The sequence below is a fragment of the Pseudoalteromonas tunicata genome (assembly GCF_002310815.1).
GTDB classification, from domain to species: Bacteria; Pseudomonadota; Gammaproteobacteria; order Enterobacterales; family Alteromonadaceae; genus Pseudoalteromonas; species Pseudoalteromonas tunicata.
Genome location: NZ_CP011032.1, coordinates 3,327,269 through 3,384,939, shown reverse-complemented (window position 1 = coordinate 3,384,939; position 57,671 = coordinate 3,327,269). Strand labels below are relative to the sequence as shown.

The window sequence follows — 57,671 nt, the reverse complement described above, 5'->3', positions numbered from 1 at the left end:
TTGTGGGGCGAATAATTGGCGTATTCCAAGTTATAACGAATTGATGGGATTGATGGATCTCGCTAAACAAGGGAATGGCCCATTAATAGATACTGAGTATTTTCCTAATTTGCCAAACTCAAATACGCTTGGACACCTACGTTATTGGACTAAAGAAACCAGTGCTGATGGGCAAAGTTTAAATTTTGCTTGGATTTTAGATTTTCAAACCGGTAACGATTTGGCCTATCCAAAAACCAGTACCGCTTATTTACGTTTGGTAAGAACACCTTAGGAGTTGACGATGAAATATTATGTATTTGCCCTTGCGGTTGTTAGCCAAACTGCCATGGCGCAAACCTGCTATGACAAAGATTTAATCGCGACGACCAGTACGGAGTCTTTTAGTACCAGCGTTGATGGTACTGCACACGATCTTCGGACTGGTTTGATGTGGATGCGTTGTAGTTTAGGACAAACCTGGCAAAGTGATACCAGTACATGTTCAGGCAATGCATTACAAATGACTTGGCAGCAAGCATTACTAAATGCCAAGCAAACAACCTTTGCCAATTACTCCGACTGGCATTTACCAAGTACAAAAGAACTGGCGACGTTAGTTGAGCGCAGTTGTGTTAACCCTGCGATCAATAGTGAGTTATTTCCGGAGACCGTGGCTGAAAATTATTGGAGTAATACTTCAAGTATTGATATGGCTGATCACGCTTGGTCTTATGCGTTTTATAGTGGTAAAAATAATTTAAAACGTAAACAAGCGGATGTTTTTGTACGCTTAGTGCGATACGCCAAATAACGTGCAAAAATGGTTGGCAGTTATAGCATTTAAATGCCCCTTTGTGAGCTGCGGGCTTCGATTTGTTTTGAAAGCCGTTATGCAGTTTGTTACCCTTGAGCTCTCAAGGGGGACTCATGTTCAAACACGTACTCAGTTTTAAATCACGCTTCAATATGCTGCTTTTATTATGTTGTAGCACGCAGCTTTTTGCGCAAGAACAATGTGATGTGCAGCTTGGCCATGGTTTGATCATTACTGAAGATGTGATCCGAATCGTCGATAAAGGGCAAACACGAGTACAAATAAACAATGATAATCAATTGTTTATTAAAGGTCGCTGGAAAATCCTCGATGAAAAAGAGAGTCAAGTCTTGATGCAATACAGCAAAGGTTTGCGTGACACTGTGCCTGAACTTGTATCGTTAGCGACTGATGGGGTTAATTTAGGATTAACCGCGATTGAGCAAGTCGTGACAGGTTACACAGGTAAAGAGCCTGCAGTGCTTAAAGATCAATTACAGTATGTTGAGCGCGCATTGATGGATCGCTTTAAAAAAGGCGATGATTTTTTCTATATCGCACCACAATCCCTTTCTAAACTAGATGATTTTTTTGAAAAAGAAATCAGTGGTAAAATTCATTCAGCTGTTCATGGTTCACTCGGTGCTATTTTAGTTGCACTTGGCGATGCGTTTGAATCAAATGAGGGCAACATTGAAGATCGTATTTCAGATATGGGCGATCGGATGGATCTTATTGCTAAAGAAATTGACCGTTCTTTACTCCGAAAAGCGGCGCAAATGGAAAAAAAAGCAGCTGAATATTGTGGTTATTTAAAGTTGCTTGATGAGACCGAAACACAGCTTCAACAAATAGTACCAGAACTACTAGACTTTGATTTAGTTCAAGTTAAATGACTTTGACTGCTGAACTAAAAAGGCTGCGGTGCAGCCTTTTTAGTTCAAAATAAAGCTAGATTACAATTCAAATTTAGCAATTTCATGATCAAGTTTGGTGATTAAACGCTTCATTTGATCGCTCGAACTATGGGCTTGCTGTGATACTTCTGCGGTATTGCTCGCTGTATCGGAAATATTCACTATGCGCCTTGCGGTATCTTCTCCAGCTTCTAACTGCTCTTTTGCAGCGACTGAAATTTGGTGGCTCATAGATGAAATTGCCGATAAAGAAATTGCGATTTTTTCGAGTTGATCAGAGACTTTCTGCGATTTAATAACGGTTTCTTCGCTGGTGGCAATGCTTTGTGTTACTGAATTTTTAGCATCTTTGGTGGCACTTTGTAGCTTGGAAATCATTTGTTGAATTTCTTCAGTGCTCGCTTGTGTGCGCTGCGCCAGTTGGCGTACCTCATCTGCAACAACAGCAAAACCACGACCCTGATCGCCCGCACGTGCCGCCTCAATCGCCGCATTTAGCGCAAGTAAATTGGTTTGTTCTGCAATACCTTGAATAACGGATAAGACGCTATCTATATTTTTCACTTCGTCATCAAGCAGTTGAATGTTACTTCCTGCGTTTTCAATTTGCTTTTCGAGTAGGGCGATGGTTTTGGCTGATTCTTCGGTTAGAGCAAAAGCATTTTTACCTTGCAATTCAGCCTCTTTGACCGACTCTGCCGCTTGCTCTGCATTGCTCGAAACTGTGCCCGCTGAAGCCGATAATTGTGTGATGGTGGCTGCAATAATTTGAGTTTCATGACTCATTGAATGAGTTAGCTGCTCAAGTTCAATGGATCGACGCTCAGAGGCGCCACTTTGTTCATTAAGCGTATCGGATACATTTTTAATGCTATTAACTACCCCTTGCAAGCCAGTTTGCATGTAATTCATAGCGCCAATTATGCTGTCACTTGGCGCTTGACTGTATTGGGCATTATTTTTTAAGTTACCACGCGATACCTGTTTAACAACTTGTAATACATCGTTAATTTCAGCACCTAAGTTATTGATGAGAGCAAAACCAAACTTGGCTAAAATAGCCGACATGACAATCGAAATAACCACGGCATATGCTAGTAACCATTTTGCAGTTGACCAATAACGATCATCAACTTCTTTAGAGCTAATGCCGGTGCCGACATACCAGCCCCAAACTCGCGTTTTTTGTACCACAGAGGTTAAGTCTACAACTTCACCATTTCGTTCAGAGTTCCAATGGTAGGTAATAATTCGGTCTGTTTGATTACCAACTAGGCCCTCAACCATACGGCCAACGCTTGCGCCAGTGGCATCTTTAAAGTCATTAAAACTGGTGCCATGAAGTTGTGGGTCGTGAGGTGTTGCAACAAAATTAAGTTTATCATCAACAACATAAACATATTCAGAGTCATGATATTTATTTTCGCGCAATATTTGGGTCGCAAATTGTTTTGCTTGTTGTTCGGTTAATTGGCCAGACTGAGCGAGCGCTTCAAATTGATAGACAATATTGCTGGTGCTTTTCATCAGTTGATTGATGCGGGCGATGTTGTCGGTTTCACTGGCATGGCGCATTGACTGCAAACCTAGCAGCGCAATACTGACTAGAGATAAAAATAAAATCGAGACAAAAAACGTAATTTTTGAGCGTAAACTAAGCGATTTCAAAACTGACCACCCTAATTATCACAGTTGATTTAATTAGATAATAACGCTTTTTTAGCGCTCAGCTAGGTACAGCTTTATAAAAATCGCTTATTTAACATGATATTTATTAATGTTGAAAAATAGCGCGAGCCTAAATGGAATGTATTTCCTCAGCAGTCAATAGGCGATATTGACCCGGAGCTAAATCTTGATCAAGAGTAATGCCTGCGATTTTTTCGCGGTGTAATACTTCAACTTTATTACCAACCGCAGCAAACATGCGTTTGACTTGATGGTATTTACCTTCGCAAATCGAGATACGTACAGAGTATTCGGCTAGTAGCTCAACAATAGCAGGTTGGGTGAGGCCTTTTTCACCATGAAGTTGGACGCCATCACGTAACTCTTGTAAGGCATCGTCAGTCATTGGTTCTAATGTTTCAACTAAGTAAGTTTTATATTTTTGGTATTTTGGTGATGTTACTTTATGCGACCATTCACCATCGTTGGTGATAAGCACAAGGCCTGTGGTATCTAAGTCTAAACGACCGGCAATGTGCAATTTAGACATGACTGGCTCATCGAGCAATTCAAGTACTGTTTGATGTAACTCATCGCTAGTAGCACAAACGTAACCTTCAGGTTTATTGAGCATAAAATAGCGATCGCCCAGCACTTCAAGTTGTTTGTCTTGCCAAAGCACCACATCACTTTCGGTGACTTGATAATCAAAACTGGTGATCACTGTGCCATTAACTTTGGCATATTTACGTTTGATGCCAGCTTTGGTTTTAGTGCGTGGTAATTCAGTCAAATGGCTGATAAATTTATCTAATCGACAAGGGAATTTCATAGGGCTGCTCTGGCGGCTAAGTTACAATGGCGGCGAGTATAGCCGATTGCCCATGGGAGTTAAATGCAAGAACACTATTTAAGCTTGGTTGCACAGGGGCTGTTACAAGTTGATGCTGCCCAGCAGCAAGCGGTGCAGGCGCTCAATTATCTCGCTATTGAGCTCAATACTCGCAAGGAAAAGGGCACTGGTTGGTTAGCGTTATTATTTAAGCCACAGCCGCTAAAAGGCGTGTATTTATATGGTCCAGTTGGTCGTGGTAAATCGATGTTGATGGATATGTTTTTTAGCCACCTTGTTACCTCACATAAATTACGTCTTCATTTTCATCACTTTATGCTGCAAGTTCATCAAGACTTAGCCCAGTTACAAGGTCAAAAAAATCCTTTAAAAACCATCGCCAAACAGTGGCGCAGTAAAACTCACGTATTATGTTTTGACGAGTTTTTTGTGAGCGATATTGGCGATGCGATGATCTTAGCTAATTTATTTGATGCTTTGTTTGAACAAGGCGTTATTCTGGTTGCAACCTCTAATTGTGCACCTGCTGAACTTTATAAAAATGGGCTGCAGCGGCAGCGTTTTTTGCGCACCATAGATTTGCTTGAGCGTCATTGTAACTCTGTGTCATTGTTTGGATTGGTCGATCACCGGTTTGCAGCAGGAAAACTGTATCGCCATTTTTGTGTGCCAAATGATATTGATTGGCTGAAGGCTCAATTTAAAGCAAACTCATTGTGTAATTCAAAGGCTGTGAACTCATCAGGTACTTTGTTGATTAACCATCGTCAAATGAGTTATTTGGCGTGTTATCAACAGCATATTATGTTTGATTTTATGGCGCTCTGCTCTGGTCCCCGTAGTGCAAATGATTACATTGCATTGGCGCAGCAATTTAAGGTTCTTTATGTGGCTAATGTGCCTGTAATGGCAAAGCATAAAAATAATCATCAGCTAGTACAGGGCGTTGAAGATAGTTATCAACGAGGTGGTAACTTGGCTGAACTTGCGCAACTTGATGATGAAGCGAGGCGTTTTATTGCGCTAGTGGATGAATGTTACGACCAACAAGTTTTATTAGTGATCAGTAGTAATGCTGATATGCAAGCATTGTATCAAGGTGAGCGCTTAGCGTTTGAATTTGCGCGCACGGAGTCGCGTTTAGTTGAAATGCAAACTTGGTTGATATCTTAAGAGTTAAATTGTGCTCAGTGTTGACTAATTCGTCAAAGCCTTCAAGAACATCTCACCCTAAGATCCAAAATTGGACATAAAAAAGCCAGCTTTAATGCTGGCTTTGTTGGGATTATCTAATACTAGACCAATGAACTGTTAGAAGCGCACTTCAGCACTTAAATAAGCGAAACGACCAACACCACCGCCGTAGCTACTGTCAAAGTTGCCTGTGCCACCTAATACGAAAGGTCCTTTATTATCGAACACATTATTTAAACCACCTGATACTCGCATGTCAGAGCTATTGCTCAGTGCGAAATTATACGAAGCTGAAATATTGTGTGTCGTATATGAAGGTAGCTCGTGGTATGCAAGTTGTTCTGGGTTTGCGATACAACCCACATCATTTGCTGCACAGCGCTCGTTATTGGCTTCTATTGCTTTTAAATAAGAATCTGCACGCGATTGACTATCAATCATTGCGCCACGGAATTTTGTACTCCAACGTAAACGAAGCCCTTCATATGACCAAGCAAGAGACATTGATGCTCTGTCGGTAAATATGCCATTATCAAGTTGACCTGCATATTGGTTTGTTTGAATACCATCGTTGGTTGCAAAGGTTTTTGAATATTCAATTACATGGGTCAGATCCGCTTTTAGCGTTAAGCTACCAAGATCAGTTAAATCGAATTTATATTCAGCTGCAACATCATAGCCTCGGGTACGTAATTCATCTAAATTGAATGAACGTTGCAAAATTTCGATAATATTGCCTTCTGTATCGCGTGTTATATCATTACAAAAACGATTATCAGTGCCCCAAGGCAATGCTGAGTCGTAGCATTGTTGGATGATGTCGGCGTTGTCAATTTGGGCAATTGCATCACTAATTTTTATGTCGTAATAATCTACAGCTAAGCGAAAGCCATCAAGAAAACTCGGCGCAAATGTCATCCCTAAAGTATAGGTATCGGCACTTTCTTCTTTTAGTTCGGTATTACCTGTATTTGGTGAGTAGCTGTTATTACTATCTTTAAATACGCCTTCATCAGCAATAACTGCAGCAATGGTTGGTTCTTTGCGGCAATTGTCATGCCCTGGATTAGTTGAGGTTGCAGTTACACCATTACAAATATCGGTAAAGGTATCGTAATCCCCGCGTGGCGGTGAGACCAACTCAGTAATTGTTGGTGCTCTTTGGGCGAGGGCGTAGTTTGCTCGTATAGCATAACCTGCTATTGGCTCCCAAATTAAACCAACTTTATAGCTGCCAACTAAACCGGTATTTGACCAAGAATAATCAGCAATACGCGCAGATAGTTCTGCCGTTAAGTTTTTAGCCCCCGGCGCATCTTTTAATAACGGGATCGCAGCTTCGGCAAAAAGTTCAGATACTTCAACATCGCCAGAGAAGGTTGGAACTACGTTAAATGTAATGCCCCCAAACTCTTGTTCTTTACTGGTTTTTACTTTTTGTGAATCACGGCGGAATTCACCACCAAATACTGCAGTGACAGTACCTGCAGGCAATTCGAATAAATCACCCGTCATGTAGCCTAAGACATTAAACTGCTCGATATCGGTGGTGATAGTAGGGTTTGCTCGAATATAATCTGCAGCTTCAGGAGTAATTGAACCAATACCAAATAAATTTAATGGTACACAGCCATCGGCTCTGGCCGCTTCATCTTTACATTGAATGGTAACACCATCATCAGCGTATTCTGCTTGTAATGCATTGTTAACATGGAAAGTATTTAATTCGTTATAGCGATTTTGTTTTTGTTTAAATTTACCAAAACCAACTGATAAATCCCAATCCCATTGATCGTTAAATGCTGTGCCTTGTAAACCAGCCCAAGTGCGTAATGTTGTGCGCTTATTATCATTGACTATCTCGCCTACTTCACCAAAGCGACGATCCCAATAAATTCTATTTTTGTATGGGTTAGCGTCTAAAATCTCTTGCGGTACATAGGGGTTATTAATTGGGATGTAACCTGGTGCGACACGACTTGCTTCGCCAGTGATTGGATCAAGTACTAAGGCATAGGCACCTTCGTATTCATCTTCAGGCGACTTAACATTTTCTGAATCATTTTGAGCATATTGAACTTGGAAATAACCCGAAAGTGATGAGTTAAAATCATAATCAAATTTAATCGCTGCTGACATTCTATCTTCAGGAATTTTTAAATCTTCCCACTGTGCAGAGTTGACACCAAAACGCTCTTCGTTATCTTTCCAATCATTACGCAATCCACTTTCGTCATACCAAAATTGGGTGCCATTTTGGCTTGCCTCTAAAAAGACACCGCCTAATGTGCCATCGCTACGATCGCGCCAATCTGCTTTTGTGATATCAGCCATACATTGATAGTCATTTTCAGTGTTCATTTCGTTACACATTTTGGTTGTGTTGTAACGGTAATCCGTTTCTATAGCAGCGCGTTTGCGGTCATTAAAACTAATACCTAATTGGCGATCAATTGTGGTACTGAAAAACAGATAACCATTTTCATTATCAAATGAGGAGCCATAGCTCAAATCAAGGCTAAACTCTTCAGCCCCGCCTTCGGTTGAACTTCCTGCTCGCGCTTTTATTTCAGCGCCTTCTTTTTTACTTTGAGTAATAATATTAACCACGCCAGCAACAGCGTCAGAACCATAAGTTGCTGAGGCTCCACCAGAAATAATTTCTACTCTATCAACCATACCGGTCGGGATCGTACTTAAACTGACATAATTACCACTGTAGCTATTTGAGACAACGCGGCGGCCATCAATTAGTGTTAAAGTACGATTAGTGCCTAAGTTACGTAGGTCAATCGTCGAAAGACCGGTATTTTGTACACTCGATTGCGAGTTAGTATTACTGCTACCTTCGCTGATTGCTGGAAATCCCTCAACCAAAATTTCTGACAAAGATCCTAAACCAGAATCTTGGATTTCAGCTTTGTCCATCGTAACTAAAGGCGTTGCAACTGAAAAACTGTCTCGACGAAGACGGGAACCTGTCACGGTAATTTTTTCTGGAAGTTCGTCTTTTGCAGTAGAACTTTGGGGAGCAGCATCGTTGATTACTGTCTTTTCTATTGATTGTTCATTAGCATATGTTTGACCGATAAAGGCGCTACTGATAGCACAGGCGATCAGACACTTTTTAAAAGTGATGTACTTCATTTTTATTTCCCTTGTTTTTCTAGTTGTTGTGTTTTTGTCTGCTCAGTTTTATGGCAATGTTGAATAAATCGCAATCTAAGGTGTCTCTATTGTTAACCGTTTCTATCTCTATTTAATATCTATTGGTTTATTTATAAATTAATCAAGGTGTTAAGTTGGTTCTTGAAGTGGGTAATATTACTTTGTTACATCGTATTTTTTGCCTTTTAAGATAAAAATTAGGTATGCTGAGTAACAATTTAGACTGGATTATTTACTGGATTTGGATAACAGATGTTAACAAAAACGCCATTTCGTATTGGTAGTTATCAGATTAACCCGTTAGAAAACACGGTTGTAAATCAAGAACAAACGAATAGCTTGCAGCCAAAATTTATTGAAGTTTTGGTTTTTTTGGCATCGCAACATCCTAATATCGTTACTCGTGAGCAAATTATAAATGCGGTGTGGGATGGTAATGGTTATGTGGGCGAAAAAGCCCTCACTAATGCGATTTGGCATTTACGAAAAACCTTGGTTGATAAACCAACGCAGCAAGAATATATCGAAACAATTCGTAAAACAGGTTATCGACTGCTGTATCAACCCCACTATCAAGAGTTAGAGTCACAGCTTGCTGAGTCACTGCTGATCAAACAATGGTATGCAAAATGGCCCATAAAATGGTTAAGTGCGATAGCATTTATGGGCGTATTTATATTAATAGGCTTATTTGTTGGTTTGTTTTCACGGCCAAGTGTCGCCCCCACTTATGGCGACCCTGAATTATTAACCCAGTATCCTGGGCGAGAGTTGTTTCCGGCGATGTCTGAAGATGGCCGCTATTTATTGTTTTCGTGGCGCAAAATGGATCGTGATACTGATCTATACCTCAAAGATTTATCACAACCTAGTGTTCCACCTAAAAACATAACCAACAGTGAGTTTGTGGAGTCGCGGCCAATTTGGTCCAGTGATAATCAAACGATTTATTACTACCGAAAAAAACAAAAATGCCAAATCATTGCCCAACATTTGGAAACAGACGATGTGACTGTGATTGGTCATTGTGCGGCTTCTGGGGGTGGGGCGTTGGCGCTATTTAAAGATGATACTCGCTTACTCTACATCGGGAAAACCGAAACGGATGATGCCAATGCCATTTATCAGCTTGATTTAACAACGCAACACCGAGAAAAGTTAACCTGTGTTACAAGTTGTCATTTTGATGAGGAATACGTAACACTATCGCCTGATGAGCTTTCTATGATAGTAGTACGAAGCTTGTCGACAGGCCAACACCAGCTTGTTTTACACACATTTTCAACACAGCAAGAACAGGTTTTATTAACTTGGATGCATACCATTCGGGGCGTTTCGTGGCATCCAAATTTAGCAAAGTTGGTGTTTGCCTCACATGAAAATGGCAAACGGCTGGGTTATGAAATGGATATGAAAACGAGGGAGCTCACGAAATTACCCGTGCAAGGGTTTAGTTATCCGCGTTACGATGCAAAAGGCGATATCTACTATCATAATTGGCAAATGGGCACAGCCATTATGCGCATCGAGCTTGATGCGCAAATTAACTCTGCCCCTTTTCCTTTATTACAATCAGATTATAACTTTCGATACCCTAATTTTTCGGCTGCGGCCAATAAGCTGGTCGTGGTCTCTAATGAATCGGGAGGCGATGAGCTGTGGCTAGCCAGTTTAGATGGTACAAATCGCACCCAATTAACCGAGCTTAACGCCGTGGTGCGTGACCCAGTTTGGTCTCATGATGGCAGGTTTATTGTATTTAATGCCATTACGCTTACCGAAAATGTTCTGTACTTATTAGATGTTGCGACCCGCCAAGTTCAGGTATTGAATACGCAATTTGCATTTCATTACAAGGCGAGCTGGTCATTGGATGATAAAGCTATTTTTGTCAGCGATGGTAACGATGTATTTAAGCTCACGTTAGTAGATCAATTACTTGAAAAAATCACCGATAATGGCGTGCGTTATTTGGTCGAGTCAGCGCCAAATACCTATATTTACAGCAAAAAAGATGACAAAGGTCTGTGGACTAAATCAGCCCATGAGGCTGAGCGCAGCCTGTTTGATGATGTGAAATTACCCAGCAGCACCGGTTGGCAATTAACCAAGCAGGGCATTTACTACTTTAAGGTCCGTGGTCATGATTACCGCTTGGGCTTTTATAATTTCAGTACTGCTCAGCACCAAGATTTATTACGTGTACCAGAGCGTACTTATAGCCGTACCCGCGGTATGGCGTATGTGCCAGAGCGAAACTGGCTGTTATTTACCGGCTACGAAACACCGCAAGTCGATATCAAGCGATTAGTACAAAAATAGCCTGCGGCTATTTTTGTTGTTTGCGGTAGCTTTGTTTATTCATTTCAACAATTTCAACACTAAGACAACCTTCATTGGGCCAATAATGTTGTAAGCAGTCGAGTAAACAATCACTGAGTTCTTGTTTTTGCTTCTCGTTGCGACCACTTAAAATGCGGGCTTGAATATGGATAAAGCTATCGCTTAAATTACCCAGTGCAAAATGTTGATAAATTATGGCGCGACTTTTAACGCTGGGTGCATCAAACAAGCCGCACGATAAAGCAGCTTGTTGGACTTTATAGACCATGTCCTGTGCTTGGTTGGCTAAGTTATCAGATAACTCAATCACTAAATGTGGCATCGAAACCTCTTTTCTATTAATGCTTAAAAGCGGTAGCTAAACCCTGCACTGGCTTGAAATTGAGTCAGTACATCGCCATCAAAATGCCATAAACACTGGTCGTCGTTATTTTTTGACGCATCACAGCTAATTTTACTGTTATCGTTTACTAGGGTATTGATCCAGCGAGTTTCAAGTTGAAAGCGAGCTGCATGGGTGAATTGGTATTCAATCCCAGTATATAAACCGATGGCAAAGTAATTATCTGACTCTGTCCAGCTTGGTTTTACTGTATTGATGCCAAGGTGCGCACCAAAATAGCCATTTAAGTCTTGATACAAAGGGTACTCAACGGCACTTTGAAAGGCATAATACTGCATCGATAACTGAGTATTCAGTTGTTGCTCAAGTGTTGACTCAAACTTGGCGTAATACAAACCATAGCGGGCATTTGGCTTAGCACGTTCAATACTAAAGGCTATGTGACTATCGTTTGCGATTTCAATTTTTTTTGCTTCTTTGGTGGTCAGGGTTTGGCTGAAGGTTTTACCCGCTTGAGTGCTAATAATAACGCCTGCATAGCTAAGCTGGCTAACACTAAGTAAAATTGCACTTGCGATTAACTGTTTTAACATCTTTTTATTCTCAAAAAAATCATCATGTTATTGAAGCACATTCTGACTCAATCAACCAAGTAAATTATCTGACTGCGCCATCATAGTGATAGTCATATCAGTGTCATAAAATTGATACTTTTTACCGTTAAAGTGGGCAAAAAATTGATGAGGTGAATGAAAAATGAGTTTTTTATTTATCAGCCGTAACAACGTGCATGCTCGCTACTATCGTAAATTAATTCCTCAGTTGGGTTTAACCGCCCACTTGCATGTAATGGGTAAACCTAAACTTTCGGCATGGCGATTTTTAAAAATGGCATGGCGCAGCGATTTAGCAGAGCTAATTGCCACGCAAGCTCGTCGTAAGCAGGCTAAACAACAGCTGATTTGGCAACTTCCGTTGGTATTATTTTTATATCGCGCTTTACTGTTTGGATTTGAATATTTACGTTTGGCAAAATATTTAGCATTACTCACTGAACTTCAGCCAGCTAAAGTGGTGCTCTGGAATGGAAAAAAACTGCCAAATCAAACCGTAGTATTAGCTGCAGAGCAGTTGGCAATTGCGGTGTGTTTTTTTGAAAATGGCTTGCTGCCTAATACGACCAGTTTGGATCCAAGAGGTGTCAATGAGGCGGCAAGTTTAGTGAAAAATCCGGCATTTTACTTACGTCAAACCAAACTTACCGAGCCACTTTTTAAAGCGCCAGTGATTGAACAACGCAAGGCCGATATACGCAGGAAAGCCGAGCTGGAGCAAACCTTGCCCAAACGGTATATTTTTGTGCCATTTCAAGTGCCTCACGACACCCAAGTTGTGTGTTATTCGCCATGGATTAGCGATATGGAAGCGCTCTTTGATGCGGTAATGAAGGCGGTTAAATCGTTAAATCAGCCAGATTTGATGGTGATTTTTAAAGAACATCCTTCATGGCATAAGCATTATTCACACTTGTATCATAAAGACCCGCAAGCTTGTTTTGCTAACGCAAATCTGACCCAGGAGCTCATTTTGGGCGCACAAGCGGTGATCACGATTAATTCAACTGTTGGTTTAGAAGGGTTATTACTAAATAAAAAAGTCATTACGTTAGGACAAGCCTGCTTTAATTTAGATGGGTTAGTACTGCACTGTGGTAACCAACATCAGTTAGAAATCGCCCTTCAGCGTTTGCCCAATTGGCAGCCAAATCAGTTGCTTCGTAATGCTTATTTTAATTATTTGCAGCAAGTTTATTGTATTGCTGGGCGCTGGTCTGAGTGCTCTAATGAGCATGTGCAAGCGGTTAAAGCGCGCTTATTAGCAACAGACGCTTTTTCAAAAGGTGAGTATTTATCTTTAGTTTCAAATGCTGATGCAGCTGCATAAATACCCAGTAGCATGCCACTCGCTCTTTTATATTCATTAGGTATAATCATTTTATATTCATTGAATTAGCTAAGGAAAAGTATGCAACTGCCGCACAATTTGGTTTCTTGTCAATGGTTAGCGCAGCATATTGATGATGGTTCACTGGTCGTTTTTGATGCAGGTATGAGTCCCGCAGGATCAGCAAAGCCTTATTTGGCGGCAGCTATTATCAAAGGCGCACAGCGTTTTGATTTTTCGAATCACTTACATGATACGACTAACCCATTGCCTAATATGATGCCAAATGCCGCTTTTTTTACTCAAGCCATGCAAGCAATGGGCGTGAGTCAAACCAGCGCGGTAGTGGTATATGATGACCAAGGGATTTATAGCGCGGCGCGCGCTTGGTGGATGTTCAAAGCCATGGGCTTTAACAATGTCGCAGTGCTTGATGGCGGCTTACCTGCATGGTTGGCGCAACAGGGGCCGGTGCAATCTGCCTATTCTTCGCCGTTGGCTCAAGGTAATTTTATTGCTCAAGTGCAGGTGGGGTTGTTTATTGATGCTGCCCAAGTATTAAACTCTGTGGCGGATGAAAACGTGATGCTACTTGATGCTCGCCCTGCAAATCGTTTTAGTGGTGAGCAAGCGGAGCCAAGAGCGGGCATGCGAGCAGGTCATATCCCTCATTCAAAAAATTTGCCTTATCCTGATGTGATTGAGCATGGTTTTTTGCGTAAAACAGCAGAGCTAAAAGCGCTGTTTGGTCTGCGCGTACCAAGCCATGTGCAACAATTGCAATTTAGCTGTGGTTCGGGTGTCACAGCGTGTATTCTAGCACTGGCCGCCAGTGAACTCGGTTATACCGATTTAGCTGTCTATGATGGCTCATGGAGCGAGTGGGGGCAGCGAGTCGATTTACCTATAGATACACATTAAAACACAACCCACCTTGGGTACGTAAATATTTCTAAAGTATGTCGCGACATAGGCTTTTGGTTACAAAGTGTGTCGCTATTGCGCTAAGCGGTTGATATCATGCGGTGAAATCACAACTCTGTGATTTATCATAAAAAATAGCGTGTTTTTTCAGTTAATAATTCACTACACTTTGTGAATTAATTGTGTTGTCCCAAGAGTCGTAGTCCTGATGAACTTAACCCGCAGCTCCTTGAAAAACCCAGCGAGTGTGGTGGTCATTTTAGTCTTAATCATGCTGTTTGGTTTGATTAGTGTCTTTAAACTACCCATTCAGCTCACGCCAAATATCGAGCAACCTCAAATTAGTATTTTTTCTGGCTGGCGCTCTGCCGCTCCGGAAGAAATCGAATCGGTTATTATTGAGCCGCTTGAAAATGCGGTGAAAAATACGCCTGGTGCAATTGATGTCACTACTCAGATAGGTCAGGGTAATGGTTCTATTACCCTCACGTTTGAAGTGGGAGCTGACATGCAACAAGCTATGTTAGATGTATTAAATAATCTAAATCAAGCCCCTCCATTACCCTTAGATGCGATCGACCCTATCATTTCAGCTGGTGGCAATGCAGGCCCCGGCAGCGGTGGCCCAACGGCCGCGACTTTGCTTGTTGTCCCTACGGCGGATGTCGAAAGTGTCGATATGTCAGCTTATCAAAAGGTCATTGAAGATGTGATTGAGCCTCGCTTAGCGCGGATTCAAGGCGTTGCTAGGGTCTTTATGGCAAGCCAGCGTCCACGGGAACTGAGAGTCAGCTTTGACCCACACAAAGCCGCGGCACTGGGTATCTCAATTAATGATATGACCCGTACCCTTGCCAATAGTCGCGATGTATCTGGTGGTATCGCTGATGTAGGGCGCAGGCAATATACGGTGCGTTTTACTGGGCAATATAATACCCAAAACCTCGGCGATATGCGCATTGGTTATTCAAACCAGCGGCCCATTTATTTGCGCGATGTGGCAACAGTAGAAGATACTTTGGTTGACCGCCAAGCTATGACACTGCGCAATGGTAAGCCTGCGTATTACATTACCATGACGCGTTCGAATGATTCCAATACTGTGGCTGTGCTTGATGAGTTAAATATTGCAATCAAGGAGCTTAATGACGGTGCATTACAAGAGCATGGGTTAGCCATTGAGCTTAGTTACGATGCGTCGGTGCATATTCGCAATGCCCTTGATTTGGTGAAAAGTAATTTAGGTTTAGGGGTCTTACTCGCTTGTGGCATTTTGTGGCTGTTCTTTCGTGGTTTTGGCCCGACGCTGATTATTGCTGCAACGATCCCTGTTTCCTTAATGGTGGCTTTTTTAGCGCTGAATATTTTTGATCGCAGTTTAAATGTGGTGTCTTTGGCGGGCCTTGCATTTGCGGTGGGTTTGGTGCTTGATGCTGCGATTATTGTCCAAGAAAATATTAACCGGTTGCGCGCCGATGGTATGGAAAATAATAAAGCCGCTTTAAAGGGAGCTGTTCAGGTTAGTGGGGCTTTATTTGCATCAACTGCAACCAGTGTCGCCATTTTCTTACCTATTTTATTTATGGCGGGCATTGAAGGTCAGTTATTTTCAGATTTAGCGCTCACCTTATCGATTGCGGTGATTGCATCGTTTGTAAGCGCTGTGACTATTATTCCCATCGCCAGTAAATATTTACTCACCCAACCCGCGAAAGCAGACCCATTTGCGGCTTATTGGCAAAGTTTAACGCAATGGGTAATGAAGCTGACCAATAGTAAAACAAAACAGTGGAGCTGGATTGCTAGTTTATTACTTGGCTCTGTTATCGCGACATGGGCTTTTTTGCCGCAAACCGACTTTATGCCAAGAGCGCCAACGGATGGCTTTTTTTACAGCTTAAATACCCCTCCAGGCGGCAATATTGAATTTATGGAGGCAGAAATAGCAAGTCGAGTAAAACAACGATTAATGCCGCATTATACCGGTGAAAAACTGCCTAAAATCCGCAATTTTAATTTTTATGTCTTTGGATCAAATGCAGGAGGGTTTATTTATGCTGATGATCCACTTCACGTCCAAGAGTTGATGGATGTAGCACGTAACGAAATCTTTGCCGGTTTACCTGATACGCAAGTCTTTTTGTTTCGAGGTTCGATGATCCAAGTATCTAATGGCGGAAATGGTCGTACTTTAAGCATAGATCTAAAAGGGCCGGATATGGACAAATTAATTGAAGTTGCAGAGCTTGGCCTTAAAACAGTTGCGGAGCAAATGCCGGGCTCAACTGCACAGCCTCAACCTTCGCTTGATATGGCCGAACCCGAACTTCGCTTGCATCCAAACGATAGACGCATTAGCCAAGCTGGGCTTACTCGCACCGATGTTGCCAGAGCCATTCAAGCCTTTACCAGTGGCTTATTTGTCACTGAGTATTTTGATGGAAATGAGCGGATGAATGTCATTTTACGAGCAACGCAATGGCAAACACCGGAGCAGTTAGCAGCCCTGCCGATAGCGAGTCCCGATGCTGGGATTCAAACCTTGGGTGAGCTAACCACACTTGAACGCACAGTAGGACCTTCGCAACTTAGACGGGTGAATGGTAAACGAACAGTCAGTATTTTAGTGACGCCGCCTGAGGATATGTCGTTGCAACAAGCTCAGCAGTTATTAAACGAAAAAGTGCTACCGATAATGAAAGCGCAATTACCCAGTGATGCCAGCCTCATTTTAGCGGGGAATGCCGAGAAAATGGCATCAGCGATTGATGAAATGCAAATCAACTTTGCTCTTGCGATGTTTATTTTATTTTTACTGATGACGGCGTTATTTAAGTCAGCCAAAGATAGTTTTTTGGTGTTATTGGTGATGCCAATGGCAGTCGCAGGTGGAGTCTTAGCCTTGGCGCTTTTAAATCTATTTACTTTTCAATCTCTTGATTTACTTACCATGATAGGTTTTATCATTTTACTCGGTTTAGTGGTCAATAATGCTATTTTGCTGGTTGACCAAACCCGCGAAGCAGAACGTGCCGGGCTTAGTCGTACCAAAGCGGTAGAACAAGCCGTCCTTATAAGAGCTCGCCCGGTGTATTTAAGTACCTTAACTAGTTTATTTGGCATGTTGCCACTAATGCTTATGCCTGGGGTAGGTTCTGAAATTTATCGCGGTTTAGCAACGGTTATTGTGGGGGGGATGGCAATTAGCGCTATTTTCACCTTAGTTTTAATGCCTAGTTTATTGCGCTTGGGCGAACAAAAATTAGCAGCGCAAATCAGTGCTATCCCCAATCAAATCCCTGATGTGGTTGCGGTTAATTTTGCTGCAAATCAAAAGTGAGAACCCAATGAAAGTATTAACTCAGCTATGTTTAATAAGTGTTTTAAGCTTTAGTGCCGCACTCGGCGCAGCAGAAATACCTCCAGTGCCGGTATCGGTCAGTAGTGTTAAAATTACGCCACTTAGTAGCAGTGTCATGATCCACGGTACGGTATTTGGCCGCAATGATGTGAATTTAACTGCTGGAGCGAATGGCCAACTGACGTATGTGGTCGAGCCTGGGCAGCAAGTACGCGAAGGCGAAGTGATTGCTAAAATTGATATGCTACCACTCCAGTTACAGCGTGCCGAGCAAGAAGCCTTAATCAAGCGGGCAAAAATTAATTTAAAATATCATCAACAAGAGTTAGCACGGCTAATGTCGCTTGCCAAAACTGACAGTACCGCGGCTTTTGCGGTTGATCAAACTCAAAATCAGCATGATCTAGCGCTATCAGATATTGAACTTGCACAACTAAAACTTAAGCAACTTGATGATCATATTGCTCGAGCCACGGTAAAAGCACCTTTTGGTGGGGTAATTAGCCAACGTTTTCGCCAAGTTGGTAGTGACGTTAATCGTGCTGATGAATTGGTAACGTTGCTTGATACGCAAAATTTAGAAGTGCGCTTATTTGTACCTGTAAAATACCTCAAGTATTTAGCTAATGGCCAAGAGTTATCGATTAAAACGAGCGCTTTTGATGGCGAGCTCTCGGCACAAGCGAATATTACAGCGGTCATACCCGCAACGGATGCTCGCTCACAAACCTTTGAAGTTCGAGCGTTAATTACTCAAACCGCGCAAAGTCGTTGGGCAAGTGGTCAATTAGTTGAAGTCGATGTACCTCTGGTTAAGAATGAAGCCGTAAGTTTAGTCGACCGTGATGCGCTTATTTTACGTAAGCAGGGTGTTCATGTGGTGAAAATTGATGCACAAAATAAGGCGCATCATATTGCTGTTTCGGTTGGAAAAGGCCAAGGGCAGTGGGTTGAAGTCGCCACTATTGACCCTAAACAAGCATTACAATTAGGGGATAAAGTGGCAGTACGTGGCGCTGAGCGCTTAACCGAGGGGCAAGCTGTAGAGGTGCAACAAAGTCCAATTTAATCTTAACTGACTAATTATCTTAACTGTGCCGATTGTGTTAAATTAGCCGCTCTTAGGCTTACGCAATCGGTATTTTTTTGGCTAGAAAACTCAAGCAGGTTATCACATCTTCAGGCACCGATCGCCGCGCAACGGGTTATTACGCAACGCCATTACTCGTCGCTGAATATTTTTATCAGCGTTGTGTGGCAATTAATCCTGAAGGTCACATGGTCTTTGATCCCTGCGTAGGACAAGAAGAATTATTGACCCCTTTTATTGCTGCAAATACCAAACAGGCAGAGCGTTTTAAGCTGCAAAGTACCGATGTATTACGTCATTTATCGGTTTACCAAAGTCATTTTCTTCAAGGCGATTTTTTATTAACGCCCAAAGCACAGCAAACAAAAGCGAGCGAGTGCGATTTTATCGTTGCCAACCCGCCTTATAATTGTCATGAAGTAGATTATATCAAACAGCATAAAGCTGATTTAAAGCATAAGTTTAAAGATGTAGGGGTGCATAATATGTACTCGATGTTTTTAGCCGCTATGATAGATAAGGCAGCCGATGGTTGCGTGATTGCGACTATTTGCGATAGCTCATTTTTAACCGCCAAAGTGCACAGTAAACTGAGAAAAAAAATCCTTAGCAGTTGTATTATTCACGATTTAATTTTATGCCCAACCGATTTATTTTTAGATCAAGGTGCCAATGTGCGCACTTGTATTTTGGTGCTGCAAAAAGGGCGAAACTTACAGCAGCCTAGGGTGCGATTATTAAATCGCCCGCTCAATCAAGCTGATTTTTTTGCTGCATTAGCCGAAGAGTGCTTTATCTATAAAGCGCTTACAGACATTGTATTAAACTCTGATGTGGACAACATGGAGTTATTAGTTGGCGTACCTTGTGAGATAAAAGCGCTGTTTGATGGGCCAAGGTTATCAGCTAAGTTTGCCTGTATTAGTGGTGTATCGACAGGCAACGATCACGCTTTTATTCGTAAACAACCCGAAGCTGGATTTTCAGTACCATTTTATAAAAACCCCAGTTCTAGTAAGTTTTTTTGTGCGCCCAATGGCTTTTTAATTGATGATTTTTTACATCAAAGTCAGTGCGATGCGAATTTTAATGTACGTAATCAACAGTACTTAATGCAAAGCGGCATTACCTGTTCATCAATGGGTATTGAGTTTTCAGCCTGTTTGTTACCACAAGGTAGTTTGTTTGGCGTTAATCCCAATATTATCTGTGATGAGCAATCAAGCTGGTGGTTAGTGGCCTATTTAAATTCGGATTTAGTGAAGTACTGTGTGCGTGGGGTATTAATAAGAACCAATATGATCACATCAGGTTATGTTGCCAGATTACCCCTGCCGGATTTTACTGTATTAGCAAAGCAGCAATTAGCCCAACTAGCAAAACAGGCATATCAAGGTGCGCGGCAACAACAAGACTTAGCTGCGCCGCTTGCCTCAATCAATCAGCTAGTGAATAAAGAGCTGAAGTTTAGTGAGCAAACCATTGCTGACATTGCGTTATTTTGCCGACAAATAGTGAAACGCACTTAACCTTCGTTAGCTAATTCATCTAAATAGCGCATTACTAATATGCTGGCGTCTTCCATTGCTTGAAGGTGTTTTACCACGCTATTTTTTTCACCTTTTTGAATCATTTCAAGAGCAAGTACGCCATTTTGATGAACTCCTTTATGGGGTTCTTCTAGCTTCTTAAAGGCTGCACTTTTACTGTAGCTTTTAGCGCCATCAGTTTGATACCACTTACCTAAACGGCACATAGTATGATCAGAAAAGTCGCTAATCGATTTTTTACTGAGCCCAGATGCTACGGCGTATACGTCGCCTTTCCAAACAATATGATCAAGTTTGACTGTTTGAATAAAAGTGCGCAATGAAGCATTCACTATGGCTGATTTCATTGAATTACAACATGAAATTATATCGGTGTAATCTTCGTTGAGTTTTTCGACCCCTGAAGATAACTGGTTGTTGTTACCTTGAATATCGTTAACTGAGCTAACAGTTTCTGCTGTTGAATGAATAATTTTATTTACTAATTCAGCCACTTCATTGGCCGATGTGCTGGTATTGTTAGCAAGCGTTCGAACTTCATCGGCAACAACGCTGAATCCTCGGCCAGCTTCGCCGGCTCGAGCGGCTTCAATTGCGGCATTTAACGCTAATAAATTGGTTTGATCTGATATTTTTGAAATAGTCGATACAAAGGTATTGATGCTATCGGCCATGGCTGACAATCCCGAGATATTTTCTGTCATACCGCCCATTTTGGTGGTTAAGCCACGCATATCACGAACAATATGTTGTAAAGATTCACTTGAGACATCAAGTAAGCTGTTAATTAAATCGCTTGAACGACTTTCTGAATCAATTGCTTGGTATGAAGATAAAACAGTTTCACGCACCCCTTCAACTTGGTTTATACACTCAATTGCACACTGTAATAACATTTGCTGATAATGAATATCAGCAGCAGATACCGCTTCATTTATTTGCTTATTTAAAGTGTTATTTTCGCGTTGTAAGGCTTCATTTTCAGTTTTTAGCGCTGCAAGTTGTTGCTTAAGATTTTTATTTTCAGTTAAACAAACCTGATGTGTTGAATTTAATACAAACATAAATATTCCTAACTAAACCAAACCAATTTTTCAATATTACTCTGCTTACCTTAGCTGAATATTAAGCTTTAAACACCCAGGCAAAAAATTATGTGGTGATGAGGGCTGCAACAGAAGAGTCAAATATTGTTTGAACATCGTTAATTTATAAGGGTTTTACATTTTATTTACAATGATTGTTGTCGACAAAGTTTGGCTGGTATTGTTTGAGAGCTTAAAAATAGTTACCTCTACAAAGTAGAATATATTTGCTTGTTATTTAAATTTACTCTACTTTGTAGAGGTAATAATTTTGCAGTGTGGAGTTATGATGGAAAAAGAAAAATTTTTAGGTGAGTTTGAGCAATTCATTTTGTTGGCAATAGTCAAATTAGCTGATGATGCATATGGTTCAACTATCAGGCAATTGTTAGAGAAAACTATTGCAAGAGAGGTAACCATAGGCGCGCTTTATACCACTTTGGATCGCTTAGAAAAAAAAGGTTTGGTTGAAAGCCATCAAGGTGAAGCTACGGCCGTACGCGGAGGACGGGCTAAAAAACATTTTATTGTCACCGCACAAGGCATTCAGGCACTAAAACGTTCAAAACAAGCACTTAATAATATGTGGCAAGATATTGCATTAAACGAATTCAATCAGCCGCTATCAAGTGGGTTTTGTTGTGGCTTTTAATCATCCACCCAAAATGCCTTCATGGTTTTTATCTTGGGCATTGCCGCAGGAATTACACGATGCGGTAATGGGGGATTTAATTGAAGAATATCAAGAACAAGTGGCCAATTTTGGCTTAATAAAAGGGCAGATTTGGTATTGGCGCCAAGCGTTATTATCGGCAGTTGCTTTTATTCAACAGACCCAAAGGGGATTTATTATGTTTTTAATTAGCTTACTTATTTTCATTGCAGTGACCTTCATGGGTATGGAGTTAGGGTTCGAAACATCAGCTTATATTGATGTACCTTCTGTTATTTTAGTTGTGCTACCTGCCGTATTTTTTAGTATTGCAATCACCTCGATAAGCGATTTAAAAAATGGTGGGATTATGTTGCTCAGTGACAAAGCTGAGTTTTCAACGCTGCAATTACTATTAGCTAAGCAAAGTTTTCATGTGCTGGGTAATACGGCCTTGTTGATGGGGGTCTTTAGTTCTTTGCTTAGCGCTATTGCGATAGCTAGTAATTTAAGTGCTGAAGAGTTTTCGAGCGTATTTGGCCCTGCCGTTGGAGTCTGCTTATTGACGCTTTATTATGGGCTGGCAATTAAAATAATTTGCTATGTTGCAGAGCAAAAAATTCATAATAAACAGTTACAACAAGAAAGCGCCTAAATTAGCGCTATTAAAAAGGAGCATTTCGCTCCTTTTTTAAATTGCGAGGTTATTGAGTTTCATAAATGCTTGCCAAGTATGATCTGAATTTATCACTCGGCCGTGACCGAGGCCTTCGGTGGTAGTAAGTGTAACATGTGGATAGAGCTTGGCTTGCTCGGCGCTAAATTGGTATTGAGCAAAGCGGTCTTGGCTGTCATGCACAATATGAACGGTATCTTGGGTTTGCGCTAAATGAGGCTCTGGTAGTAAATCATCAAATCGTACTTGATGTTCTTGCTCAATTTCGCTCATTAAATTGGTAAATAATTTACGTGTGAGTCCCGTGCTTAAAATACTGTGTTCAAACGAGTTATAAAAATTAAATGCGGGTGCGATCAGTAAGTGTTTAAAATGTTTGGCTTGATTAAGTGCAGCAACCGCGCCCATTGAATGGCTAACTAAACACGCAATGTTTTGAGGCTTTAATTCGTAGATAACCGCTGCAAGCCCTTTAATAAATAAAGGTAAATTAGCACGTTTTTCATCGCTGTTACCATGTGCAAAATGATCAAAAGCCACCGCTTCAAATCCTGCTTGAGCTATCTTTTCCATGAGAGGAAAAAATTGTGCGGCACTTCCTGACCAGCCATGAGTCAAGATGACTTTAGGCCCAGTTCCTATGCGATATAAAGCCAGTTGGCCTATTTGGCTGCTGATGCGTGAATGTGTAATGGCGTGTGGTTGTTTTGGAGGGCGTTTACTTTTCGCTGGTGTTAGTAGTAATTTTCGAGTTTGCTTGAGTGCAAAACGAGGGCTAATAGTATGTAAAGCGCTTGAAACTGCTTTGATCAAATAATATGAAGCTGGTTTTCGAGCGTTTGTTTTATTTGAAAAATAGATTTTACTACTCATGTTTATTCCTTGGAGCGGTTAATTAAGCCATTTAATGCAATTTGAAAACGCGAGTGTTTGCTATCTTCAATGCCTAACCAAGTCATGTTTTGACTCCCTAAATATAGTGAGTAAAGTTCATATACAAATTGTTCAGCATCAAGGGATGATTTAAATTCCCCCACCTCAATAGCAGCTTTTACTGTGCTATTTAAATGATTCAGCCAACGCGCTAAGTCTTGTGATACTTTGTCGTGAATTGGGCCAGGTTGATCGTCAAATTCAACCGCAGCCGCAATAAAAATGCAGTTTTGGGCTTGCTGTTGATACCAATCAAGCCATAACTCGCAAATCTTGAGTAAGCGTTGTAAAGGTGAGTTGATTACTGATGAGGGCTCAATCACAGTGCGGCGAAAAACGGCATTTGCATGATCTAATACCGCTAATTGTAAATTTTCTTTCGATTTAAAATGGGCGAACAGACCTGATTTTGACATGTTGGTTGCTGCAGCTAAGGTACCGATTGATAAATCATTGAGGCTACTGGCGGTAGCTATATTTAATGCTACCGACAAAATATGCTGACGTGTATCTTCACTTTTTCCCATTATGGACTCGGTTATCAAGTAAATAATCTTAATTAGTCACAAAATAGCACGAACGTTCGTTTTGTAAATCGTTAATTGAACATTTGTATCAAAAGATTAAATAAGACACTGTCTATTTGCGGGCCACTGTATTGAGGTTTTAAGATGATCTTGAACGGTTTTTAAATTTCCACGGGCAGTGTTTACAGCCATTACCACAGCAATAACCACGTTTAAGATGCGACCAGCTGCTAAACACATAAAACCCTTGTTCAATCGTGTAATCAAGCCCAGCAATTGACGAGGGGCTCGATTGATAAGGCGCAGCTAATGCTAATAAGGTTTCAACCGGTTGAGTTTGATACTGCAGGGCTAAAAAAGTGTTTATTTGTGTAATTAAGCAATTTTGGCATAAGCAGTTGGCATTGCTTTCAAGAGGCAAAATGTTGGGTAGTGCCATACACCAGCAGTTTTTATCGGCGCTGCATGCGATAGGTGCTTGGCATTGTGGGCATTGACTGGGCATTTATCAGAAAATCTGTTGGTAAAAAACGGCGCTATCGTACCATGTAAAAAGCGATATTGCAGAGTCGCGAGAGTCATTTTAAGGGAAATACTGAACTTATTTCCCAATATTCACTCCATTAATACTTTGTTGCACATTTTAACTGTGTATTAAATAGCGAAATGGCAATACTGCCAGTTCAAGGTATTAACAAGTGAATGGATTAAATATGCATAAAATTACAAGAATAGCAGCCGCACTTAGTTTTACGGCCAGTGCACTTTTAGGCTCTTTTGCTCATGCCAAAAGTGATGATTTGGTGCGTTTTGATAAAATAACACTTAATGGATCGCACGATTTATCGGGCAAATTATTTTACCTCAAACAAAATGATGCCCCGCGCCACATGGTGATTGCAGGTTTACATGATAACCAAGTGGTACTGAATGTTTTTGCTGATTTTGACACCAATGCCAAAGCACCGGTTAAAACATTTGCTTTGCCTGCTAACGTATTATTTTTTGGCAAAGGTAACCTGGCGGGGCAAGAAAGCGAGAGTATTTTATTAATGACTGCTACAGCGCTGTTAACGCTCGATATTCAAAGTGGTCAATCAAAAGTTTTAACTGAAATTGATTCTTTTTATGGCCCACAAATCAAGACACTAGCAAGTTATGCTGATTTTAGCCAAGACTTAAATGCTGATGGTTTAGCGGATGTATTAAGCACCAATTTTACGGGCATTAATGTGTATTTACAGCAAGCTAATGGTGAGTTTATCAGCCAGCAACTTAGCTTTTCGCCTGAACAAGAAATTGAAGGGCGCCAAGTCATTATTAAAGAGCCAAGCAGCTTTAGCTTTGATGTTAATGGTGATAGTAAAGCCGATTTAGTTTTGCAGCGAGATAATTTTATTCATATTTTTAAGCAGTTGGCTGATGGGAAGTTTAGCCCTCAAGCTCAGACTATAAACCTTAATGCCGGTATTTTAGACGCGCAACAAATTAAGTTAATTGATGAGCAAGATGATAATGAAAGTCCGATTACTCGCTTTCATCAATTCAAAGACCTTGATGGCGATGGCATGATGGATTTGATCACTCGTACCGCTGTGCCTGGTGGTATGTTTGGTGGTAAAGCGGAATATGACATTCGTTTTGCTAACCGAGATGCACAAAATCAGCTTGTGTATGCCGCTAAAAGCGATGTAACCCTTAAGCCCAAAGGACAAAGCTCGGTCACATTTGATGATATTAATAATGACGGTTTAGCCGATTATTCGATGTTTTCACTTGAGCTTGGAGTGGGGGCTATGATGTCGTTTGTATCAGGCTCGCTTGATGGTGAAATGTCGGTTTATCGTATGCAGCAGGCGCGTCAGTATGTAGAAAAAGCAGATTATAATACTGAGATAGAAATCCAAATTAATACTGATACCGGCAATGGCGGTCGACAAGTTTTTAGAATGGCCGATTTTAATGGTGATGGTTTAAAAGATTTACTCATTCAACATGATGATGACGAGTTGCGCATTCATCAAGGGGGTAATAGCCCACTGTTTGCCAAGCAAAAAACTAAATTGAATGCCTTGTTACCTAAAAGTGGTGATTTAGTCGAAGTTGAAGATTTTAACCATGATGGCAAAGCTGATATTTTAATTCGTTACGCCAAACAAGATGGAAAAGAGCGTGAAAAATCGCTGGTTTTATTGTTGTCTCAATCGAGCGAATCGGTTATCGCAAAGCAATAACGTTTGCATTTATCAGCCATCATGACGAGATGGCTGATTATTTTTACACTTGCTAAAACCAAAATGGAGAACTGTGTTCTCCATTTTTTATTGTTACAGCAGGTATTAGTTGTGGTAAGACAAGCAGGTTTCGACTTCGTCTTTTGACCCTAAAATAACCGCTACACGTTGGTGAATGGCATCCGGTTGAATCGACATAATGCGCTCAGTCCCGGTTGATGCAATACCGCCTGCTTGCTCAATCAACATGGCCATTGGGTTGGCTTCGTAAAGTAAACGTAGCTTATATGGCTTTTTCGGATCTTTGGTATCGGCTGGATAAGAAAAGAATCCTCCACGCGTTAATACGCGATGTACATCACCCACCATGGCTGCAATCCAGCGCATATTAAAGTTTTCTTTGCGTGGGCCGTCTTCACCGGCAAGTAAATCTGCAACGTAATTTTGCATCGCTGGTTGCCAATGACGTTGGTTTGACATGTTTAAGGCAAATTCATTGGTTTTTGCTGGAATTTGCGCAAAATCATGCGTCAGTAAAAAACTGCCGTGAGTTTTATCGAGTGTAAAAATTCGCGTGCCTTTGCCAACGGTGAGCGCCAACATAGTTGATGGGCCGTATAAAACATAACCTGCGGCCACTTGTTTGTCGCCCGGTTGCATAAAAATGCTTGGGTCGTTGGCATCTGAGCCTTCTGGCGCTTCCATAATCGAAAAAATAGTGCCCACTAATGAGTTGATGTCGATATTTGATGAGCCATCAAGTGGGTCGAAAGCGACAATAAATTTTGCATCTGGATTGCCTGCAACTGTGTAGTCTTCTTCTTCAGAAGCAATGGCTTTGACGTAGCCCGTTTCAAGTAAAATATCTTTAAGTAGTTGATTAGATAGTACATCTAATTTTTTTTGTGTTTCGCCTTGGATATTTTCATCTAAGGTTGAGCCTAATACACCTGATAGTGCACCTTGACCAACACGAAACGAGATTTCTTTACAGGCCGCTAAAATAGTGCGGATCAAAGATAATAATTCTCTTGAACAACCATCTTCAAGTAAAACGGGTGGGAGTCTACGCATTTTGTTTTCCTAATCACTGAGCGTTGTAATAAAGCAAATGTGAGAGAGCATTTATTACAGGGTTAGCGCTGGGTTGAGATTTAAAGTATTGTTTAAGCTTAATCGAGCAAGCCAGATAAAGGTAGTAAATGATAATGAAAACATAATACTAGCCAAATTAACTTAGTCGCAAAGCCAAACCTAACAGTCGCAAAAACGTGTACCATCATGCTGTATATTGTGTATTCTCTTTATACAACATGGCTTCGTACGTTAATAACAAAGGCACCATTATGCTAAGAAATCGATCCTTCCTATTCATAACACTGAGCTTGTTGCTGGGTATTGTAACCCAAGCGCACGCTGCACTTAAGTCAATTGATGAATTTACTCACGATATGAATCAATATCCGGGTTATTTTCCATTTTATTATGACGATAATAGTGGCAAGCTTTACCTTGAAGTAGAAAAACTCAATCAAGCCTTTTTATTGCAGCAAAGTTTACCTTATGGATTAGGCTCCAATGATATTGGACTAGACCGTGGTCAACTCGGTGAAACTCGTTTGGTGCAGTTTGAAAAAATGGGTAACAAACTGATGTTACGCCAACTCAATACCTATTATCGCGCCAATACGAGTAATAAAGCTGAGCAACAAAGTGTTAAAGAAGCTTTTGCATCCAGTATTTTGTTTGGTTTTGAGTTAGCTGCCAATACTGAAAAAAGTTATCTAATTGATTATACGCCTTATTTACTCTCTGATGTGCATGGCGTAAGTCGTACTTTAGAGGCACGAAAACAAGGCAGCTTTAGTCTAGATACCAGCCGTAGTGCCGTATTTATGCCGCGTTCAAAGGCGTTTGCTAAAAATACCGAACTTGAAGCCGTGCTGACATTTAAAGGCTCGAAACCGGGTGAATTTGTCCGTCAAGTCAGTGCCGACCCGTATGCTATTTCAGTCAATATGCATCATTCTTTAATTAAATTACCTGATGATAATTACCAGCCCCGCGCGTTTCATCCACAATCGGGTTTTTGGAGTGTTGAACATAAAGATTATGCTGCACCGCTTGGGCAATCAATGTTGGTGCGTTATATCCCACGTCATCGTTTAGCAAAAAAAGACCCCAGTGCTGCAGTAAGCGAAGCGGTTGAACCGATTGTGTATTACCTCGATCCTGGTGTACCAGAGCCGGTACGCACTGCGTTACTCGATGGTGCAAAATGGTGGGATCAGGCTTTTGCTGCTGCCGGATACAAAAATGCCTTTCAAGTTAAAGTATTGCCAGAGCATGCGGATCCAATGGATATTCGTTATAACGTGATTCAATGGGTGCATCGTGCAACACGAGGTTGGTCTTATGGCGCCTCGGTGATTGACCCACGTACTGGTGAAATTATTAAAGGCCACGTTACGCTTGGTTCACTGCGTGTTCGCCAAGATATTTTAATAGCCGAAGCATTGGCAGCCCCTTTTGTGAAAGGCAATGAAGTCAATGATGCGCTGCAAGCAATGGCGTTAGATCGCATTCGTCAACTCAGTGCGCATGAAATTGGCCATACCCTTGGTATTGCACATAATTTTTCGGCTTCAATAAAAGATCGTGCCTCGGTGATGGATTACCCGCATCCGTTGGTAAGCTTTAATGACGATGGTAGTTTTAATACCAGCCAGGGTTATGCTAAAGGCATGGGGGTTTGGGATACTCAAGTGATTAAATATGGCTATGCCGACGTTGCAAAAGAACAAGAGCAAAACCATTTAGCAGCGGTGCTTGAACAAAATAAACAATTAGGGCTTGAGTTTATCTCTGATGATGATGCCCGTGCTCAAGGTGGCGCTCATCCTACGGCGCATTTATGGGATAACGGTGCAGAGCCTGTTGCTGAACTTGAACGTATTTTGAATATTCGCGAAAAAGCGCTGGCACAATTTGGTATTCAAAACATCAAAACAGGCACTGCGTTATCACAGCTTGAAGAGGTGCTAGTACCGCTTTATTTGTTGCATCGTTATCAAGTGGAGGCTGCGGTTAAGCTTATTGCGGGTGTTGATTATCATTATGAAGTGCGCAATCAGGATGCTCCTGCTGGCACTCAAATGATCAGTGTTGAGCAGCAAAAAGCAGCACTTGCGACATTAATGCAGACACTTGAACCAAGCCGTTTAACGATCCCTGAAAGTGTTTTGGCCTTAATTCCACCTAAAGCGTATGGCGAAGCAAAGACCCGAGAAAGTATTGTAGGGCGTACGGGTTTAACCCTCGATGCCATGGCATTGCCTGAAGTGGCTGCGCAGCATAGTTTGAATTTGTTGCTCAATAGCCAACGTCTTAACCGATTACAGCAGCAAAAAATGCGTGATAGCCAGCAATTAGGTGTAAGGGATGTTATTTTCCCGCTGAGTGAGCAAGTCTTTTTTGCTGATACAAACACTGGCGCGGCAGCTAAAATTCAGCAAAGAGTACAAGTATTAACTGCGAGCTTAATGGCCAAGCAAAGTATTAGTGCGGCTGTTGCACCAGAAGTACAGGCTGAACTGACTTCACAATTGAAGTTTATAGCCAAAAAATATCAGCGTAGTAGTGATGTCTTTAGCCAATATTTAGCTGACGAAATTAGTTTTTTCCTCAGCAATGGCGAGTGGTCTAAGCGCTTTAATGCCTTGCCAATGCCGCCAGGTTCACCAATTTAACCGTGCTAAATCAATCTAATTTTGGCATCATACAATACCTGACTTAGTCAGGTATTTTTTTGACTTTTTTAAGAGACTCTTAATGCATATTCATATTTTAGGAATTTGTGGCACCTTTATGGGTGGCATTGCTGCATTGGCCAAGTCATTGGGCCACACCGTGACGGGGTCGGATTTAAATGTATATCCACCAATGAGCACTCAGCTTGAAGAGCTCGGTATTACACTCACCCAAGGCTATGAGCCAAGCCAATTAGAGCCTCGCCCCGACATGGTGGTTATTGGTAATGCGATGAGTCGAGGTAATCCTTGTGTTGAATATGTGTTAGCCAATGGTCTGCCTTATACTTCAGGCCCACAATGGTTAAAAGAAAATTTATTACAAAACAGTTGGGTACTGGCTGTTGCTGGTACGCACGGAAAGACCACCACTGCGAGCATGCTCGCGTGGATTTTAGAATATGCAGGTTTAAAACCGGGTTTTTTAATTGGTGGCATAGTCCAAAACTTTGGTTTGTCGGCCCGTTTAGGTGAAACGCCATTTTTTGTGATTGAAGCCGATGAATACGATACCGCGTTTTTTGATAAACGCAGTAAGTTTGTTCATTACTTACCACGCACTTTAATTATGAATAACCTTGAGTTCGATCATGCGGATATTTTTGCTGATTTAGCAGCGATTGAGCGACAATTTCACCACTTAATGCGCATTGTGCCACAAAATGGTAAGGTAATTTATCCAAGTGACGAAGCTGCGCTGCAGCGCGTAATAGCACAAGGCTGCTGGAGCGAAACCGAGCAACTAGGCCAAGATTGGCGTTACGAGTTAGTCAATCCCGATAGTAGTGCATTTTTAGTTAAATTAGCAGGCCAAACTCTTGGCCAAGTTAACTGGCAAGCCATGGGGGAGCACAATGTAAAAAATGCGATGATGGCCATTGCTGCCGCGCGCCACGTTGGGGTTCCGGTAGAGTCATCGATTGAGGCTTTGGCTGAATTTATTTCGCCAAAACGCCGCATGGAACTTAAAGCCAACATCGCAGATATTTGCGTTTATGATGATTTTGCTCACCATCCGACCGCCATCAAAACGACTTTAGCCGGCCTTAGAGCTAAAGTAGGTTTGCAAAAAATTCATGCTATTTTAGAGCCGCGTTCAAACACCATGAAAATGGGGGTACATAAAACAACGTTACTCGATTCGCTTGCTGGCGCTGATGAAGTGTATGTATTTGAACCAAAACAACTAGATTGGTCTTTGCAACAAGCGGCGCAAGATGCTGGCGCACAATGTTATGACGATGTAGCTGCTATTGTGAGTGATGTAGTGGCAAAGGCTGATAAGGGTGACCAAATCTTGATCATGAGTAATGGTGGCTTTGAGGGCATTCATGAAAAAATAATTAAGGCACTGCAATCTAAATACAATTAGTTGCGTATAACCTTCACTATTAATTTAAGGTAACGACCATGAGCGAATTTAAAGCGACCATCACCTTAGCATTTAGTGGTGCATCAGGAGCACCTTATGGTTTAAGGCTGCTCGAAGTATTGATTGCGCAAGGTTATCAGGTATATGTCTTGATAAGCTCGGCAGCCCGTGTGGTATTAGATGTTGAATCAAACGTAAAACTGTCTGCCAATGAAGAAAAAGCCTCCGCACAATTAAGTGAGCGTTTTTTAGCTACACCCTCGCAACTTAAAGTATTTGGTAAAGAAAACTGGTTTTCACCCGTGGCATCAGGCTCGGCGGCGCCGAAAAAGATGGTGGTTTGCCCGTGTAGCGCAGGTACCGTATCGGCAATTGCCATTGGCGCATCGGATAACTTACTTGAACGTGCTGCGGATGTGGTGATTAAAGAAAAAGGCCAGCTTATTTTAGTGCCAAGAGAAACACCATTTAGCGAAATCCATTTAGCTAATATGCTGACACTTGCACGTATGGGGGTGACGATTATGCCAGCTGCACCCGGTTTTTATCATAATCCGCAATGTATTGATGACCTTGTGGATTTTATGGTGGCAAGAATTTTAGATCACCTTGGCATAGAGCATCAGTTGATGCAACGTTGGGGCTACGGGGAACAATAATGACAATTGCATTAAGTATTAGCGGATTAGAAAAGACCTATAAGAATGGCGTCCAAGCTGTAAAAGGGATTGATCTTGAAGTAAAAAAAGGCGATTTTTTTGCTTTGCTTGGACCAAATGGAGCGGGGAAATCGACTACCATAGGTGTAATTTCATCGTTAGTCACTAAAACCGCAGGGCAAGTGACGGTATTTGGTTATGACTTAGATACAGAGCTAGATGCGGCCAAATCGTGTTTAGGATTAGTGCCACAAGAGTTTAATTTCAGCCAATTTGAAACCTTAAGCCAAATTTTAGTAAATCAAGCCGGTTATTATGGTGTGCCTCGCAAAGAGGCTTACCTTCGCGCCGACAAGTACTTAGCAAAATTAGGCTTGATTGATAAAAAAGACCATCAAGCGCGTTCATTATCAGGTGGCATGAAACGTCGTTTAATGATTGCGCGGGCATTAATGCACGAGCCAAAGCTGTTAATTTTAGACGAGCCAACAGCGGGTGTTGATATTGAATTACGCCGTTCAATGTGGGAGTTTCTGCAAGAGATAAACCAGCAGGGCGTGACGATTATTTTAACAACCCACTACTTAGAAGAAGCTGAGTTACTGTGTAAAAACATCGCGATTATCGATAAAGGCGTGATAGTTGAAAATACCAGCATGAAGCGCTTGCTGAGTAAATTAGATAAAGAAACTTTTGTGTTAGATTTAGCGACAGACACCGCTAATGTGCAATTAAGCGGTTATGGTTACAAAGTGCTTGATGAGCGCAGTATCGAAGTTGAGGTGCAAAAATCCCAAGGGCTTAATGATGTCTTTGCCCAGTTAAGTACACAAGGACTGCAAGTATTGAGTATGCGCAATAAAGCGAATCGTTTAGAAGAGCTGTTTGTTGGGTTACTACACCAACCTGTGGCAGCCAATAAGGGGGCAAAATAATGCCGAACTATTTTATCGCTCTAAAAAGTATTTGGATCCGCGAATGTATTCGCTTTTTAAGAATTTGGATCCAAACGTTGGTCCCGCCAGCCATTACCATGACCTTGTACTTCGTTATTTTTGGTAACTTAATTGGTTCGCGTATTGGTGAAATGGGCGGCTTTAGCTATATGGAATTTATTGTGCCGGGCTTAATTATGATGTCGGTGATCACAAATTCTTATTCGAATGTGGCTTCTAGTTTTTATTCGACTAAATTTCAAAAAAATATAGAAGAGTTGCTAATTGCGCCAGTGCCTAATTACATCATAGTACTAGGCTATGTAGGTGGTGGTATGGCACGTGGTATGCTGGTGGGGTTAATTGTGACCTTAGTATCACTCTTTTTTGTTGATATTCAAATTCATAACTTAGCTGTTATTATTTTTACTGTGATGCTAACTTCTGCGGTTTTTTCACTCGGTGGTTTGATCAATGCTATATATGCCAATAGTTTTGATGATATTAGTATTATTCCAACGTTTATTTTAACGCCGCTCACTTATTTAGGTGGTGTTTTTTATTCCATTACTTTACTGCCCGATGTATGGCAAACCGTATCGCAAATCAACCCAATTATTTATATGGTAAATGCGTTTCGTTTTGGCTTTTTAGGCGTCAGTGATGTCGATTTGAACGTGGCTTTAGGTGTATTAGTCGGTTTTATTGTGATTTTATTTTATACAGCACTTAGCTTGATTAAAAAAGGTGTGGGGTTAAGACATTGATAGAAAAAGCGAATTCTCGAAGTATTACCACCAATCAAACTGGAATACATGAGAAACTCGATGAGGTGGTACAGCGTCATTTAAAAGCAGAGTTTAAAAAACCAATTGCAGCACATACCCAGGCTGCATTTGATGAAGTTAATGAGAAGGTGCAGGCATTTAATGGCCCAATTATTTTAGATTCCTGTTGCGGTGTAGGCGAAAGCACAGCTAATTTAGCGAAGCTTCATCCAGATGCATTGGTCATTGGTATTGATAAATCGGCCCATCGTTTAGATAAACATGATGTTGAATATAAACAATCGGATGCAGGTCAATATATCTTGGTGCAAGCTGATTTAAATGACTTTTGGCGCCTAGTAGAGCAAGCCAATTGGCAGCCAAGTCATCATTATTTGTTTTATCCAAACCCTTGGCCTAAAAGCAAACATCTACAACGTCGCTGGCATGGCGCTGCTATTTTTCCAACCATAGTGGCGATTGGTGGTCGTTTAGAAGTGCGCAGTAATTGGCAGATTTATGTGCAAGAATTTGCCCAAGCGCTTGCGTTAACTGGGCGTTCAACCAAAGTGAGTTTGTATCAAGCTGAACAGTCAATTACGCCTTTTGAGCGAAAATATTGGGCTAGCGGCCAGCAAAGTTATCGCTTAGTGATTGATTTATAAGTGTCGATACATATAAAAAAGGCACTTCAAACTGTTGTTTGAAGTGCCTTTTTTAATGAGTTGTTTCAACTTCTTTAACATGAGTATCTTTGGGCGCCACCGCGCTTGGCTCGGCAAAATAATAACCTTGCACTAATCTCACCCCCGCTTTAACCAAGGTATCTAAAATCATTTTGTTTTCGACCGCTTCTGCAATTAATTGCAAATTCACCTGTTTGGTAAAGCTGGCAATATGTTCAATAAACAAAAATACATCGTGATCGGTAGCGATTTGTTTTACTAATGAGCCATCGAGTTTAATGCCATCAACATTGAGTTTTAGGATGTTAGAGATATTAGAATAGCCCGTGCCAAAGTCATCAATGATGACTTTTACACCTTTGGCGCGCACTAAATCAATAAAGGCTTTAACTTCCGAAAAATTAGCAATAGCTTCAGTTTCAAGTAGTTCAAAGGTAATATGGCTAGGATTTGGATAGCGTTTTAGCTCATCTTCTAAATAACAAGCCAAGCTAGGATCAAGCATATCTTGTGCGGTTAAGTTGATACTCCAATGAATTTGAGTACGTCTAAATAATTCAGCACATTGACTGAACATTAAACGGGTTAGTTGCCCATCCATACGACTGCGATTAACCACGGTTAAAAAATCATTAGGTTCTAAAATGGTGTTATTAAAACTTTTAATTCGAGCCAAGCACTCGTATTGGCTCACTTTATTGTTAATTAAACACATTACCGGCTGAAAATAAGGCACTAATAATTGGTTACTAAATGCTTCGCGTACTTCTTTGGCAATTTTGACATTATGTAAATATTGGCTTTTTACTTTATGCATTGAATCGCTATAACGTACGATGCAATCGCGACTTTGTTTGGCTTGCGCTGCTGCAATATGGGCATTTTCTACCAGTAACTCTTTATTGCCTTGTGCAATGCCCGAGCAAAGCGTGACATAAATAAAGGGATCTTTGAGCACTGGGGTATTGAGATTAAATTGTGTGATCAGCGCTTCTAGCTGATCAACGTGTTCTAGTTGATTGCCAATTAAAGCGATTTTATTTGTTGAGAGGCGATAAATTTTATACTGGTTTTGCGACAGTTCAGCTAAACGCGTCATTAGCCGCTTCATGACTCTGTCACCTATTGGGCTGCCGTAAAAGCTATTGATATCTTCAAGGTCGTTTACCCAAATAATTGCCATTACTAAGTGCAGTTGTTTATTACTGCGTAGTTCATTTTCTAATGCGATATGGTTGGGAAAACCCGTCGCGCTATCTGTACCCAAACTGCGTTTGACCAAATGAATATAAATAGCTGCGACTAATACCGCGATAAAAAAGAAAAAGCAGCTAGTGATAATGGCTTGGCTAACACTCGCTGTTAGGCGCTCATCTAAATCCGCAATGGTGATATCTGCACCAGTCAGATAAACCTGGCCATCTTTAGCAGTAAACGGAATAAAAATGGTTTTAAAGTTACCCCATTGATCGCTTGAATATTCAAATACAGGTTCTGTTGAGAAAAATGCCGCTCGATTTGTTTTAGTTGCTTCTGGATAGGCATCATAGAAATAGGTGATTTTTTGTTGTTCAATGTCTTTATCGGTATAGCTTGATGCGGTGAAGTGTACTTTGCCATCTTGAAGCATCATCGCATAGACGTACTCTAAACCGAGTTGTTTGGAAAAATCGGATAACTGCTTACTTTTGATAAGGTAATCTTTACGGCTGATGTGTGAGCTATCGCGAATGTTATCATGATAATCATCGCCTAAAATATATTGCACACTCAGCGCAGCATCTAATAGCTTATTGTCGACCGCACTCATTATTTCATTATAGGTATGCTGATAACTGTAATATACATAACCGCTTAAACTAACAATAAAAGTGAAAAAACCAGTAATTAACCAACCAAAATGTGCAGAACGATGTGTCATCTAAAACCTTTGCAATACAATAATAAAGAGCATTTAGGAACAAAAAAGCAGCATAACTGTGTTATTCAATATTGCCAACGGCTTTTTATCTGAGAACATTGTTGTACCTGTAAATTTTATACTCAAAGCTATTACGATCTTTAAATTACTTTATTAAATAAAAACAGAACCTTACTAAAATTGATTTTGCTGATTAATGGCACTCTTAGCGTTACACCATTTAGCCGAAATGGCCTTTTTTGGTATAAAAGAAGACTTTTCATGTCATATCTATTACAGTTAGCGGCAATTTGTTTGGCAATCCAAAAGTTTATATTTTGGGTCACTGGGTAGTAAAGATGGAAACAAAGCGTTATGCCGTCGCCTCAGAAGAAAGCTTAATGCGTATTTTTACCGTACCGGAAGCGCCTGGTTCTACATTAGCGAGAATTGAGCGAGAAATATCGAGTAATTTAGCAGGCTTTCTGAATGAAAATATTGCGGCTATAGAAAAACCATTACATGAAATTGAAAAAGATTTCCAATTAGCACAGATCCCTGAAGAACCTACATTTGTTTCTGATCATGCGCAGCAGATCATGGAACAATTAGTCGCCCATTCAGTGCATACGGCTGCGCCAAGCTTTATTGGTCATATGACTTCAGCGCTGCCTCATTTTGTTTTGCCGCTATCAAAATTAATGGTTGGGCTTAATCAAAATTTAGTAAAAATCGAAACCTCAAAAGCATTTACGCCACTTGAGCGTCAAGTTTTAGGGATGATGCATCATTTGGTATATGGCCAAAATGAAGGTTTTTATCAAAAGTGGATGCACAGTGCTAAAAATGCGCTTGGTGCATTTTGTTCAGGTGGGACTGTTGCGAATATCTCAGCCTTATGGATTGCCCGTAACCGTTTATTAAAAGCGGATGGTGATTTTAATGGAATTGCTAGCGATGGTTTAATCGCTGCAATGCTGCATTATGGCTACAAAGGGTTGGCTGTGTTGGTGTCTGAACGTGGACATTATTCATTAGGAAAAGCCGCTGATGTATTAGGTATTGGTCGTAAAAACTTTGTTGCCATTGAAACCGATGAAAATAACAAAGTAAACGTTGCGGCAATGCGGTTAAAAGCGCAAGAACTCGCAGCAAAAGGCATCAAAGTGATGGCGATAGTGGGAGTGGCGGGTACAACCGAAACTGGTAATATCGATCCATTAAATGACATGGCTGATTTAGCCCAAGAACTTAATTGTCATTTTCATATTGATGCCGCTTGGGGTGGCGCAACGTTATTGTCGAATAACTCACGTTACTTATTAGCGGGAGTAGAGCGAGCTGACTCAATTACCATTGATGCACATAAACAAATGTATGTGCCAATGGGGGCTGGTATCGTGTTATTTAAAGACCCTGAAGCCTCAAATGCGATAGAACACCATGCGGAGTATATTTTACGTAAAGGTTCTAAAGATTTAGGTAGCCATACATTGGAAGGCAGTCGTCCTGGTATGGCGATGTTAGTGCATGCTTGTTTAAATGTGATTAGCCGTAAAGGCTATGAAATGCTCATTGATAAAAGTCTTAAAAAAGCGCGCTATTTTGCTGATTTAATTAAAGCTGATCCGGATTTTGAATTAATTTCAGAACCTGAGTTATGTTTGCTTACGTATCGATATGTGCCAGCAAAAATTCAAGCGCTGCTTAAAACAGCCGATGAAGAAACGCGAATGGATATTTATATTGCCTTGAATCGTTTTACAGCCAGCATGCAAAAACGTCAACGTGAATCTGGCCGCTCGTTTGTTTCTCGTACGCGATTGACACCGGTACAGTACCAAAAATTACCCACAGTGGTATTTAGAGTGGTATTAGCAAACCCGCTTACATCTGAGGACATTTTGCAGAGTATTTTGGCTGAGCAAAAAGAATTGGCGCAAACAGATCCTATTTTTAAAAAATACTTACAGAAATATTTAGACTGACTATTTGAGGCTAATTTTAACGCAATAAAAAAGAGTCGAAAGACTCTTTTTTATTGCGTTAAATGAAACTATCTAGTTATTAAATGTCAGTTTCAATATCCACAATGACATCAGAAGTGAGCGACTCAAGCGCTAATACCACTTCGTTTTTGTCCATACCTTTTGGTAATTCAACTGTTGCCACAGCATTAAATAATGGCACACCCCAGTTAGGTGCACTTTGTTGTTTTGAAGTAAAGTGCACAATGCTCGCACCTTTGTGGCGAATAATGCTCGAAAGCTCTTGTACTATTCCTGGACGATCATTTCCAGTGATGACAAAATTTAAGTGATTAGTGGTATCAGGGGCTTGGTGCGATCCTTCTTCGATTTTAATTTCCAATTGATCAAACGAATGTAGCGCATTTGTTAAATCTTGATGGTGCGATTCTGGTACTTCAACCTGAAGTATGCCTGCAAAATGACCACATAGATGACTAAGATTGCTGGCAAGCCAGTTGCCGTTATGTTGTAAAATAATGGCTGAGAGTTGTTCGACTAGGCCGGGTTTGTCCTCGCCAATTAAGGTTAATACTAACTGCTTCATAAAATTTACTCTGTAAGAATTAATGGGATAATTATTGTTATTTAGCAAATACAGTATTAGCACTAATCGATGCATTGTCCAACAGAAAGGAACTAAAAAAAGGCATAAAATATAATTCAAAATTATGACAAAAAACGCGCTTAGGTTGTTTATTCGTAGCATTAACTTATTTTGGGATTGCCTGCGCACTGTCATCTTAATGTCATTAAATCGCAATATTTCATAACTGATGTAACATTACTGTCATCTTTAAGAAATATAATGCAGCCAATTTTAACGCTAAAGGATAGTTTGATGACTTCAAATCCGCCTAAATCCAGTTTTCATACGGATCGAAGCCGTCTGATAAAGGACAAGCTTGCCCATTTCAGCATCTCAGCTGGTGGTGTCATGGTATTGATTGCTTTATTGATGATCTTTTTTTACTTACTTTATGTTGTACAGCCTATTTTTGAATCTGCTGAAGTGCATAAGCGTGGCGAATTTACTTTAAATGAACAAGGTAAAGTGTCAGCTCTTGGAATGGAAGAGCAGACCGAAATTGCTTATGTATTAATGGCCTCTGGCGAAGTTTCATTTTACCAAGTAAAAGGAAATGAGCTGGGCGCAAAGTTGAGCAGCCTACCTGTTGATGCTAATAAAACGCCAATTAGCTTTGCTAAATCGGCTCCTCATTTAGGTTTGTATGCATATGGTTTTGCCGATGGTCAAGTTGCTATTTTAAAGCCAGCTTTTGGTGTTACTTTTCCAGGCAATAAACGTGTTATCACTCCAGAAATTAGCTACCCATTGGGTGAAGCGTATTTTCAAGTTGATGAAAAAGAGCAAGCGTTAAAATCATTTGCCTTTAGTCGCACAGATGAAAGTATAGCAGTGCTTGCGTTAACAGCTGATCGTCGTGTGGTTTTTACGCGCTTTTTAGCTGAAGAAAACTTTGCTACCGGTGAATTAGAATGGACGCCAGTTTATAACGAACTTGAGGTGGATGGTCGCATTGATGAATTATTGTTATCACCCGACAACTCGCGTGCGTTTGTTCGCTCTGCCAATCAAATGTATATTTTTGATACTCGTGATTCTGATGATATCGAACTTATTCAAGTACTGGCTGCGAATGCTGAAAACGCAAACTTAGTCACATCAAGCCTACTTGCAGGTGCAAATTCATTAATGCTTGCTAGCGATAACGGCGAGGTATCACAGTGGTTTGAGGTCAATACCGACGAAGGACGTGAATTTAAGAAAATTCGCTCTTTTATGACTAATGATAAAAATATTGTAGGTATTTACCCTGAATATTATCGTCGTAGTTTCTTTACTGTAAATAAAACGGGTGACTTAGGGATTTATTACACCACAAGCCAAGCAACTTTATGGCAGGGTAATGTCGCCAGCGAAAAAATTAGCCACTATGCAATGTCACCACGCTCAAATGCGGCAATTTTAGTGGCAGGAAAAACGGTAAGTGTGATTGAAATAACGAATGAGCATCCAGAAGTAACTTGGTCTTCGTTATGGCAAGAAGTATGGTACGAAGGATATCCTGAGCCAGGTTATATTTGGCAATCAACATCAGCAAGTGATGACTTTGAATCTAAATTCTCGTTAGTACCGATTTCATTTGGTACTTTAAAAGCAGCATTTTATGCGATGCTATTTGCTGTCCCAATTGCGCTTTCTGCGGCCATTTATACCGCCTATTTCATGTCACCTGCATTACGTAAAGTAGTAAAACCGACCGTTGAGATTATGGAAGCATTACCAACAGTAATTTTGGGCTTTTTAGCCGGTCTTTGGTTAGCGCCTATTTTTGAAGAGCATTTACCAGCTGTAATCGTGTTATTAGTTGCATTGCCATTGAGTATGCTATTGACCGCCTATGGCTGGACCAAGCTACCTGAAAAAGTGCGCCATTTTGTGCCTGAAGGCTCACATTCGATTTTACTTATTCCGGTGGTTCTACTGGTTGGTTTTGCCTCATTTGCTGTGAGCCCTTCGATTGAGCTTTGGTTATTTGGCGGTAATGTCCGTAAGTTTTTAACTAACGAATTAGGCTTAACGTTCGACCAACGTAACTCCTTGGTTGTTGGTGTAGCTATGGGTTTTGCGGTTATTCCAACCATTTTCTCTATCGCTGAAGATGCGGTGTTTAGTGTACCTAAACACTTATCAAATGGTTCGTTAGCACTAGGTGCAACGCAATGGCAAACTTTAGTCCGTGTTGTTTTGTTGACTGCAAGCCCAGGTATTTTTTCTGCAATCATGATGGGATTAGGTCGTGCCGTAGGTGAGACCATGATAGTACTGATGGCGACTGGTAATACCCCAATTATGGATTGGAGTATTTTCCAAGGGATGCGTACTTTAGCGGCAAACATTGCAGTTGAAATGCCAGAATCAGAAGTGGGTAGTACTCACTACCGTATCTTGTTCTTAGCAGCATTCGTATTGTTTATTTTCACTTTTGTTTTCAACACAATTGCAGAGTTTGTTCGTCAGCAATTGCGTGAAAAATATAGTTCACTGTAATAGGAGGCATGACAATGAAGTTATGGTTTAAGTCAGGTTCTCCGTGGATCTGGATGACAGGTGGTGCAGTCAGCATCAGTTTAATCTCGGTATTGGGATTGCTATTTTTAATTGCATGGCGTGGTTTAAGCTTCTTTTGGCCATCACCCGTGTACCAGTTTGAATTAGAATCAGTTGCAGGCACTAGCAAAGTTATCGGTGAGATTTATGACCGTGAGCAAGTACCAACCTCACGCTTAATTGAAGCCGGTATTGATTTAAAAGGTCATACAGAAGAAACAATCGAGCGTGTTTTAATTAAAACAGGTAACCGTGAATATGTAGATTTAGATTTTCGCTGGTTATTAAGCAGTGACATTATGAAACAAACAACCCCTGCTGGCCTGGGGATGTTTGAACGCAGTAAAAATGGTAATTTTTACGGTTATGTCGAAAGTGTGGTTGAGCAAGGCCAAGTTATTACCACTAACGTAAATGAAAAGCTTGAAGAGCTTGTTGAACGTGCTGTTGCATTAAACGATGAAGCCCTTGATCTACAAAATGGCGATATTGGTCACATTAATTATGAGCTTGAACGTATGCGTCTAAAAGAGCGGTCGTTAGAGCTTAAAAATGAATTAACGCCAGAGCGCATAGCAGAATTCAAAGCAGAGCGTGAGCGTTTAGGGCAAGAGTATGCAGAGCTCGAAAAGCAGTTGTTTGCTTTACGTGCGCAGGCGAATCGTGACCAAGTGATTGTGCGTGATATGCGTGATGAGCTTGTTACTTTACCGCTTTATCAAGTACTTGATGTAACTTTTCCAAACGATATGGGGTGGTTTGCCAAGCTTGGGCATTATTTTGTGCAACTGGGTAAATTTGTCTCCGATGATCCGCGTGAAGCCAATACTGAAGGCGGTGTATTTCCTGCTATTTTCGGTACTGTATTTATGGTGATGTTAATGGCTGTTATTGTTACGCCATTTGGTGTGGTTGCTGCGATTTATTTGCACGAATATGCGGCTAAAAATGCGATTACTAAAATGATCCGTATTGCTGTGATAAATCTCGCAGGCGTACCGTCGATTGTATACGGCGTATTCGGTTTGGGCTTTTTTGTTTATATGCTCGGTGGCAGCATTGATCAGTTGTTTTATCCTGAAGCGCTACCAGGACCAACATTTGGTACACCTGGGGTGATTTGGTCAGCTTTAACCTTAGCTATTCTAACATTGCCAGTGGTAATCGTATCGACTGAAGAAGGCTTATCACGTATTCCAAGTGCGGTACGTCATGGATCGCTCGCTTTAGGTGCTACACAAGCTGAAACCTTGTGGCGTATCATTGTTCCTATGGCAAGCCCAGCAATTATGACTGGTTTAATTTTAGCGGTAGCGCGAGCGGCAGGCGAAGTTGCACCGTTAATGTTAGTTGGTGTGGTAAAAATGGCGCCAACGTTACCCGTTGATATGAATTTCCCATTTATTCACGTCGACCGTAAATTTATGCACTTAGGGTTCCACATTTATGATGTAGGTTTTCAAAGCCCAAATGTTGAAGCCGCGCGTCCGTTAGTATATGCGACTGCATTTTTACTCGTTTCGGTCATTATCGCATTGAATATAACGGCTATCGGTATTCGTAACCATTTACGCGAAAAGTTTAGAGCGCTTGAGCACTAAGCTAGTATCAAATTTTAAACAGGTATTAAATAATGATTACAGTTGCACCACATGTTACTCAGTCGGCCTCTAGCTTAAAGTTAGATTTAGAAAACCTGACTCCTGAGCAAATGGCATTACAGATTAAAAATTTAGATCTTTTTTATGGTGATAAACAAGCACTTAATAAAGTGTCTATGATGATCCCAAAAGGACAAGTAACCGCATTTATCGGTCCATCAGGTTGTGGTAAATCAACCTTATTACGCTGCATCAATCGAATGAATGATTTAGTTGATAATTGCCGAATTGAAGGTGAAATTCTGCTTCATGGTGAAAACATTTACGATAAACGTGTCGATGTAGCAGCACTTCGTCGTAATGTCGGCATGGTATTTCAGCGTCCAAATCCATTTCCTAAATCAATTTATGAAAATGTGGTTTATGGTTTACGTTTGCAAGGTATTAAAGAAAAGCGTCAATTGGATGAAGTGGTTGAAAAGTCATTACGTGGCGCTGCCATTTGGGATGAAGTGAAAGACCGCTTACATGACAGTGCCTTTGGTTTATCGGGTGGTCAGCAGCAACGTTTAGTAATTGCACGTTCAATTGCGATTGAACCGGAAGTGTTGTTACTTGATGAGCCGACCTCTGCACTTGACCCAATTTCAACCTTGGTTATTGAAGAATTAATCAATGATTTGAAAGATAAATATACTGTTGTAATTGTTACCCATAACATGCAACAAGCTGCGCGAGTATCCGATCAAACCGCATTTATGTACATGGGTGAGTTAATCGAATACTCAGATACGAATACGCTGTTTACCACACCTAAAAAGAAGAAAACCGAAGATTATATTACCGGTCGCTACGGCTAAAATAAGCCCTAAACGCTACACTATGAAAGACAATGGCTTTAAGGTGTAGCGCAATGAATAGCATAATTGATGTGATGGTAAATCGACAATTTTAATGAGAGTTGTGAATGGAACATAATATTAATAAACATATTTCAGGTAACTTTAATCAAGAACTTGAAAATGTTCGAAATCATGTATTAAGTATGGGTGGTTTGGTTGAACAGCAATTAAACTCAGCCCTTGATGCTGTATTAAATAGCGATGCAGATTTAGCCCGTAAAGTGCAAGAAGGTGACATTAAAGTTAATGCGATGGAAGTCAGCATTGACGAGGAGTGCACTCGCATTATTGCAAAACGCCAACCTGCAGCCAGTGACTTACGCTTAGTGGTAGCAATTGCCAAAACGATTGCTGATTTAGAGCGCATTGGCGATGAAGCGCGTCGTATTGCTAAAGTGGCTTTAGATTCATTTAGTAATGATCAGCAAGATTTATTAGTAAACATTGATAATATGGGCCGCCATGTATCGAAAATGCTGCACGATGTACTTGATGCGTTTGCGCGTATGGATGTAAACAGTGCCTTTGCAGTTCATAAAGAAGATGCCAAGGTTGACCGCGAATACGAAGCCATTACTCGTCAAATAATGACGTACATGATGGAAGATCCTCGTTCAATTCCAAAAATAATGAATTTGATTTGGTCAGTACGTTCCCTTGAGCGTATTGGTGATCGCTGTCAAAACATCTCTGAATACGTGATTTACTTTGTAAAAGGTAAAGATATTCGTCACGTCTCACAAGAAGACATTGAAAAAGATTTACTTAGTTAACTCTATAAAAAATAACAGATTAGTACTTTAATATGGTATCTGTGATGAATTAGGGGAACCACAATAAAGTTTTATTGTGGTTTTACAGTAAGAAAAGTCGTTCACAATCAGCATTTATACTGTAAAATTCGTGGTTGCGAAACTACTAGTAACTAAAGGGTAAGTTATGCCTAGTAATGCTTTTTTAGGTGTATTTGCAAAATCACCTATTCAGCCTATAGAAGAGCATATTCAAAAAGTTTATCAAGCCAGTGAGGTATTGATTAATTTCTTTGAGCATGTTTTTAACAAAGAGTGGACTCAAGCCGAAGAAGTTCGTATTCAAATCAGAACATTAGAGCGTGAAGCCGATGTGATGAAGCGAAATATTCGTTTGCAGTTACCTCATGGTTTATTTTTACCAGTTGCCAGAACTGATTTATTAGAATTGGTAACACAGCAAGATAAAATAGCCAACAAAGCTAAAGATATCGCAGGCCGTGTTGTTGGTCGTGAGATGGATATCCCTAAAGAAATTCAAACGGATTTTATTGCATATCTAAGACGTTGTGTTGACGCAACCCATCAAGCTTCTAAAGCAATTAACGAATTAGACGAGCTGCTAGAAACCGGATTCCGCGGTCGTGAAGTGACTCTAGTTGAGAAAATGTTAGTTGAGTTAGATGCAATAGAACAAGATACGGACGATATGCAAATTTCGTTGCGCCGTAAACTTCGTCAAATTGAAGCTGATTTAAATCCAATCGATGTGATGTTCTTATACAAAATCATTGAGTGGGTCGGTGAGTTAGCTGACATTGCAGAGCGTGTGGGTTCTCGTTTAGAACTTATGTTAGCGCGTTAATCCAACTCGTTAAAATTTAAAAGCAAAAAGGTTATTCAATGGATATCATTGCATCCTATGGCACTACTTTAATTATTATTGCCGCAGTTGTTGGCTTTATAATGGCTTATGGTATTGGCGCAAATGACGTTGCCAATGCGATGGGAACATCGGTAGGCTCTAAAGCATTAACTATTAAACAAGCAATTTTAATTGCTATGGTGTTTGAATTTGCTGGCGCATATTTAGCCGGTGGTCAAGTTACTTCTACTATTCGAAACGGCATTATCGATTCAGCCGCATTTATAGATATCCCTGAGCTATTAATTCTAGGGATGATTTCGGCGCTACTTGCCGCAGGTACTTGGTTATTAGTCGCTTCGGCACTTGGTTGGCCTGTATCTACAACTCACTCAATTATCGGTGCTATCATTGGTTTCGCTTTAGTTGCGGTGGGTTCTGAAGCGGTTCAGTGGGATAAGGTGATGGGCATTGTTGGTAGCTGGATTATTACACCTGCTATATCGGGCTTTATTGCATATCTTATCTTTATGAGTGCTCAAAAGCTTATTTTTGATACTGACGAACCCCTTAAAAATGCTAAGCGTTATGTTCCATTTTACATGGGATTAGCTGGTTTTGTAATGTCACTCGTGACAATCAAAAAAGGCTTAAAGCATGTAGGTATTCATCTTGGTGCAACAGAAGGTTACTTACTATCAATTGCTATAGCGATTGTTGTTGGTGTAATTGGTGCTGTTGTTATTGCTCGAATGAAAATGGATCCGCAAGCTGACCGTAAAATGCAATTTACTAACGTAGAGCGCGTATTTGCAGTGCTAATGGTATTAACTGCATGTTGTATGGCGTTTGCTCATGGTTCAAATGACGTTGCTAACGCAATCGGACCTTTAGCTGCTGTTGTTAGTATTGTTCAGCATGATGGTGAAATTGTTAAAAAAGCTGAGTTGGTATGGTGGATTTTACCTCTAGGTGGTTTAGGTATTGTTGCTGGTTTAGCTATTTTAGGTAAAAAAGTAATTAAAACCATAGGTGAAGGTATAACTCACTTAACACCAAGCCGTGGCTTTGCAGCTGAATTAGCTGCTGCTTCAACGGTAGTTATAGCTTCAGGTACTGGCTTGCCAATTTCAACAACACAAACCTTAGTTGGTGCGGTTCTTGGTGTTGGTATGGCTCGCGGCATTGCGGCACTGAACATGGGTGTTGTACGTAATATTGTAATCTCTTGGGTTGTAACCTTGCCAATTGGCGCAGTATTAGCTATTGTTATTTATTATGTTTTAACCGCTATTTTTGGCGTTTAATTAACACAACAGACTTTTAGCTTGAAAAGACCTCATTATTCTAAGTAGTGGGGTCTTTTTTTATCTCCCGACGTTTAGTCCTTGCTTTTTATCCTCACATTTGTTTTTATCGTTCAATATTTATTTTGTTATCAAATTAAACGATGAATCATCTTCCGAGTATCAAACAGCTTCAATATTTACTTGCCGTACATCAACATCAACATTTTGGTCGCGCAGCCCAAGCGTGCTTTATTGGTCAATCGACATTAAGCAGTGCTATTCAGACGCTTGAAGAAACATTAGGCTGTCAGCTTATTGAACGAGAAAACCGCAGTTTTATGTTTACAGCTATCGGCGAAGAAGTGGTTGAGAAAACACGTAAAATTATCGATGATACTATGAGCTTAAAAGAGCTGACTCAGAGCTTTTTAACTCCTCTTAATGGCACTTTGACCTTAGGGTTGATCCCAACAATTGCCAGTTTTATAGCGGCAGATTTGTATTGTTTTTGTCAAGAGCAGTTTCCTGATTTGGAACTGATCCTAATCGAAGATACCAGCGATCGTTTGCTCAATAAATTAGAGAAAGGTGAAGTTGATTTAGCGATTTTAGCGCTGCCTTTTAATACGGATAAGTTTCACACCCAAGTACTAGCACATGATAGATTTAGCTTAGTAATGCACCAAGAATATGATGTTGGGCAAGATGTTCATGACTTTAATTTGCTTCCTAAATCGAGTGTGTTTTTACTAGAACGTGAACATTGTTTATCTGATCATGCTTTAAGTGCTTGTAATTTAACGCAAGAGCAATGTATCAACCCATTTGAAGCGGCTAGTTTGCATACACTACTGACTATGGTTGAAAATAAATTAGGAGTTACTTTTTTACCTCAATTGGCCATTAATGCTGGAATATTAAATCACAAACCAATGCGAGTGATTGCTGCGCAAGAAGATGCATATCGAGATATTGGTTTGCTGTGGCGCAAAACAACGGGGCGCATTCGAGACTTTAGGTTGTTTTGCGATAAAGTAGGGCCATTTTTTGTCAAAAAATGTAAAACTGAAGAATAACAATTAAGTGTGGTACACATTATCAATCCCTGCTTGATGAAGGACTTCACCTAAGTCAAGCAGTTGAAACTCTTCTAGATGAAGCACATCAAGGATCTGCACTGAGTATCGTTCCCATTCTGAATCAGGATTAATGCCATAGAGTAATTCAGTCGCTCCCACCATGTGTTCAGCCAATTTTAAAATCGCAAACATTTCTTTTTCGGGTTGCTCGCCAGTTGCTAACATAATCATTGGGCTGTGGTGATAAGCAATGACTGAGCAAAGTGAACTATCTAAACCCCATGTCTGAGCGATTAAAAAGCCAAGGACTTCATGGGAGGTTTCAAAGTGATCTTCTTCGAATTCACCAATTGTTGCACCTTCGATATAGGCTTGGCGCAATAATGCCGGATATTCAGCTGTTTGCGCCAAAATTAAAGCCATTCCAGCATTATGAAATAATCCCAATGTATAACAGTCATCAGCGAAATTAGTACCTAAATCTAAGTGCTGAGCTAATGCCAAAGATGCGTTGCCAATTTTTGTGGCGCTATTCCACAGTTTTTGAGTGAATATATCTTCACTTCCTTCGCTTAAGGTAAAGCGTAAAACAATACTATTTACCAGTTTGATTAATCGATTTAATCCTAAAAACATGCAAGCATGTTCAATGGTTGATATTTTTCTTGGTAAGCTAAACAGTGGTGAATTTACAACTTTAAGAGTAAAGCCCGCAATACCGACATCTTGATTTATACAGGCTGCAATATCTTTAATATTAGGAACTTCTTTTGCGACTTCCTCCTGAATTTGTTTGAGCATTTCAGGGCGAGGAGGAATGGTAAAACCATCTAGCGATGACTCAACTTTGGTCATATCAAGAGTTAAAGGCATAAAATACAATCCGAAAATGAACAGGTTTACTCAGGTAAAATTAATTCTAGTTTAAAAAAAAAGTTTTCATACAAATAAACTATTTAATTTTATATCTCGACTAACTAAGAAAACAAAATGGAATAACTGTGTTTTTTCAATCAGAACAAGGGTTAATACATAAAGCAAAGCAAGGAAATAAAAAGGCGTGGTTTAAGCTGGTTAAACAGCATGAATCGGTCATTTATCATTATTGTTTACGCATGTTGGGTAACCAAGAAGATGCAATCGATCTGATGCAAGAGGTATTTTTAAGCATTTATAAAAGCTTAGATAGTTTCCGCTTTGATAGCAGCTTTAAAACGTGGATTATTTGCATTGCTAATCGTCGTTGTATTGAATTTTATCGCAAACGAAAAATTGAGTTACACAATGAAGAAGAGATGGATTCGTTTATTGATGTTCAAAACCAGAACCCTGAGCAGCAACTGCAAGGCAGTCAACATAATCAACATGTTATAGCGGCTATGAATACGCTCAATGTTGAGCAGCGCAGTGTTATAGAGCTTAAGTTTTTTCATCACTACACACTTGAACAAATTGGCGAATTGCAAAATATTTCAACTAATACGGTTAAATCCCGTTTTTATGCTGCGTTAGAAAATTTAAAACCCCATTTGGAGGCTTAGCATGTCGAAATTGAATTTAATATTTGAGCATTGGTTAGCAACAGGTGAGCTTAGTATTGCCGATGAGCAAGCGTTATTGGCCGAACCCGATATGGCACAGCGGTATTTAACTGCGAAAAGCGCAGCGAGTTTTTTATCTGATTATACCGAAACACCCGTGCCACAATGGCAAAAGGAAACAACGTGGTTTGCTAAATCATCGTCGTCATTGTCTTTTAATTGGTTCAGTATTAGTGCTGTAGGCTGTTCTTTGGTTATGGCTGTTTTATTGATGTTAAACGTTCAAGTAAGCACTACCTCTGAGGGAGTATTAATTAGCTTTAACCAACATGCTTCGCAGCAGCAAGCGAAAATTGACTCTGAGCTAGAACAAATAAAGACACTATTACTTGAAACGCAAAGACAAAATCAGAAACAAAGTTGGCAATTAGCTCAGCAAGCAATTGATACCGGAAGATTAGAAAGACAAGAAGATTTAAATGCCTTGGTGAAGTACCTCAATGTTCAGCGCCAACAAGATCAGCAATTGATCAAATTGCAAATAAATGATCTTGCAGAGCAAGTTGAACAACAAGGTGAAACTGCAACCGCAAAAATGATGTTTGGAGAAATGAAATGAATAAGTTAGTTGCTGTCGTTATTGGGTTAGGAGTCTGTGCTCTGAGTAATCATGCAGCTGCACAGGCGTTAGATATGAGCGCCATGAAGCGTGAAATTACTATTATGGAAAATATAATCAAAGCCTCGGTCGCAACAGATAAAGGTGCGAGTTTGAGAAGAATTAATGGTCGCTATTTACTCAATCAAGGTATTACGTTTGACTTAGATTCTAAGCTGTTTAATACCAGTAGGGGGAGTTGGGCGAGCGCATTTGCTGATCGAAATTTTGATTTTAATTTTGACTTTGATTTTAGCGAACTCGATGCGCAAGCGGCAGCAGAAGAAGCGCAAGAAATATCAAAACAAGCCATTGAATCAGTGCGCGAACTTGCTGAACGCATGCGTGATTTAGCTGAAAATGAGCGTGATATAGAGCATGACATCAGAAGCCTTGAGCGGGAAAAACGAGATCTTGAATTTGAACGTCGTAATGCTGAAAAAGACACATTAACCGAGTTAGAAAAACGTAAAAATGAGTTAGAGCAGCAAGTTAAAGCGTTAGAAAAACAAAAAGATCAGCTAAAAGATGAGCAGCATAATCTTAAAACACAGACCCAAAAAAACAAACAACAACAGCAACAACAATGGGCAGAGCAACGGACTAAGTCTTTGCAGTTAATTCAGCAAACATTAGTGACAACACTTTGTGATTATGGTGCTGGCTTAAAAAGCTTACCAGATAATGAGCGTGTGAACTTCACGCTCAGTAGAGCGGGTGAGGAAAACCAAGATTTAATTTTGGTATTTGAAAAAAAGGATATTCAAAGTTGTGTGATGGGGAAAATAAAGGCCCAGCAATTACTGACCAAAGCCAGTGTTTATAGTTTTTAAGGGTGAAGCCATATATTGTTAGCATTAAAAAAGCCGTGAAAAACACGGCTTTTTTGTTTAAATTTATACCATTAGCTGTAGTTTGTTATATCGAGACCGTAAATTGGTTCTCATGCTTTAAATCAGGTAGAAATAATAAGTACACTAATACAACTAGGTTAAAATAAGGGATGGCGCCTAAAAAGACAAAAGTTAACTGTGGATAACCCTTTGTTTTTGCTTTTGTTAAACAAAAATAAGTTATCAGTAAATTTGCTATTAATAAAAGTGTTACAAATAAAGTCATACAGTTCCCTTCCTTATAAATGTTAATAACATCCCAGTAGATTGGGCGAGTCAATTCATGCGTTATTAACTGATTTCAGATAGGCTTAGTATAGCTAAAAAATATCAAAGCTTTGAGCAAAAGAGGGTAATTAAGTGTGTTTAATTGTTAATCAAATGTTTTGTCAGCGTTTATTTTTTTGATTGCTTGGCTTATGCCTTTAAAAGGAAGTGGGCGTGAGATTAAATAGCCTTGCGCATAATCCACGCCAATTTTTCTAAGGGAATCAAAGGTTTCTTTGTTTTCTACAAATTCAGCAACACAGGTCTTTTGTAAAGAGTGACTGATGTCTTTAATCGCATTTACCAGTGCTTTATCAATAGGATCGTTGATCATATCTTTCACAAATGAGCCATCAATTTTCACTTGGTTGGCGGGAAGCTGTTTTAAATAGCTAAAGGTACTAAATCCTGTTCCAAAGTCGTCTATCGAAAAGCTGCAGCCAAGTTGATTGAGTTTTTCAATCATTAAACGAGTTGCGGTTAAGTTACTAATACTGGCAGATTCGGTAATTTCAAATACTATCCGAGTTGGGTCTACTTTTTGGCTTTTTAGGGCTTCTTCAATGGTGGTTAATAATCCTTCATCGCTAAAGGCTTGAGCTGAAAGGTTAATTGCGATTTTATTTAGTGTTGTTGATTGTCCTGCATAAGCAATGGCTTTTTTTACCACGCAATGGTCAAGCAAATTAATATCAGCGATGAGTTCTAAAGCGGGGATAAAACGGTTTGGATAAATAAGTTGACCATCAACTCGCAATCGAGACAGAGCTTCAAAATAAGCAACTTGCTGTTCTTTAAAACCCCAAATAGGTTGAAAGTGAATCTCTAACTGATCTTGTAACATGGCGCTGCGCACTTGATGTGCCCATGCCAGTTCGGCCAGTTTTTTATTGCTGTCGGCGTCTTCATAGGTATAACAGTGAACCAAATTACGACCGCGGTTTTTAGCAACATATAAAGCGATATCTGATTGTTTTAAGCATTCACTGGCATCACTGTTATTTGCTGTGATAAGTGTTAAACCAATGGAGCAGCTAATAGAGTATTGCTGGCCAGGCGCTTGAAATTGGTAGTTTTCTACCGCATGGCAAAGGCCTTCTGCAATTAAGTGGGCTTCAAGTAGCTCAACATTTTCTAAAATAACTGCAAACTCATCACCGCCAATTCGGCAAATAGTGCTGCCTTCATGTAAGTTTTTTTGAAATGTTTTTGCAATCTGTTTTAACACAATATCACCTTGATGATGACCTTGGCTGTCGTTAATGATTTTAAAATGATCGAGGTCGATATAAATAAGTGCGTGTTGTGCGTTGCTATCTTCTGTATCTTTACATAACTGGTTGAGCTTTAAATCAAAGTAATAGCGGTTATGTAATTTTGTTAATGTGTCATGATGAGCTAGATGATGTAGCTGTAATTCAGCTTGTTTACGCTCATGGATGTTATCGATACTCGCAGTTACGCCAACCGTTACTTTATTCACTACAATTGATTGCATGCGACACTCAGCCCAAACGGCATGACCATGTTGATGCTGCAGTTTTAACTCAAATTTTTTCTGTTGAATTTGCCCTAACATTATTTGCGAAACAGCATTGCTAACTAAAGCTTGCGTCTCAGGGCTACAAAATTCAGCAAGTGGCTTATTTATCACTTGTTTAAGTGATAATCCGGTTAACTTTTCCCAGGCCGGATTGATAAACAGAATTTGTCCTGCGCTATTTAGCTCTAAAACCACGGTATTAAGATGCTGTAAGATACGTTGATGAGCAGAATACAATTCTTTGTAGCGACTTTGGCTTTGGCTCAATTGCTCTACTTTTTCTGCAAACTCAGCATAACTGGCCATAAAATCTTCGCGGCGAGCTGCTTGATGACAAATGCGGTTAAGTAACGATTCATTGTATGGCGTACGAGCAAAGTCGGTAACGCCAGAAAGTAATAACTGCTCAGCAAAATCAGCTTCTTGGTTATCAATAATCATCACCACCGCTTGATTTGGTTTGGTAGCTAATAAGCGTTGGACTAAATTTTGGGCATCGATTTTGTTATGGATGGTATCAATTAATACAATGGCAAAATGATGTTGGCCAAATAGTTCTATTGCCACTTTTTCGTTGGTAACGTGAGTAATATGAAACGATTCACGTAAAAAATAGCTGATTTGCTCTGCATCTGGTGTTTCAGGCTCAACCAATAACAATTCGAGTCGGCTGCTTTTGGTTAAATGACTTGATAAAACATTCGCCAAAACTCGGGGTAATTTGTTGATTTGCTCATATGCTAAAACTGCATCTATACCATAAGCACGTGCGGTTGTTTCGGCTATTCGTTCACAATAAGTGGGTGGCGTGAGTAAAATTGGGGTATTTTTTGGAGTTTTTAATAAACCGGAGCGCACCATTCGAGCAAAGCGCCAGCCATCGATTTTACCAATATCTAAACCGGTAATAATTAAATCAACAGCGTGTTGTTTTAACAGCGTTAAGGCTGAGCGGCTATCACGAACTTCTAATAACTCAAAGACATTCAAGGGTAATAAAGCGCGTTTGATCAAATTTCTTTGTTTCAAATTTGAATTAATTAATAACAGCTTAAGCTGACCTGACATGTCTTCGTATACCTCGATTTAGCCTAACCACAAACTGGCAAGAGAGTGGTGTTAGATTAATGCTATTTTGCCCAGCAGACAAGCTGATTGCGACTCAAACGCAATTAACTTGATTTAGGGGTCTTGAGTCACTAGACTTGGCGCGATTTTAACCTATGAGGATGTTTTAAATGCGTGTTGCAGACTTTAACTTTGATTTGCCAGATGAGTTGATTGCTCGTTTTCCAAAAGAGGAGCGTACTAGCAGTCGCTTACTTAAAATGAATGGCAATTCTGGTGAGATTGAACATTGCGTTTTTAGCGATATTATTAACTTCATTGGTCCAAAAGACTTATTAGTTTTTAACAATACCAAAGTAATTCCTGCACGTATGTTTGGCCAAAAAGCATCGGGCGGCAAAATCGAGGTGTTGATTGAGCGGGTATTAGATGAGCACCGAGTGCTTGCTCATGTGCGTGCTAGTAAATCACCAAAAGCAGGCGCATTACTTATTTTAGAAAATAGTGCCGAAGCAACCATGGTTCAGCGTCATGGCGAATTATTTGAACTGAAGTTTCATGGTGATAATAATGTACTTGATATTCTTGAAAATATTGGCCACATGCCTTTGCCGCCTTATATCGATAGACCCGATAATGAAAGTGATCGTAAACGTTATCAAACTGTTTATGGCGAAAAGCCAGGGGCGGTTGCAGCGCCAACTGCAGGGCTGCATTTTGATGAAAAGCTGATGGCTGATTTAAAAGCCAAAGGGGTTGAAATGGCTTTTGTTACCTTGCATGTGGGTGCAGGAACATTTCAGCCTGTACGTGCTCAAACAGTCGATGAACATGTGATGCATTCAGAATATATCGAAGTGCCAGATGATGTGGTGGCTGCGATTGTTAAAACTAAAGCCCGTGGTGGTCGAGTTATTGCTGTTGGTACTACGTCGGTGCGCTCGTTAGAGTCAGCAGCTAAACAATCACAAGGTGAGCTCAAAAGCTATTTTGGCGATACCGATATCTTTATCTATCCGGGATATCAATTCCAAGTGATTGATGCAATGATCACTAATTTCCACTTGCCTGAGTCGACCTTAATCATGCTCGTCAGTGCATTTGCTGGGCAAGAAAACATTATGAATGCTTATAATGTTGCAATTGCTGAGCAGTATCGCTTTTTCTCTTATGGTGATGCGATGTTTTTAGAGCGCAAAACTAACTAAGTTATGAGTTAAGTAATTGTTTTACCAAGGCGGTGAAAATGCCTTGGTAAAAACTTGCTTTTACCCCTTTTATTCCCTGTCAATGCCCTCATATCATTAGCAATAAATGTTCAAACCATGTAGAATCGCTCGATTATTTTTAACACGAATTACTCATTTCTAGGCAATAGCCGAGTAAGCGTGAACATGGTCGGACTGTTTTTCCGGCGTTCGAGGTTAGTATGAAATTTGAATTAGATTGTACCGATGGTAAAGCCCGTCGTGGTCGCCTTATTTTTGATCGCGGTGTAGTAGAAACACCTGCATTTATGCCTGTGGGTACTTACGGTACTGTAAAAGGTATGACGCCAGAAGAAGTTAAAGAAACCGGAGCGCATATTTGTTTGGGTAATACCTTTCATTTAATGCTGCGTCCTGGCACTGAAATTGTGAAAATGCACGGTGATTTACATGACTTTATGCATTGGGATAAACCAATTTTAACTGATTCAGGCGGCTTTCAAGTTTTTAGCTTAGGTGATTTACGCAAAATCACTGAAGAAGGTGTGTTGTTTCGCTCACCGGTTAATGGTGAGAAAATCATGTTATCGCCTGAAAAATCAATGGAAGTACAACGTGATCTAGGTTCAGACATCGTTATGATTTTTGATGAATGTACGCCATACCCAGCAACTGAAAAAGAAGCGAAGGATTCAATGGAATTATCGCTACGCTGGGCAAAACGTTCAAAAGATGCGCATGCTGAAAATCCAGCTGCGTTATTTGGTATCATTCAAGGTGGTATGTATCCTGAGCTTCGTGCTATTTCACAGCAAGGTTTAGAAGACATTGGTTTTGATGGTTATGCTTTAGGTGGTTTATCGGTTGGCGAACCAAAAGAAGACATGGTGAATATTCTTGACCATTGCGCTTATAAAATGCCTGAGAACAAACCGCGCTATTTAATGGGTGTTGGTAAGCCTGAGGATATCGTTGAAGCGGTTCGCCGTGGTATTGATATGTTTGATTGCGTAATGCCAACCCGAAATGCTCGTAACGGCCATTTATTCGTTACCGAAGGCGTAATTAAAATCCGTAATGCTGCACATAAAACAGATCCAGGTCCACTCGATCCGCATTGTGATTGTCAAACGTGTAAAAATTATTCTCGTGCCTATTTACATCACTTAGATAAATGTAATGAGATCTTAGGTGCTCGTTTAAATACCATTCATAACTTACGTTATTATCAACGTTTGATGGAAGGGTTAAGAAATGCGATTGCATTAGGTGAACTTGATACATTCGTTGTTGATTTCTATGCGAAAATTGGCAAGCCTGTTCCTGAATTAAAACAAGTTTAAAACAAATTAAAATTTAAAATTAAGTATAAAGAGGATGTTATGAGTTTATTTATGTCGAATGCTTATGCCGCAGATGCTCCTGCAGCTGCTGGTGGTGGAATGGAAATGCTAATCATGTTAGCTATTTTCGGTTTAGTATTTTATTTCTTAATCTACCGCCCACAAGCAAAACGTGTCAAAGATCATAAAGATCTAATGGGCGCGCTGGCTAAAGGTGATGAAGTATTAACCAGTGGTGGTTTAGTTGGTAAAATTTCTAAAGTTGCTGATGACAAAGATTTTGTTGTGATTGCCTTAAACGACCAAACTCAAGTTACTGTTCAAAAAGGTGCGATTTCAGCGGTATTGCCGAAAGGCACAATGAAAGCATTATAAAAATAATAAAAAGGACGCAAAACAGTGAATAAGTACCCTGTATGGAAGTACTTATTGGTTTTAGTGGTACTGGCAGCGGGCTTGTTATATGCCACTCCAAATCTGTATGGTCGTGATCCGGCCATTCAGATTACTGGAGCGCGCGGCGCAAGCGCAGATCTAGCTGTATTAGATAAAATCAATATCGTATTAAAAGATAACAAGATTGAAACAAAATCTGCTGTATTAGAAAACGATCAAGTATTAGTTCGTTTTAAAAATGTCGAAGCGCAACTACAAGCGCAAGACTTATTACGCGATAGCCTAGGTGATGGCTATATTACTGCGATTAATATGTCTCCTTCTACTCCGCAATGGCTTAAAAGCTTAGGCGGCTCTCCAATGAAACTTGGCCTTGACTTAAGTGGTGGTGTGCATTTCACCATGGAAGTTGATATGAAAACCGCGATTGAAAATTCACTTGAACAAATGGATCAAGATTTCCGTAGCGATTTACGTGAGCAAAAAATTCGTTATAAAACGGTTCGCCGTGTTGCGGGCGCTGATGAAATTCAAATTTTATTACGTGACCAAGAAACAAAAGATCAAGCAGAGCGTTTCTTAAAAGACCGCTACCGTGATTTGCTTTTTGTTGACGATCGTAGCAACGAATTTGGTTTAGTGGCCAGCATGACTGAGCAAAAATTAAAAGCGACGCGTGATTATGCAATTAAGCAAAATGAAACCATTATTCGTAAC

49 protein-coding genes (2 of these 49 running past the window's edge) are annotated in these 57,671 nt (G+C 40.3%); 34 read left to right on the top strand and 15 right to left on the bottom strand.

Translation table 11 applies throughout. From position 1 onward, the window contains the following. The 3 genes from PTUN_RS15340 to PTUN_RS15330 all read left to right on the top strand — a co-directional run. A protein-coding gene (locus PTUN_RS15340; RefSeq protein WP_040643692.1) for an Lcl C-terminal domain-containing protein crosses the window boundary here: on the top strand, positions 1 to 274 show its 3' end. The gene continues 1,400 nt to the left of window position 1, outside the view; only the last 274 of its 1,674 coding nucleotides appear in the window; its start codon lies beyond the left edge, outside the window; its stop codon occupies positions 272 to 274. 9 nt (positions 275 to 283) lie between these two features. Continuing rightward, entirely contained in the window at positions 284 to 793 is a 510-nt protein-coding gene (locus PTUN_RS15335) for an Lcl C-terminal domain-containing protein (protein ID WP_009837860.1), read from the top strand. A 155-nt stretch (positions 794 to 948) separates the two neighbouring features. After that, positions 949 to 1,692, top strand: coding sequence for a YggN family protein (locus PTUN_RS15330; protein ID WP_040643775.1), 744 nt, complete (start codon positions 949 to 951; stop codon positions 1,690 to 1,692). A 60-nt stretch (positions 1,693 to 1,752) separates the two neighbouring features. Here PTUN_RS15330 and PTUN_RS15325 read toward each other — a convergent pair whose 3' ends face one another. Both PTUN_RS15325 and rsuA read right to left on the bottom strand, forming a co-directional pair. Next, on the bottom strand, positions 1,753 to 3,381 hold the full coding sequence (locus PTUN_RS15325) for a methyl-accepting chemotaxis protein (protein ID WP_009837858.1): 1,629 nt from the start codon (positions 3,379 to 3,381) through the stop codon (positions 1,753 to 1,755). A 130-nt stretch (positions 3,382 to 3,511) separates the two neighbouring features. Continuing rightward, positions 3,512 to 4,213, bottom strand: coding sequence for a 16S rRNA pseudouridine(516) synthase RsuA (gene rsuA, locus PTUN_RS15320; RefSeq protein WP_009837857.1), 702 nt, complete (start codon positions 4,211 to 4,213; stop codon positions 3,512 to 3,514). Between the two features lie 63 nt (positions 4,214 to 4,276). Here rsuA and zapE point away from each other — a divergent pair, with 63 nt between their 5' ends. After that, positions 4,277 to 5,407, top strand: a complete 1,131-nt coding sequence (zapE, locus tag PTUN_RS15315; protein WP_009837856.1) for a cell division protein ZapE — start codon at positions 4,277 to 4,279, stop codon at positions 5,405 to 5,407. 138 nt (positions 5,408 to 5,545) lie between these two features. Here zapE and PTUN_RS15310 read toward each other — a convergent pair whose 3' ends face one another. Then, a complete protein-coding gene (locus tag PTUN_RS15310; RefSeq protein WP_009837855.1) occupies positions 5,546 to 8,575 on the bottom strand; it encodes a TonB-dependent receptor domain-containing protein in 3,030 nt (1,009 codons plus the stop codon). 273 nt (positions 8,576 to 8,848) lie between these two features. Here PTUN_RS15310 and PTUN_RS15305 point away from each other — a divergent pair, with 273 nt between their 5' ends. After that, complete coding sequence (locus PTUN_RS15305; RefSeq protein WP_009837854.1) at positions 8,849 to 10,918, top strand: winged helix-turn-helix domain-containing protein; 2,070 nt, start codon at positions 8,849 to 8,851, stop codon at positions 10,916 to 10,918. A 7-nt stretch (positions 10,919 to 10,925) separates the two neighbouring features. On the opposite strand, the gene PTUN_RS15300 is transcribed toward PTUN_RS15305, so the two are convergent. Next, entirely contained in the window at positions 10,926 to 11,261 is a 336-nt protein-coding gene (locus PTUN_RS15300) for a 5-carboxymethyl-2-hydroxymuconate Delta-isomerase (protein WP_009837853.1), read from the bottom strand. Between the two features lie 23 nt (positions 11,262 to 11,284). Further along, positions 11,285 to 11,875, bottom strand: coding sequence for a hypothetical protein (locus PTUN_RS15295; RefSeq protein WP_009837852.1), 591 nt, complete (start codon positions 11,873 to 11,875; stop codon positions 11,285 to 11,287). Positions 11,876 to 12,038: 163 nt separating this feature from the next. Here PTUN_RS15295 and PTUN_RS15290 point away from each other — a divergent pair, with 163 nt between their 5' ends. The 5 genes from PTUN_RS15290 (at position 12,039) to PTUN_RS15270 (ending at position 20,130) form a co-directional block, all read left to right on the top strand. Next, the gene (locus PTUN_RS15290; protein ID WP_009837850.1) at positions 12,039 to 13,226 is read left to right on the top strand and encodes a capsular polysaccharide export protein, LipB/KpsS family; all 1,188 of its coding nucleotides are present in this window, start codon (positions 12,039 to 12,041) and stop codon (positions 13,224 to 13,226) included. Positions 13,227 to 13,307: 81 nt separating this feature from the next. After that, positions 13,308 to 14,147, top strand: coding sequence for a sulfurtransferase (locus PTUN_RS15285; RefSeq protein ID WP_009837849.1), 840 nt, complete (start codon positions 13,308 to 13,310; stop codon positions 14,145 to 14,147). Between the two features lie 211 nt (positions 14,148 to 14,358). Next, positions 14,359 to 17,490 (top strand): efflux RND transporter permease subunit, encoded by a 3,132-nt coding sequence (locus PTUN_RS15280; protein ID WP_009837848.1) that lies wholly within the window; start codon positions 14,359 to 14,361, stop codon positions 17,488 to 17,490. Positions 17,491 to 17,497: 7 nt separating this feature from the next. After that, positions 17,498 to 18,580: an efflux RND transporter periplasmic adaptor subunit gene (locus PTUN_RS15275; protein ID WP_040643774.1), complete on the top strand. Its 1,083-nt coding sequence runs from the start codon at positions 17,498 to 17,500 to the stop codon at positions 18,578 to 18,580. A 77-nt stretch (positions 18,581 to 18,657) separates the two neighbouring features. Then, positions 18,658 to 20,130, top strand: a complete 1,473-nt coding sequence (locus PTUN_RS15270; RefSeq protein ID WP_009837846.1) for an N-6 DNA methylase — start codon at positions 18,658 to 18,660, stop codon at positions 20,128 to 20,130. Here the strand turns inward: PTUN_RS15270 and PTUN_RS22480 are convergent. Then, positions 20,127 to 21,215 (bottom strand): methyl-accepting chemotaxis protein, encoded by a 1,089-nt coding sequence (locus PTUN_RS22480; protein ID WP_009837845.1) that lies wholly within the window; start codon positions 21,213 to 21,215, stop codon positions 20,127 to 20,129. The genes PTUN_RS15270 and PTUN_RS22480 overlap by 4 nt on opposite strands. Positions 21,216 to 21,522: 307 nt before the next feature. Here PTUN_RS22480 and PTUN_RS15260 point away from each other — a divergent pair, with 307 nt between their 5' ends. Together PTUN_RS15260 and PTUN_RS15255 are read left to right on the top strand one after the other, a co-directional pair. Next, on the top strand, positions 21,523 to 21,888 hold the full coding sequence (locus tag PTUN_RS15260; protein ID WP_119081507.1) for a PadR family transcriptional regulator: 366 nt from the start codon (positions 21,523 to 21,525) through the stop codon (positions 21,886 to 21,888). Then, complete coding sequence (locus tag PTUN_RS15255) at positions 21,878 to 22,543, top strand: permease prefix domain 2-containing transporter (RefSeq protein ID WP_040643691.1); 666 nt, start codon at positions 21,878 to 21,880, stop codon at positions 22,541 to 22,543. The genes PTUN_RS15260 and PTUN_RS15255 overlap by 11 nt, the downstream gene beginning before the upstream one ends. Before the next feature lie 36 nt (positions 22,544 to 22,579). On the opposite strand, the gene PTUN_RS15250 is transcribed toward PTUN_RS15255, so the two are convergent. The 3 genes from PTUN_RS15250 to PTUN_RS15240 all read right to left on the bottom strand — a co-directional run bounded on the left by PTUN_RS15250 (position 22,580) and on the right by PTUN_RS15240 (position 24,529). Beyond that, complete coding sequence (locus PTUN_RS15250; RefSeq protein WP_009837842.1) at positions 22,580 to 23,437, bottom strand: alpha/beta hydrolase; 858 nt, start codon at positions 23,435 to 23,437, stop codon at positions 22,580 to 22,582. A 2-nt stretch (positions 23,438 to 23,439) separates the two neighbouring features. Further along, positions 23,440 to 24,024, bottom strand: a complete 585-nt coding sequence (locus PTUN_RS15245) for a TetR/AcrR family transcriptional regulator (RefSeq protein ID WP_009837841.1) — start codon at positions 24,022 to 24,024, stop codon at positions 23,440 to 23,442. Positions 24,025 to 24,163: 139 nt separating this feature from the next. Beyond that, positions 24,164 to 24,529, bottom strand: coding sequence for a DUF5522 domain-containing protein (locus PTUN_RS15240; RefSeq protein ID WP_009837840.1), 366 nt, complete (start codon positions 24,527 to 24,529; stop codon positions 24,164 to 24,166). A gap of 208 nt (positions 24,530 to 24,737) precedes the next feature. Between PTUN_RS15240 and PTUN_RS15235 the strand changes: the two genes are divergently transcribed. Then, positions 24,738 to 26,258 (top strand): FG-GAP repeat domain-containing protein, encoded by a 1,521-nt coding sequence (locus PTUN_RS15235; protein WP_009837839.1) that lies wholly within the window; start codon positions 24,738 to 24,740, stop codon positions 26,256 to 26,258. 105 nt (positions 26,259 to 26,363) lie between these two features. Here PTUN_RS15235 and PTUN_RS15230 read toward each other — a convergent pair whose 3' ends face one another. After that, a complete protein-coding gene (locus PTUN_RS15230) occupies positions 26,364 to 27,332 on the bottom strand; it encodes a class 1 fructose-bisphosphatase (RefSeq protein WP_009837838.1) in 969 nt (322 codons plus the stop codon). A 272-nt stretch (positions 27,333 to 27,604) separates the two neighbouring features. Between PTUN_RS15230 and PTUN_RS15225 the strand changes: the two genes are divergently transcribed. The 6 genes from PTUN_RS15225 to trmB all read left to right on the top strand — a co-directional run bounded on the left by PTUN_RS15225 (position 27,605) and on the right by trmB (position 34,465). Beyond that, complete coding sequence (locus PTUN_RS15225; protein WP_040643690.1) at positions 27,605 to 30,007, top strand: zinc-dependent metalloprotease; 2,403 nt, start codon at positions 27,605 to 27,607, stop codon at positions 30,005 to 30,007. Positions 30,008 to 30,089: 82 nt separating this feature from the next. After that, positions 30,090 to 31,439 (top strand): UDP-N-acetylmuramate:L-alanyl-gamma-D-glutamyl-meso-diaminopimelate ligase, encoded by a 1,350-nt coding sequence (mpl, locus tag PTUN_RS15220; protein ID WP_009837836.1) that lies wholly within the window; start codon positions 30,090 to 30,092, stop codon positions 31,437 to 31,439. A gap of 38 nt (positions 31,440 to 31,477) precedes the next feature. Beyond that, entirely contained in the window at positions 31,478 to 32,098 is a 621-nt protein-coding gene (locus PTUN_RS15215) for a flavin prenyltransferase UbiX (RefSeq protein ID WP_009837835.1), read from the top strand. Then, a complete protein-coding gene (locus PTUN_RS15210; RefSeq protein ID WP_009837834.1) occupies positions 32,098 to 33,033 on the top strand; it encodes an ABC transporter ATP-binding protein in 936 nt (311 codons plus the stop codon). Before PTUN_RS15215 ends, PTUN_RS15210 begins: the two co-directional genes overlap by 1 nt. Next, the gene (locus tag PTUN_RS15205) at positions 33,033 to 33,800 is read left to right on the top strand and encodes an ABC transporter permease (RefSeq protein WP_009837833.1); all 768 of its coding nucleotides are present in this window, start codon (positions 33,033 to 33,035) and stop codon (positions 33,798 to 33,800) included. The genes PTUN_RS15210 and PTUN_RS15205 overlap by 1 nt, the downstream gene beginning before the upstream one ends. Then, positions 33,800 to 34,465, top strand: coding sequence for a tRNA (guanine(46)-N(7))-methyltransferase TrmB (gene trmB, locus PTUN_RS15200; RefSeq protein ID WP_040643769.1), 666 nt, complete (start codon positions 33,800 to 33,802; stop codon positions 34,463 to 34,465). Before PTUN_RS15205 ends, trmB begins: the two co-directional genes overlap by 1 nt. 52 nt (positions 34,466 to 34,517) lie before the next feature. On the opposite strand, the gene PTUN_RS15195 is transcribed toward trmB, so the two are convergent. Further along, positions 34,518 to 36,407, bottom strand: a complete 1,890-nt coding sequence (locus PTUN_RS15195) for an EAL domain-containing protein (RefSeq protein WP_009837831.1) — start codon at positions 36,405 to 36,407, stop codon at positions 34,518 to 34,520. 338 nt (positions 36,408 to 36,745) lie between these two features. Here PTUN_RS15195 and panP point away from each other — a divergent pair, with 338 nt between their 5' ends. After that, on the top strand, positions 36,746 to 38,374 hold the full coding sequence (gene panP, locus PTUN_RS15190; protein ID WP_009837830.1) for a pyridoxal-dependent aspartate 1-decarboxylase PanP: 1,629 nt from the start codon (positions 36,746 to 36,748) through the stop codon (positions 38,372 to 38,374). 79 nt (positions 38,375 to 38,453) lie between these two features. Here the strand turns inward: panP and PTUN_RS15185 are convergent, their stop codons facing one another. Further along, the gene (locus PTUN_RS15185; RefSeq protein WP_009837829.1) at positions 38,454 to 38,960 is read right to left on the bottom strand and encodes a glycine cleavage system transcriptional repressor; all 507 of its coding nucleotides are present in this window, start codon (positions 38,958 to 38,960) and stop codon (positions 38,454 to 38,456) included. Positions 38,961 to 39,254: 294 nt separating this feature from the next. On the opposite strand from PTUN_RS15185, the gene PTUN_RS15180 reads away from it, so the two are divergent. The 7 genes from PTUN_RS15180 (at position 39,255) to PTUN_RS15150 (ending at position 48,034) form a co-directional block, all read left to right on the top strand. Further along, on the top strand, positions 39,255 to 41,489 hold the full coding sequence (locus PTUN_RS15180) for an ABC transporter permease subunit (RefSeq protein ID WP_040643689.1): 2,235 nt from the start codon (positions 39,255 to 39,257) through the stop codon (positions 41,487 to 41,489). A gap of 14 nt (positions 41,490 to 41,503) precedes the next feature. Beyond that, entirely contained in the window at positions 41,504 to 43,150 is a 1,647-nt protein-coding gene (gene pstA, locus PTUN_RS15175; RefSeq protein ID WP_040643688.1) for a phosphate ABC transporter permease PstA, read from the top strand. 32 nt (positions 43,151 to 43,182) lie between these two features. Next, complete coding sequence (gene pstB / locus PTUN_RS15170) at positions 43,183 to 44,010, top strand: phosphate ABC transporter ATP-binding protein PstB (protein WP_009837826.1); 828 nt, start codon at positions 43,183 to 43,185, stop codon at positions 44,008 to 44,010. A 107-nt stretch (positions 44,011 to 44,117) separates the two neighbouring features. Further along, a complete protein-coding gene (gene phoU / locus PTUN_RS15165) occupies positions 44,118 to 44,825 on the top strand; it encodes a phosphate signaling complex protein PhoU (RefSeq protein ID WP_009837825.1) in 708 nt (235 codons plus the stop codon). Between the two features lie 166 nt (positions 44,826 to 44,991). Next, positions 44,992 to 45,669 carry a TIGR00153 family protein gene (locus PTUN_RS15160; RefSeq protein ID WP_009837824.1) on the top strand — a complete coding sequence of 226 codons (678 nt, stop codon included), beginning with the start codon at positions 44,992 to 44,994 and terminating at the stop codon, positions 45,667 to 45,669. A 38-nt stretch (positions 45,670 to 45,707) separates the two neighbouring features. Next, positions 45,708 to 46,976 (top strand): inorganic phosphate transporter, encoded by a 1,269-nt coding sequence (locus tag PTUN_RS15155; RefSeq protein ID WP_009837823.1) that lies wholly within the window; start codon positions 45,708 to 45,710, stop codon positions 46,974 to 46,976. A gap of 143 nt (positions 46,977 to 47,119) precedes the next feature. After that, a complete protein-coding gene (locus PTUN_RS15150; RefSeq protein WP_009837822.1) occupies positions 47,120 to 48,034 on the top strand; it encodes a hydrogen peroxide-inducible genes activator in 915 nt (304 codons plus the stop codon). Positions 48,035 to 48,037: 3 nt separating this feature from the next. On the opposite strand, the gene PTUN_RS15145 is transcribed toward PTUN_RS15150, so the two are convergent. After that, on the bottom strand, positions 48,038 to 48,910 hold the full coding sequence (locus PTUN_RS15145) for an HDOD domain-containing protein (RefSeq protein WP_009837821.1): 873 nt from the start codon (positions 48,908 to 48,910) through the stop codon (positions 48,038 to 48,040). Between the two features lie 128 nt (positions 48,911 to 49,038). Here PTUN_RS15145 and PTUN_RS15140 point away from each other — a divergent pair, with 128 nt between their 5' ends. Genes PTUN_RS15140 through PTUN_RS15130 form a run of 3 tightly spaced genes read left to right on the top strand, consistent with a single transcriptional unit; the run spans position 49,039 to position 51,069 of the window. After that, a complete protein-coding gene (locus PTUN_RS15140; RefSeq protein WP_009837820.1) occupies positions 49,039 to 49,578 on the top strand; it encodes an RNA polymerase sigma factor in 540 nt (179 codons plus the stop codon). A gap of 1 nt (position 49,579) precedes the next feature. Beyond that, on the top strand, positions 49,580 to 50,197 hold the full coding sequence (locus PTUN_RS15135; RefSeq protein ID WP_009837819.1) for a hypothetical protein: 618 nt from the start codon (positions 49,580 to 49,582) through the stop codon (positions 50,195 to 50,197). Then, a complete protein-coding gene (locus PTUN_RS15130) occupies positions 50,194 to 51,069 on the top strand; it encodes a hypothetical protein (RefSeq protein WP_009837818.1) in 876 nt (291 codons plus the stop codon). The genes PTUN_RS15135 and PTUN_RS15130 overlap by 4 nt, the downstream gene beginning before the upstream one ends. An 85-nt stretch (positions 51,070 to 51,154) precedes the next feature. Here the strand turns inward: PTUN_RS15130 and PTUN_RS22275 are convergent, their stop codons facing one another. Together PTUN_RS22275 and PTUN_RS15120 are read right to left on the bottom strand one after the other, a co-directional pair. Then, on the bottom strand, positions 51,155 to 51,355 hold the full coding sequence (locus PTUN_RS22275; protein ID WP_009837817.1) for a hypothetical protein: 201 nt from the start codon (positions 51,353 to 51,355) through the stop codon (positions 51,155 to 51,157). A gap of 147 nt (positions 51,356 to 51,502) precedes the next feature. Further along, complete coding sequence (locus PTUN_RS15120; RefSeq protein WP_009837816.1) at positions 51,503 to 54,007, bottom strand: EAL domain-containing protein; 2,505 nt, start codon at positions 54,005 to 54,007, stop codon at positions 51,503 to 51,505. 170 nt (positions 54,008 to 54,177) lie between these two features. On the opposite strand from PTUN_RS15120, the gene queA reads away from it, so the two are divergent. The 4 genes from queA to secD all read left to right on the top strand — a co-directional run. Beyond that, the gene (gene queA, locus PTUN_RS15115) at positions 54,178 to 55,215 is read left to right on the top strand and encodes a tRNA preQ1(34) S-adenosylmethionine ribosyltransferase-isomerase QueA (RefSeq protein WP_009837815.1); all 1,038 of its coding nucleotides are present in this window, start codon (positions 54,178 to 54,180) and stop codon (positions 55,213 to 55,215) included. Positions 55,216 to 55,436: 221 nt separating this feature from the next. Continuing rightward, entirely contained in the window at positions 55,437 to 56,558 is a 1,122-nt protein-coding gene (gene tgt / locus PTUN_RS15110; protein ID WP_009837814.1) for a tRNA guanosine(34) transglycosylase Tgt, read from the top strand. A gap of 39 nt (positions 56,559 to 56,597) precedes the next feature. Beyond that, positions 56,598 to 56,933 carry a preprotein translocase subunit YajC gene (gene yajC / locus PTUN_RS15105; RefSeq protein WP_009837813.1) on the top strand — a complete coding sequence of 112 codons (336 nt, stop codon included), beginning with the start codon at positions 56,598 to 56,600 and terminating at the stop codon, positions 56,931 to 56,933. A gap of 24 nt (positions 56,934 to 56,957) precedes the next feature. Beyond that, positions 56,958 to 57,671, top strand: partial view of a protein translocase subunit SecD gene (gene secD, locus PTUN_RS15100; RefSeq protein WP_040643687.1) — the 5' end (the start) only. It continues 1,143 nt past the right edge of the window; 714 of the gene's 1,857 nt are visible here — the first part of the coding sequence; it begins with the start codon at positions 56,958 to 56,960; its stop codon lies off the right edge, out of view.

Bases quoted from the DNA above. Each gene is read 5' to 3' on its own strand.
- tgt (WP_009837814.1), top strand. From the start codon at position 55,437: ATGAAATTTGAATTAGATTGTACCGATGGTAAAGCCCGTCGTGGTCGC.
- PTUN_RS15155 (WP_009837823.1), top strand. From the start codon at position 45,708: ATGGATATCATTGCATCCTATGGCACTACTTTAATTATTATTGCCGCA.
- PTUN_RS15135 (WP_009837819.1), top strand. From the start codon at position 49,580: ATGTCGAAATTGAATTTAATATTTGAGCATTGGTTAGCAACAGGTGAG.
- rsuA (WP_009837857.1), bottom strand. From the start codon at position 4,213: ATGAAATTCCCTTGTCGATTAGATAAATTTATCAGCCATTTGACTGAA.
- PTUN_RS15335 (WP_009837860.1), top strand. From the start codon at position 284: ATGAAATATTATGTATTTGCCCTTGCGGTTGTTAGCCAAACTGCCATG.
- PTUN_RS15210 (WP_009837834.1), top strand. From the start codon at position 32,098: ATGACAATTGCATTAAGTATTAGCGGATTAGAAAAGACCTATAAGAAT.
- PTUN_RS15280 (WP_009837848.1), top strand. From the start codon at position 14,359: ATGAACTTAACCCGCAGCTCCTTGAAAAACCCAGCGAGTGTGGTGGTC.
- PTUN_RS15290 (WP_009837850.1), top strand. From the start codon at position 12,039: ATGAGTTTTTTATTTATCAGCCGTAACAACGTGCATGCTCGCTACTAT.
- PTUN_RS15310 (WP_009837855.1), bottom strand. From the start codon at position 8,575: ATGAAGTACATCACTTTTAAAAAGTGTCTGATCGCCTGTGCTATCAGT.
- queA (WP_009837815.1), top strand. From the start codon at position 54,178: ATGCGTGTTGCAGACTTTAACTTTGATTTGCCAGATGAGTTGATTGCT.
- phoU (WP_009837825.1), top strand. From the start codon at position 44,118: ATGGAACATAATATTAATAAACATATTTCAGGTAACTTTAATCAAGAA.
- PTUN_RS15330 (WP_040643775.1), top strand. From the start codon at position 949: ATGCTGCTTTTATTATGTTGTAGCACGCAGCTTTTTGCGCAAGAACAA.
- mpl (WP_009837836.1), top strand. From the start codon at position 30,090: ATGCATATTCATATTTTAGGAATTTGTGGCACCTTTATGGGTGGCATT.
- pstA (WP_040643688.1), top strand. From the start codon at position 41,504: ATGAAGTTATGGTTTAAGTCAGGTTCTCCGTGGATCTGGATGACAGGT.
- zapE (WP_009837856.1), top strand. From the start codon at position 4,277: ATGCAAGAACACTATTTAAGCTTGGTTGCACAGGGGCTGTTACAAGTT.
- PTUN_RS15295 (WP_009837852.1), bottom strand. From the start codon at position 11,875: ATGTTAAAACAGTTAATCGCAAGTGCAATTTTACTTAGTGTTAGCCAG.
- PTUN_RS15205 (WP_009837833.1), top strand. From the start codon at position 33,033: ATGCCGAACTATTTTATCGCTCTAAAAAGTATTTGGATCCGCGAATGT.
- PTUN_RS15130 (WP_009837818.1), top strand. From the start codon at position 50,194: ATGAATAAGTTAGTTGCTGTCGTTATTGGGTTAGGAGTCTGTGCTCTG.
- PTUN_RS15235 (WP_009837839.1), top strand. From the start codon at position 24,738: ATGCATAAAATTACAAGAATAGCAGCCGCACTTAGTTTTACGGCCAGT.
- PTUN_RS15120 (WP_009837816.1), bottom strand. From the start codon at position 54,007: ATGTCAGGTCAGCTTAAGCTGTTATTAATTAATTCAAATTTGAAACAA.
- panP (WP_009837830.1), top strand. From the start codon at position 36,746: ATGGAAACAAAGCGTTATGCCGTCGCCTCAGAAGAAAGCTTAATGCGT.
- PTUN_RS15305 (WP_009837854.1), top strand. From the start codon at position 8,849: ATGTTAACAAAAACGCCATTTCGTATTGGTAGTTATCAGATTAACCCG.
- PTUN_RS15145 (WP_009837821.1), bottom strand. From the start codon at position 48,910: ATGCCTTTAACTCTTGATATGACCAAAGTTGAGTCATCGCTAGATGGT.
- PTUN_RS15260 (WP_119081507.1), top strand. From the start codon at position 21,523: ATGATGGAAAAAGAAAAATTTTTAGGTGAGTTTGAGCAATTCATTTTG.
- PTUN_RS15180 (WP_040643689.1), top strand. From the start codon at position 39,255: ATGACTTCAAATCCGCCTAAATCCAGTTTTCATACGGATCGAAGCCGT.
- PTUN_RS15160 (WP_009837824.1), top strand. From the start codon at position 44,992: ATGCCTAGTAATGCTTTTTTAGGTGTATTTGCAAAATCACCTATTCAG.
- PTUN_RS15195 (WP_009837831.1), bottom strand. From the start codon at position 36,407: ATGACACATCGTTCTGCACATTTTGGTTGGTTAATTACTGGTTTTTTC.
- PTUN_RS15230 (WP_009837838.1), bottom strand. From the start codon at position 27,332: ATGCGTAGACTCCCACCCGTTTTACTTGAAGATGGTTGTTCAAGAGAA.
- PTUN_RS15185 (WP_009837829.1), bottom strand. From the start codon at position 38,960: ATGAAGCAGTTAGTATTAACCTTAATTGGCGAGGACAAACCCGGCCTA.
- PTUN_RS15150 (WP_009837822.1), top strand. From the start codon at position 47,120: ATGAATCATCTTCCGAGTATCAAACAGCTTCAATATTTACTTGCCGTA.
- PTUN_RS15250 (WP_009837842.1), bottom strand. From the start codon at position 23,437: ATGAGTAGTAAAATCTATTTTTCAAATAAAACAAACGCTCGAAAACCA.
- PTUN_RS15215 (WP_009837835.1), top strand. From the start codon at position 31,478: ATGAGCGAATTTAAAGCGACCATCACCTTAGCATTTAGTGGTGCATCA.
- PTUN_RS15240 (WP_009837840.1), bottom strand. From the start codon at position 24,529: ATGCCCAGTCAATGCCCACAATGCCAAGCACCTATCGCATGCAGCGCC.
- pstB (WP_009837826.1), top strand. From the start codon at position 43,183: ATGATTACAGTTGCACCACATGTTACTCAGTCGGCCTCTAGCTTAAAG.
- PTUN_RS15300 (WP_009837853.1), bottom strand. From the start codon at position 11,261: ATGCCACATTTAGTGATTGAGTTATCTGATAACTTAGCCAACCAAGCA.
- PTUN_RS22480 (WP_009837845.1), bottom strand. From the start codon at position 21,215: ATGTTTGTATTAAATTCAACACATCAGGTTTGTTTAACTGAAAATAAA.
- PTUN_RS22275 (WP_009837817.1), bottom strand. From the start codon at position 51,355: ATGACTTTATTTGTAACACTTTTATTAATAGCAAATTTACTGATAACT.
- PTUN_RS15245 (WP_009837841.1), bottom strand. From the start codon at position 24,024: ATGGGAAAAAGTGAAGATACACGTCAGCATATTTTGTCGGTAGCATTA.
- PTUN_RS15275 (WP_040643774.1), top strand. From the start codon at position 17,498: ATGAAAGTATTAACTCAGCTATGTTTAATAAGTGTTTTAAGCTTTAGT.
- PTUN_RS15225 (WP_040643690.1), top strand. From the start codon at position 27,605: ATGCTAAGAAATCGATCCTTCCTATTCATAACACTGAGCTTGTTGCTG.
- yajC (WP_009837813.1), top strand. From the start codon at position 56,598: ATGAGTTTATTTATGTCGAATGCTTATGCCGCAGATGCTCCTGCAGCT.
- PTUN_RS15285 (WP_009837849.1), top strand. From the start codon at position 13,308: ATGCAACTGCCGCACAATTTGGTTTCTTGTCAATGGTTAGCGCAGCAT.